This window comes from Pseudomonas sp. JQ170C (genome assembly GCF_035581345.1).
Taxonomy (GTDB): Bacteria; Pseudomonadota; Gammaproteobacteria; order Pseudomonadales; family Pseudomonadaceae; genus Aquipseudomonas.
The window spans coordinates 2,977,137-3,034,807 of record NZ_CP141608.1; the positions used below are offsets into that span (position 1 = coordinate 2,977,137).

Sequence of the window (57,671 nt, forward strand, 5' to 3'; positions counted from 1 at the left end):
CGTAGTGCTGGCGGCTGCCCCGCAGGTCGGCACGTTCCAGGTTGCTTGCACCCAGCTTGGCTTCCTGGAGGTTGGCATCGGCCAGGCTTGCGCCCTTGAGGTCGGCCTTGCTCAGCCAGGTCATTTCAAGGTCGGCCGCTTGCAGGTTGCTGTTGTGCAGCGTGGCCCCGGAGAGCCGGGCAAATTCCAGGTAGGCCGCACTCAGGTTGGCGTCGCTGAAGTTGGCGCCCTGGGCGAACATGCCCCAGCTTTGCACCGCAATCAGCGTGGCGCCTTGCAGGTTGGCCAGGCGCAGGTTGCTTTGCTGCAGGCTGGCGCGGGTGAGGTTGGCGCCTTGCAGGTTGGCTTTTTCCAGGTTGGCCAGGTCCAGGCGGGCATGGCGCAGGTTGGCCCCGCGCAGGTCGGCACCGGCCAGGTTGATCTTGCGCAGGTCCTGGTTGCTCAGGTCGGCGCCACGCAGGTCGGCGTTGGGGCACTGGCTTTCGGGGGCAATGAGGCAGCCGTTGATGCGCGGCTGGGCATCGTCATCGGCGAAGGCGGGGGCCAGGGCCAGGGTGAGCAGTAGGGGCACGTAGTTCATAACAATCTCCTTGAGGGGTAGGAGCGGGCCTGTTGTGGGAGCGGGCTTGCCCCGCGATAGCGGTGTGTCAGGTAGATCGCTATCGCGGGACAAGCCCGCTCCTACTGGCTTAACGCTGAGCTGTCTTGGTATCCCAGGCCGGGATCTTGAACACCCAGAACGAACCACCTTGGGCCACCGGCTTGGTCAGCTCGGCCATGTCGCCACCCCACAGGGGTACCGCACCGCCGTAGCCCACGGTCACGCCGATGTATTGCTCACCGTCCTGCTCCCAGGTGATCGGTGGCGAGACGATGCCGCTGCCGGTCTGGAATTTCCACAGCTCCTTGCCCGTCTTGGCGTCGAAGGCCTTGAAGTAGCCGTCACCGGTACCGGTGAACACCAGGTTGCCCTTGGTCGCCAGTACCCCGGCCCACAGTGGCAGACGCTCCTTGTGCTCCCAGACCATCTTGCCGGTGGTCGGGTCCATCGCGCGCAGCGAACCTACGTGGTCCTCATACATGCGCTTGATCCGGAAACCCATGCCCAGGTAGGCCGAGCCTTTCTTGTAGTTGACCTCCTCGGTCCAGTACTCCTCTTTCCACTGGTTGGACGGCACGTAGAACAGACCGGTGTCCTGGCTGTAGGCCATCGGGTTCCAGTTCTTGCCGCCCAGGAATGGCGGCGAGACTTCCACCGGCTTGCCTTTGGTCTGGCCAGGCTCGGGCTTGGCCGGACGCTGCCCCGGGTTCTCGACCGGGCGTCCGGTCTTCAGGTCGATATGGCTGGCCCAGGTGATGTTGTCGGCGAACGGGAAGGCGTTCTTGAGCTTGCCGTTGGTGCGGTCGACCACATAGAAGAAGCCGTTGCGGTCGGCGTGGGCGGTGGCCTTGTACTGCTTGCCGTCCTTGTCCTTGTAGTCGAACAGCACCAGCTCGTTGTTGCCGGAGAAGTCCCATGCATCGTTCGGCGTGTGCTGGTAGAACCACTTCACTTCGCCGGTGGTGGGGTCTACGCCGACCTGGCCAGAGGTGTAGAGGCTGTCATAGTCGTGGGGGTTGCCGTCCTTGGAGGTCCGCGCCCAGGTGTTCCACGGCCCCGGGTTGCCGGCGCCGACGATGATGGTGTTGGTCTCGGCATCGAAGCTTGCGCTCTGCCAGGGTGCGCCACCGCCGTGGCTCCAGGCTTCGACCTTGCCGGTCTCGGTGTTCGGGTCATCGGGCCAGGACGGCGCCTTGACGTCACCGGTCGGGGTGCTGTCCTTGCCGTTCAGGCGGCCCATGTGGCCTTCGACAAACGGCCGCATCCACACTTCTTCACCGGTCTCGGGGTCGCGGGCATACAACTGACCGACCACGCCGAATTCGTCACCGGAGCTGCCGTGAATCAGCAGCACCTTGCCGCTCTTCTGGTCTTTGACCAGGGTCGGGGCGCCGGTCATGGTGTAGCCGGCGCTGTGGTCGCCGAATTTCTTCTTCCACACGACCTTGCCGGTGTCCTTGTTCAGGGCCACGAGCTGGGCATCGAGGGTGCCGAAGAAAATCTTGTCGCCGAAGATCGCCGCGCCGCGGTTGACCACGTCGCAGCAAGGGCGAATGTTGTCGGGCAGGCGATGGTTGTAGGTCCACAGGCGCTTGCCGGTCTTGGCGTCGAGGGCGAAGACACGCGAGTAGGAGCCGGTGACGTAGATCACCCCGTCGTTGACGATGGCCTGGGACTCCTGGCCGCGCTGCTTTTCGTCGCCAAAGGAGTACGACCAGGCCGGGGTGAGCTTGAACACGTTCTTGTCGTTGACCTGGGCCAACGGGCTCCAGCGCTGGGCGTTGGTGCCCATGCCGTACTGCAGCACGTTGCCGGTGCTCTTGTGGTCATCGGCGATGTCATCCCAGCTCACCGGCTTGGCGAAGGCGGGTGCGGTCAGGGCCAGGCTGCCCATCAGCAACACGGCATGCACGGCGGCAGTCAGAGGCTTAAGCGAGGCGGGTAACGATCTTATTGTCATGGTTGGAGTTCCCAATGAAGGTTTTGGCCCTTCTAGCCTGGGATTTCCCTGCACGGCTTGATACGGAAAAACTCCCGCCCTTTGCGGGAAAACTTCCCAAACCACCTGTGATTTGGCACTGCTCCGCAAGCGCTACGACCAAGGGAGTAGAGCGCGGCCCCCAAAGCAGCATGGGGCGGTAGGCGGTGGCTGCCTAAGCTGGCGAGCAACCTTTCAGTCGAGAGGTGTACGCGTGCAAACAGCAGTCGAGGGCAGAACAATGACAACAGCAAAAAACGCCTGGTTGAGCCTGATGGTGGTGGGCAGCCTGATTAGCAGTGCGGCGGTGTTCGCCCATGGCAACGTCACGCCGACGGCAGTCAACATCGGCAACCTTGAAAAGCTTGGTGAAGAGTGGCGAGCGGAAAACCCCTACCGCAACAGCAAGGATCACGACGAGGCAGTCTCGATTGGCGCATCGGCCTACAACCAGAACTGCGCGGCCTGCCATGGCCTGGAAGCCAAGTCGGGGGGCATCGCACCGGACCTGCGTTTGCTCGATGAGGGTGCGGCGGGCGATGAGTGGTTTGTGGAGCGGGTGCGCAATGGCGCGGTGCGCGACGGTCGGGTGTACATGCCCAAGATGGCGGACTACCTGAGCCAGGAAGCGCTGTGGGCCGTGCGCAGTTACCTGGATACCATGCACATGGATGAGTGACCCCCGTAGGAGCGGGCTCGCCCCGCGAAAGGCCGCTGAAGCTGCCGCCTGAACCACAACCGTTGCATGCCTGCCGTCGTGGCGTGACGCTGCGGTCGTTATCTGTCAGTCAGATCGCTTCGCGGGGCAAGCCCGCTCCTACCCGCCGCTGGCCATAGCCTGCGCACGACCGCGAAGCGGTCGTGGTTCCGGGCCAGTAGGAGCGGGCTTGCCCCGCGAGAGGCCATTACAGGGTGTAGTGCTTGAGCTCCCGGGCAATCAGCATGCGCTGGATTTCGCTGGAGCCTTCGTAGATCTGGGTGATCCGCGCATCGCGGTAGTAGCGCTCGACCGGATAGTCCTCCAGATACCCATACCCGCCATGCACCTGGATCGCCTTGGAGCAGACCCGTTCGGCCATCTCCGAGGCGAACAGCTTGGCTTGCGAGGCTTCGCTCAGGCACGGTTTGCCGGCGCTGCGCAGGCGTGCGGCATGCAGGATCAGCAGGCGCGCAGCGTTGATCTGCACCTGCATGTCGGCGAGCAGGTTGGCGATGCTCTGGTGCTCATTGATCGGCTTGCCGAACTGTATGCGGTCACGGGAGTACACCAGGGCTGCTTCAAACGCGGCGCGGGCGATGCCCAGGGCCTGGGCGGCGATGCCGATGCGACCGCCTTCGAGGTTGGAGAGGGCAATCGCCAGGCCTTTGCCGCGCTCACCGAGCATGTTGGCGGCGGGAATGCGGCAGTTGTTCAACGTGACCGCGCAGGTGTCCGAGGCGCGGATGCCCATCTTGTGTTCGCTGCGATCGACCACGAAGCCTTCGTTGTCGGTGGGCACCAGGAACGCCGAGATGCCTTTCTTGCCCAGGTCCGGGTCGGTGACGGCAAAGACGATGGCAAGGCCTGCACGCCGGGCGTTGCTGACAAACTGCTTGGCACCATTGATGACCCAGTGATCACCCTGCAGCTCGGCACGGGTGCGCAGGTTGTGCGCCTCGGAGCCGGCCTGGGGTTCGGTCAGGCAGAAGCAGCCGATCACCTCACCACTGGCCAGGCGCTCGAGCCAGGTCTGCTGCTGTTCGGCGTTGCCGTAGGCGAGCAGGGGGCCGCAGCCGACCGAGTTGTGGATGCTCATCAAGGCACCGGTGGCGCCATCGCCGGCGGCGATCTCTTCAACGGCCAGGGCGTAGGCGACATAGTCGGTGTAGCTGCCACCCCATTGCTCGGGGACGACCATGCCGAGCAAGCCAAGCTCGCCCATTTTCTTGACCACGTTGTCATCGATCCAGCCGGCCTTTTCCCAGGCCTGGGCATGGGGCGCGATTTCGCCACGGGCAAAATCGCGGGCCATGTCGCGGATCATGATCTGTTCTTCGCTCAGTTCCAGGTCTTGCATCTGCGTACTCCAGGCCTTACAGGCCTTCGAAGAATTGGTTCACGCGCGAACGGTTGAGGTCGGCGAGGGCGGCGGGATTCCAGCGCGGTTGTTTGTCCTTGTCGATGATCAGCGCCCGCACGCCTTCGATCAGGTCGCCGTGATCGAACCATTGCTGGTCCAGGTGCAGCTCCATGGCAAAGCAGTCTTCCAGGCTCAGGTCACGGCCGCGGCGCAGCATTTCCAGGGTCACGGCCATGGCCAGCGGTGAGCGGGTGTCCAGCAGGTCGGCGGTCTTGATTGCCCATTCGTGGCTGTCGGCCACGGTCACGGCCCGCAGTTGCTCCACGATACTGCCGACATCGGCCAGGGCGAAGAAGTGATCGATGGCCGGGCGCAGCGTGGCCAGCGGTGCATCGTCCAGGGTCTGGGTGCCGAGCTTGGCCAGCACGCCTTGCAGGTCTTTGAGCGGGTGGTCGCCAAAGCTCAGGGCATCGAGGCGCTCATCCAGCAGGCTCAGCTTGCTGCTGTCCAGGTACCAGTCGGCCAGGCCACAGTACAGCGCATCGGCGGCGCCGATCTGCACCCCCGTGACGCCCAGGTAGGTGCCCAGTTCGCCGGGCACGCGGGACAGGAAGTAACTGCCGCCCACGTCGGGGAAGTAGCCGATGCCCACTTCCGGCATCGCCAGGCGGCTGCGCTCGGTGACCACGCGCAGTTCGGCGCCCTGGGCCAGGCCCATGCCACCGCCGAGGGTGAAGCCGTCCATCAGCGCCAGGATCGGCTTGCGATAGTGGTGGATGCACAGGTCGAGGGCATATTCCTCGACGAAGAAATCGCGGTGCAGGCTGTCGCCGGCCTTGTAGCTTTCATACAGCGAACGGATGTCGCCCCCTGCACAGAAGCCTTTGGGGCCTTCGCCACGCAGGACCACCGCATGCACTTGCGGGTCGGCTGCCCAGGCGTCGAGCTGCTGCTGCAGCTGGCGCACCATGTCCAGGGTCAGGGCGTTGAGGCCGGCGGGGCGGTTGAGGGTCAAGTGACCGATATGGTTGCGGACCTGGGCCAGAATCGGCGCGTCGGTTGGCGGTTGAACGTGCGCGGTCATCGCTGTCTCCCTGCTTTGTTATTGATTTTCCACGTGAAATATCACGATCTGGGTAAGCGCTCGAGGATCAGGGGATCCTAACAGTGCAAATTTGCCTATTACAATTCGTAAAACTGCAATTGGCCGCTGCATTTTTGCATGCCAGTGCGCCTTCCGGGTCGGGTGTTGCCACTTTAGCCTTGTGACACGCTGGAAGGGGGGAGTAGTTCCCCTTGCCACCCCTCTACCTGCCTGCGCCAAAGCAGCAGGCGCTTGCCGCCAAGGCAGCGTATGGGCCGCGTGCTGGCCTTTCGATAATCGCCTCCGAATCAGTCACCCCCGATTGCGGAGCGCGTCATGCACAACAATAACAATGCCCATCGCCGTATCCTGCCCTTGCTTGCCAGCCTGTCTGCCCTGACCTTGAGCCCCTTGGCCTGTGCCGACATCATGCTCTACGACAAGGACCAGACCACCTTTTCCACCGATGGCTACATCAACGCCTTCTACGTCAACAGCGACATCGACCGCGCCGGCGAGCAGTACGACCGGCGTCAGTCGCGGGTGAAGATGGGCTTCTTGCCCAACACCCTGGGCTTCAACATGACCCGTCAGGCCGATACTTTGAAACTGGGTGGCCGCGCCTCGTTCTGGGTGACCATCAACGACAGTGAAACCAACGGCACCGACACGGCCATCGATGTGCGTCAGTTCTATGGCACCGTGGCCAACCCCGAGTGGGGTGAAGTGCTGATCGGCAAGGACTTCGGCCTGTTCGCCCGCTCCAACATCCTGCTCGACGAACTGCTGGCGGGCTACGGCCAGGTCAGCGACACCCTGGGGCTGGTGGACGGCGGCGGGGTGTCGTTCGGCAACATCGGCAGCGGCTACCCCTACCCATTCCCCACCTCGCAGATCACCTACCGCACCCCCTTGATGGAAGGTTTGCGGGTCGCGGTGGGGATCATGGACCCGGTCGACACCAATGACGACAGCGCGGTGGGCAAGGCCTACCAGGAGAACCCGCGCACCGAGAGTGAGATCACCTACCAGTTCGACCTGGGTGGCGCGCAGATCTACAGCTGGCTCAACGGCAGCTACCAGACTTCGGACAACACCGACAACAACGTCGACTCGGTCACCTCCAAGGGCGTGGGCTATGGCGTGCAGGCCAAAATGGGAGCGTTCTCGCTGACCGGCTCAGGGTTTACCGCCAAGGGCATCAACCCGTTCTTTACCAACAACGCCGGGGAGGCGACCTTGCGCGAAGTCGACAGCACCGGTTACCTGGTGCAGGGCTCGTACCGGTTCGGCAAGAACCGCCTGGCGTTGTCCTATGGCCGGACCAAGGATGACGGCAATGGAGCGGTGAACACCGGGGCCGATTACGAGACGCGGGGGATTGCGCTGTTTCATGACATCAATGACAACCTCAAGCTGGTGGCCGAGTACAACCAGTTCGAGATCGATGGGCACGAGGGAGATGCGCAGAACGAAGACACCGATACCCTGGCGCTGGGGGCGGTGCTGACCTGGTAGCACGAACCACGACCGCTGCGCAGGCTGTCGCCAGCGGCGGTAGGAGCGGGCTTGCCCCACGATCAATTGTGCAGACAACACCGATATTGCTGGCTGTACCGGCCTCTCGCGGGGCAAGCCCGCTCCCACAGGCCCTGTAGCCGCTGGCGACAGCCTGCGATCGGCCGCGCAGCGGTCGTAATGCGTGGCAGGCGACTGCTGCGCGATTCGGTAGGAGCGGGCTTGCCCCGCGATCAATCGTTCAGGCAATACCCATGTTGCTGGCTGTACCGGCCTCTCGCGGGGCGAGCCCGCTCACACTGGCCGATCGCAGGCTATTGCCAGCGGCGGTAGGAGCGGGCTTACCCCGCGATCAATCGTGCAGACAACACCGACATTACTGGCTGTACCGGCCTGTCGCGGGGCAAGCCCGCTCCCACAGGACCATGACCGCTGCGCAGCAGTCGCCGCCCCGTCACATACAACCAACGACACCCCGACCCACTACCCAAGTAGCATTCGGCCCACCCCCACGCCGCCCTAGACTGCCTGCATCGTCCAGGGCGGAGCCCGTCGTCATGCAGTCATTTTCCAGCGAAGGCGTCATCAGCGCCGTCTCGCGCGCAAGCGATGCCGAGCAAGTGGCCCAGGAACTGGCCACTCAGTTGCTGCACCCGCACCTGGGGTTTGTCTTGTTCTTTTGCTCGGCCAGTTACGACCTGCCGGCCCTGGCCGTGGCATTGCAGCAAGGCTTCGGCGGTATTCGCCTGGCTGGCTGCACCAGCGCCGGTGAAATCACTCCCCAGGGCTACGGCCGGGGCTGCGTGACCGCCCTGGGGTTCGATCACCGGCAGTTTTCCATCGCCGCCGAACGCATCGATGCCATGGAGCAGTTCAGCCTGTTCCAGGCCCAGGCGATGGTCGAGCGTCTGGTGAGCGGGTGTCGCAGCAATAGCCTGGCACCGATCAAGGGCCACAGTTTTGCCCTGACGCTGCTCGACGGGCTTTCCAGTCGCGAGGAAACCGTGCTCGCGGCCCTGAGCGCAGCCCTGGGCGATATACCGCATTTCGGTGGCTCGGCCGGTGACGACAATCAGTTGAGCCATACCCACGTGTACTTCGAGGGCGCCTTCCACAGTGGCGCGGCGGTGGTGTTGCTGGTCAACACCGGGCTGGACTTTGAAGTTTTCACCACCCACCACCTCGAACCACGGGACGAGAAGCTGGTCGTCACCCGGGCCGATCGCCAGTTGCGCCGCGTGCACGAGCTCAACGCCGAGCCTGCGGCCGAGGAGTACGCCCGCTTGATCGGCATCCCGGTGAACGAGCTGGATCACCGCATCTTCGCCGCTCACCCCTTGGCGGTCCGGCTCAACCAGCGCTACTACGTGCGGGCGATCCAGCAGGTACATGACGACCTCAGCTTGAGCTTTTACTGCGCCGTGGAGAACGGCATCGTGCTGACCGCCATGCGCCCGGGGCCCATGTTGGCGAACTTGCACCACCTTTTCGACGGCTTGCAGCAACGCCTGGGGCCTTTGCTGGTGACCATCGGTTGCGACTGCTTTCTGCGCCGCCTGGAGCTTGAGGGCAGCGACAACCTGGCCGCCGTCGGTACCTATTTGCGCAGCCAGCAGGTGCTGGGTTTCAACTCCTATGGGGAACAGTTCAATGGCACGCACATCAACCAGACCTTCACCGGCGTCGCCATTGGACGGCCACGCCAGCGCCTCGAGCCTTGAGCTGGAGGCGCTGCGCGGCGCCAACCGGAAACTGCAGCGGATCAACGCCGCCCTGATCGAGCGCCTGGAATCCGGGGCTCGCCCCGATGACGCCTACGCCGCCTTCCAGCACTCGGTGGTACTGGCCGAACAGGTGCGCGAGCGCACCGATGCGCTGAACCAGACCCTGGTCGAGCTCAAGGCCAGCAACCACTTGCTCAGCGATGCCCGGTTGCGCGCCGAGACCGCCCACCAGCACCTGGTCGATGCCATCGAGAGCATTTCCGATGCCTTCGTGCTGTTTGATCCGGACCTGCGCATTGTGCTGTTCAACAGCCGCTTCAAGGCGTTCTGGGCCAACAGCCGCATCCGCATCATCAGTGGCATGCGCCTGGCCGAGGTCAAGCGCCTGATGCACAGTACCGGACTGTTCAACGAAGAGCAGCGTGGCGCCAGCGACGATCACTGGGTCTATCGCCTGCACAGCGGGCGCTGGTTGCAGGTCAGTGAACGGCCGACCCGCGACGGCGGGCGGGTCATGCTGTTCACCGATATCACCGAACTCAAGCACAGCGAGACCCGCCGCCGCGAGCAGGCGGTGGCGCAAAAGTCCCACTTGCTGCAGCGCGCCGTCGACAACCTGTCCCAGGGCGTGGCAATGGTGAATGCCGAGGGCGTACTGGAGCTGTGGAACCGGCGATTTCTCGAACTCAGCGGCCTGGCGCCGATCGCTGCCCATCGGCCCTTTGCCGAAGTGATTGCCGACAGCGAGCTGGCCTTGTTGACCCCCGACAGCCGCGACGACAACGGGCGCTGCATCCATGAGCGAGAGCAGCGCCTGTACGACGGGCGCATGCTGGAGATTCGCACGCATCCGCTGCCCACCGGCGGCTTCGTCAACACCTTCACCGATATCACCGAACGCTACCTGCACGCCGAGGCGCTGAGCGAGAGCGAACGCTGGATACGCCTGATCACCGACCATGTGCCGGCGCTGATTGCCTACCTCAATGCCGAGCTGGTCTACGAGTTCACCAACCAGGTGTACGAGCAGTGGTACTGCTGGCCGCGGGGGGTGATGCTGGGCCAGAACCTGCGCGAGGTGCACAGCCCCGAGCATTACCAGCGCCTGGAAGGCTACATTGCCCGGGCGCTGGGCGGGGAGAGCGTGACGTTCGAGTGCGCCGAGACCCACGTCAACGGCCAGGAGCGCTACATGCTGCGCTCCTATGTGCCCAACCGCGCCGCCAGCGGCGAGGTGGTGGGCATCTTCGTGCTGATCCGCGACATCACCGAGCGCCGGCGCACCGCCGAAGCCCTGCACCAGGCCTACCAGAACCTTGAAGTGCGGGTGCGCGAACGTACCGCCGAACTGACCCGGGCCAAGCAGGAGGCCGAGCAGGCCAACCTGTCCAAGACCAAGTTTCTTGCCGCTGTCAGCCACGACCTGCTGCAGCCGCTGAACGCCGCGCGGTTGTTCACCAGTGCCTTGCTCGAACAGCAAAGTGCGAACCCTGCGCTGGTGCGCAGCGTCAGCCATTCCCTGGACGATGTGGAAAGCCTGCTCGGTACCCTGGTCGACATCTCCAAACTGGATGCCGGGGTGATCAAGGCGGACCTGGCCACCTTCGCTGTGGGCGACTTGCTCGACAACCTGGCCACCGAATATGCCCACGCCGCCAGCAATGAGGGTTTGCGCCTGGCCTATCGCCCCTGCAGCCTGTTCGTGCGCAGCGATATCCAGCTACTGGCGCGGATCCTGCGTAACCTGCTGAGCAATGCCATCCGCTATACCCCCAGTGGCCGCGTGCTGCTGGGATGCCGGCGGCGCGGCGGGCGGGTATGGATCGAGGTCTGGGACACCGGCATCGGTATCGCCGAAGACAAGCGTGAAGAGATCTTCCAGGAGTTCAAGCGCGGCGATGTGCAACGGCCGGATCAGGACCGGGGCCTGGGGCTGGGCCTGGCCATTGTCGAGAAAATTGCCGGGATTCTCGGCCACCGCCTGCAATTGCGCTCGGTGCCGGGCAAGGGCTCGGTATTTTCCCTTGAGGTGCCGTGCAGCCGCCAGGTCAACCGCACATTGCCCGCGGCGCCACGGCTGGCGCCGCCGGGCGAGCGACTGGAGGGGGCGCGGATCTGGGTGCTGGACAACGACAAGGCGATTTGCACGGCCATGGCCACATTGCTTGAACAGTGGGGCTGCGAAGTGGTGGTCGCCCTGAGCGAGCAAGACCTGGCCCGGCAAGTGGCGATCAATACGGCGGCGGCAGACCTGTTGATTGCCGACTATCACCTGGACAGCGGGCGCAACGGCATCGACGCGGTGGCGGCGATCAACGCCCAGCGTCGAACACCGCTACCGGCCCTGATGATCACCGCCAACTACAGCAATGAACTCAAGCAGCAAGTGCGCGAGCGGGGGCACACCTTGCTGCACAAGCCCGTGCGGCCGATGAAACTCAAGGCCGCGATCAGCCACCTGATCGGCAATGAACTCAGCGCGGCAGGCGCCCGCTGACGAAGTGGGCGACATCGTTGTAGCCGTGGGTGGAGGCGTGGCCCGGTGTCACCAGTGCGTCGATGAAGGCTTCGTCTTCGGCGCTGATCTTCACCTGCAGCGCACCGCTGTAGGTGTCCCACTGGGCTTGGGTGCGCGGGCCGACGATGGCTGAGCTGACCAGTTGGTTATTGAGGACCCAGGCAATGGCGAACTCGACCATGCCCACCCCCTTTTCCTGGGTGTAGGCGTGGATCTTCTGGGCGATGGCCAGGGACTCGGCGCGCCATTCGGTTTCCAGGATGCGTTTGTCCTGGCGCCCGGCGCGGCTGTTGGCATCGGGTGCGGCGTTGGGTGCGTACTTGCCGCTGAGCACGCCACGGGCCAGGGGGCTGAAGGGCACCACACCGAGGCCGTGATAGGCCGCGGCCTGCAACTGCTCGGGTTCGGCCTGGCGATTGACGATGTTGTACAGCGGCTGGCTGACCACGGGTTTGGCGACGCCCAGGCGCTCGGCCACGTTGCAGATCTCGGCAATGCGCCAGCCACGGAAGTTCGACACACCCCAGTGACGAATCTTGCCCTGGCGCAGCAGATCGCCCATGGCGGTGACGGTAACCTCCAGCGGCGTGTTGTGGTCTTCGCGGTGCAGGTAATAGATATCCAGGTAGTCGGTGCCCAGGCGGGTCAGGCTGGCCTCGATGGCATTGAAGATATGCTTGCGGTTCAGGCCCGTGCGGTTCGGGATACCCTCGGCGGCACCGAAGCCGACCTTGCTGGCCAGCACCCAGTCATGGCGGTTGCGCGCGATCGCCTCACCGACGATTTCCTCGCTGTGCCCGGCGTTGTAGACATCGGCGGTGTCGATGAAGTTGATGCCTTGGTCCCAGGCCTTGTCGATGATCAGCAGGGAATCTTCGGTGCTGGTCTGTTCGCCGAACATCATGCTGCCCAGGGTCAGGGCGGATACCTGCAGGCCGCTGCGGCCCAGTGGACGGTAGATCATGAACGCGTATCCCTTGGCGGTTTGGATGCGCTCTGTTGTACACAGTTTCCTGCAGGATCAAAAGCGCAATCCGCCGAACCCGTAGGAGCGGGCTTGCCCCGCGATAAGGCCGGCACAGACAGCTGTCAACGTATTGGCTGCACCGGCCTCTCGCGGGGCAAGCCCACCACAATTCTGTAGGAGCGGGCTTGCCCCGCGATGAAGCCGGTACAAACAACCATCAATATGTTGGCTGCACTGGCCTCTCGCGGGGCAAGCCCGCTCCCACCGTTAGCGTGCTTGTTCGGCCACGGCGGTGACGGTACGCGTGCGCGATACCCGCAGTGCCACCAAGCTACCCGCCACGATCAACCCCGCCAGCGAATACAGCGCCGCATCGGTAGAGCCGGTCTGGTCCTTGATGAAGCCCACCAGGTAAGGGCTCAGGAAGCCGGCCATCTGCCCCACCGAGTTGATGAGCGCCAGGCCTGCCACCGCAGTCCCTGCGCTGAGCAGGGCGGTCGGCATCGGCCAGAACATCGGCAGGCCGGTGAGGGCGCCCATGGTGGCGATGCTCAGGCCAAGGATGGCGATGACCGGGCTATGGGCGAAGTTGACCGCAATCAGCAAGCCCACGGCACCCATCAGCATCGGTACCACCAGGTGCCAGCGGCGCTCGTTGCGCAGGTCCGCCGAACGCCCCACCAGCAACATGAACACACCGGCCAGCAGGTACGGAATGGCGCTCAGCCAGCCGATCAGCAGGGCATCGCTGAAGCCCAGGCTCTTGATGATCGAGGGCAGCCAGAAGTTGATCGCATACACGCCACTCTGGATGCAGAAGTACACAAAGCCGAACGTCCAGATCATCGGGTTGGTGAACACCGACAGCAGGCTGTCGCTGGTGGTCACCGGTTTGCTGGCGGCATCGACTGCCAGGTCATGCTTGATGATCTCGCGCTCGGCCGGGCTCAGCCACTTGGCGGTGGCGTAGCCGTCGCTGAGCAGAAACACTGCCATGAAGCCCAGCAGCACGGTCGGCAGGCCCTGGATCAGGAACATCCACTGCCAGCCCGCCAGGCCATGTTGACCGGCGGCGAAGTGGTTGAGGATCCAGCCGGAGAACGGCCCGCCCAACAGGCCCGAAACCGGGATCGCCGACATGAACAGCGCCATGATCCGCCCACGGCGGGTGGCCGGGAACCAGCGCGAGAGGTACAGCACGATACCGGGGAAGAAGCCCGCTTCGGCAGCGCCGGTAAACAGGCGCAGCACGTAGAACTCCATGGGCGTGGTGACGAACAGCAGGCAGGTCGACAACGTACCCCAGGCGATCATCATCAATGCAATCCAGCGCCGCGGACCGAAGCGGTTGAGCGCCAGGTTGCTGGGCAGGCCACACACTACGTAGCCGATGAAGAAGATCCCGGCACCGAGGCCGTAGATGGTTTCGCTGAACTTCAGTGCGTCGAGCATCTGCAACTTGGCAAAGCCAACGTTGACCCGGTCCAGGTAGTTGAACAGGTAGCAGATGAAAATGAAGGGAATCAACCGCAGGGTGATGCGCCGATACAGCGCATTGCGGGTGTCGTCTTGGCCTTGGTCAGGGGCAGGGCTGTATGACATGATTTGCTCTCTGTTGTTATGTTTATCGCACCCGCCTTCGTCGAGGCGGCGTGGGATGAGTCTCGGTGAGCGGACCGTGGCTGTCTTTGTGCTTTTGCACAGCATTTTCAGCGGCCTGCTGTGCCGCGGACCAATCATTGCGACAACAAGGATCCTCCCATGTTCGAACTGGACCATGACCTGGCGCAAGATATCGTCGATCGGGCGATGGCCATTTTGCCCTGCAACGTCAACGTCATGGACAGCCAGGGGTTGATCCTGGGCAGTGGCGAACCGGAGCGTATCAACACCCGGCACGAAGGCGCGCAGCTGGTATTGGCCAATGGCCGGATCGTCGAGCTCGATGTCGACGCCGCCAAGTGCCTCAAGGGCGTACAGCCGGGCGTCAACCTGCCGCTGCTGCTCGACGGCCGCTTGATCGGCGTGCTGGGCCTGACCGGCGAGCCGCAGCAGTTGCGCACCTATGCCGAACTGGTACGCATGACCGCCGAAATGCTCCTGGCCCAGCGTCATTTGCAGGTTGAGCAGCAGTGGCGACGGCAACGCTGCGATGACTTGCTGGCCTTGCTCCTGGGTGGTACCGGCGATTCGCCGAGGCTGGTGGACGAAGCCCGGCAACTGGGGCTCAAGCCGCAACTGCCGCGCATTCCCTGCCTTTTCGAGCTGGCGGGCGGTCCGGGCGCCGAGACCCTGGCCAGTTGGTTGATGAGCCGTTACCCGGACAGCTGGTGCGTCAGCCCCGCACGGCAATCGTTGCTCTGGTGCCGGCCCGCCAGCGTCGCCCTGGATGAGGTGCGCCTGCTGGAGAAGCTGCAGCGTCACGGCTGGGACGTGCAGCGCCTGGCCTGCGGCGGTGCGGCACAAAGCCCGGAACACCTGCGCCGGGGTTATCGGCGGGTGCGCGACCTGCAAGCCTACGGGCGCGAGGTATTGCCCGCCGAGCGCATTCTGACGCTTTCGCGCTACCGCCTGCCGGCGCTGTTGTGGCGCCATCGCAACGACGACACCCTGGATGAATTGCTCGAACCGCTGCAGCGCATTCGCGCCAAGGACAGCAGCGGCCAGTTGCTGGCGACCTTGCGCGCCTGGTGTACCCACGACGGCCAGAGCCAGGCCTGTGCCGATGCCCTGGGCATTCACCGCAACAGCTTGCGCTATCGGCTGGAGCGCATTGCCGAGTTGAGCGAGGTCGATCCGCTGCGCCTCGAAGGGCTGCTCAGCCTGTACCTGGGCCTGCAATTGCTGCCCGCCGACAGCTGATTGGGCAAAGTGACCAAAGCCCGGGCACTGCCTTTGTGCATCCGACCGAGGCCCTTGCGTCACCCAGCTGTCAGCATGCAGCGATCTGGAGCAGGAGAACCCCAATGAAAATCGTCATCGCCCCCGACTCGTTCAAGGACAGCCTCAGCGCCGAAGGGGTGGCCGATGCCATTGCCCTGGGCCTGGCGCAGGTATGGCCCGGTGCGCAACTGGTGAAATGCCCGATGGCCGACGGCGGTGAGGGCACGATGGACGCAATCGTCGCGGCCTGCGCCGGCGAGCTGCGCAGCCTGCAGGTACGCGGGCCGTTGGCCGAACCTGTGCAGGCGGGCTGGGGCTGGCTGGCGGACAGCCGCACCGCAATCATCGAGATGGCCCAGGCCAGCGGCCTGCAGTTGCTGGGCCTGGCACAGCGCGACGCCTGCCGCAGCAGCACCTTCGGCACCGGTCAGTTGATTGGCGCCGCACTCGACGCGGGTGCCCAGCGCATCATCCTGGCCATCGGCGGCAGTGCCACCAACGATGCCGGCAGCGGCATGCTGCGTGCACTCGGGGTGCGGATGTTCGATGCCCAGGGCCAGGAACTGGCCGAAGGCGGCCTGGCCCTGGCCCGGCTGGCACGCCTGGATGCCAGTGGGCTGGACCCACGCCTGGCCCAGGTGCAGCTGGAAGTGGCTGCCGATGTCGACAACCCCCTGTGCGGAGCCAACGGCGCTTCGGCTACTTTTGGTCCGCAAAAAGGCGCCAGCGCCGAACAGGTCCAGGCACTGGACATGGCCCTGGGGCACTTTGCCGATCATTGCGCGCAGTGGCTGAAGCAGGATGTGCGTGACTTCCCCGGGTGCGGCGCTGCCGGCGGCATGGGCTTTGCCGCCAAGGCCTTCATGCAGGCAGCGTTCCGCCCCGGCATCGAGGTGGTCGCCGAACTGGCCGGGCTGGAGCAGGCGGTGCAGGGCGCTGACCTGGTGATCACCGGCGAGGGCCGTTTCGATGCCCAGACCCTGCGGGGCAAAACGCCGTTCGGCGTTGCCCGTGTCGCACGGCGTCACGCGGTGCCGGTGGTGGTGATTGCCGGCACCCTCGGCGAAGGCTATGAGCAGCTCTACGCCCATGGTGTCGACGCGGCCTTTGCACTGACCAGCGGCCCGATGAGCCTTGAGCAGGCCTGCACCCAGGCGGCGCCGCTACTGCAAGCCCGGGCGCGGGATATCGCGCGCCTGTGGCGTTGCGCGGGCACGCCTCAGGGGTGAGCCATGCCGGCACTGTGAGCGCTATGGTCACCGTGGCTGGCCTGGGTGTCGGCGGGCTGAACCTTTACCAGCACCTCAACCTTGCCGGCGTGCTCGAACTCCAGCGTCAGCGGGAACTGCTCACCGGCCTTCAGTGGCTGTTCCATGCCCGTCAACATCACGTGGTTGGCGCCGGGCTGGAAGGTCACTTCGCCATGGGCAGGAATGGTCAGGGCCGGGGCATGGTGCATCGGCATCAGGCCGTCGCTGGAAGACTGCGCATGGATCATCGACTGTTGCGCACGCGGGCTACTGGCGCCGATCAGCTGATCGGCCTGGCTGCCGGTGTTGTGCACGGTGAAGTAGGCCGCGCCGCCGAGTAGCCCGGCGGGCAACTCCCGTGACCAGGGTTGCTCGATCAACAGCGCGCCGGCCTTGTATTCCTGGGCAAGGGCCGGTACAGCGCAAGCCATCAGGGCGGTGAGCGCCAACACTTTAATGTTCATTGCCAGCTCCTTGTCGTCAGCGGCGTTGATGAGGGGGCTATTGGACGCGTGCTTGCTGAATCGGCTGCAAGCGATCGGTTTCTTCTTCCAGGTACGCCAGCACCGCAGCAATCTCGACCTCGCCCAGGCGCAGGTTGGGCATGGCCAGGCGGTTGTACTGTTCATACAGGCTCATGGCTAACGGGTCTTTTTCGGCCAGCATCACATCCGGTTCCTTGAGCCAGCGCTTGAGCCAGGCCGCGTCGCGCTGCCGGTTCACCCCCAGCAGGTCCGGGCCGATGCTGCGCATGCCGGCATGCTGGGTGTCGCCCAGGGTGTGGCAGGAGGAGCAGCGGGTGCGGTAGATCTGCTCGCCCGCGCTGGGCGGGCGCACGGTGGGCGCCTGGGCGTGATCGTTGGTCTGGGTGCTGGCCAGCTTCCAGTTATGCAGGCTTTTGCCCAGGCGGTCGGCCAGCACATAGGGGTTCTCGAAGGGCGAGGCTTTCATCCAGCGGCCCGTGCCCTGGTTACCGATGATCAGGCTCAGGTTGTGGTCCTTGGTGTTGCCGTCGTCCACGCCCTTGATGAACAGGCCCAGGGATTGGCGCAACTGGGTGATCTCGTCCTTGCGCCCGGTCAGGAACTGCCAGCCAGGGCCCACCTGGAATTTTGCGGCGTACTGCTTGAGGGTTTCCGGTGTGTCGGTCTCCGGGTCAATGCTGATCGAGTAGAAAAACACATCGCGCCCCACACGCTCGCCCAGCAGTTTCTGTACCTGGCGCAGGCGCGCGGTTTCCAGGGGGCAGGAGTCGGTGCAGGAGGTAAAGATGAAGTTGATCGCCACCACCTTGTCCTTGATCAAGTCATCGAAGAAGCGCACGGATTCACCGTCCTGGTTGATCAGCGCCGTGTTTGGAAAGTAGTTCTCGCCCCAGTGTTGCGCGGAGTCGCTTTCAGGGGCTGCCGCCCATGCCCCCTGCGCTGCGCACAGGGTAAACAGCAACATCACGTGCCAGAGCGATTCAAGCGTTTGCCTGCCCATGGTTTCTATCTCCTGAAGCGCGCCCGTCCAGGCTGCTGGACGGGCGCGCGGGGCGGTTTCAACGCACCGTGACCGGCGCCGTGACAGCCTTGCCGTTGACCGGCTTGATAGTCACCGTCGCAGGCTGCGCCGGTGCGCTGCCGGTGGTATTGGCCGATAGCCGCCAGGTACCGCCGACCAGCACCGAGGCGGTGCCCAGGTTCAAGGGGCCATCGACCATCGCCGCCGTAACCGTCAGGGTGTCGCCGATTTTCAGCGCGCTGGTGCCCGTCAGGTCCCAGGTGTAGCGGTTGCCACTGCGCACGGTGGCCTTGGCACTGGTGACCTTGATGTTCTGGTCCACCTCCACAGGCGCCGGTGTCACTGCAACGCTGACCTGGCCCGCCAGCTTGGAGATTGCGCCCCGGGCGTCCTTGACCTTGTACTCGAAGGTCGCGGTGTAGGGGTCGGCAACCGTTGCAGGCGCAGTGAAGAGCACCCGGGTGCCGTCGGTGCTGACACTGCCGGTGCCCGAGTCCGGTTGCTCCAGGCTGACCACCGCCAGCGGCAGGTCGCCATCGGCGTCACTGTCGTTGGCCAGCACGTTAAGGGTGATCGACTTGCCGGCCTGGGTGGCGCCGCTGTCGTTGGCGGCCACGGGCAGTTGGTTGGGCTTGTCGTCATCGGGGCCACCGTCGCCGTCATCCTTGTCACGGAACGACGGCAGCGCGGCGGAGGCGATGAACTCGACCCCGTCCCAGGTGGGCATGGGCGACGGCATCAGTTGCAGTTGCCCCGGGTGCTCAAGGTCGAAGCGCAGCAGCATGGAGCTGTCTTCATGCTGAGTGTTGTGGCAATGCTCCATGAAGGTCCCGGCGAACTCGCGAAAGCGAATGGCCATTTGAACTTCCTCGGAGCTGTCGACCTCGGGGCCGACGCGATAGAGGTCCTTGCGCGCCCATTTTTCCCATTCAGGCGGCGCCTTGCCGTCGCGGTTGAGAATCACCCCTTCTTCGAAGTGCACGTGTACCGGGTGGCTCCAGCCATTGCCGCCATTCTTGATCGTCCACACCTCGAGGGTGCCGTCACCGCCATAGCCGGCGTCGGTGGGGCCGTTGGCCAACTGCGGCGCAGCGGTAATCCGCCGTGGGTCCATGGAGTAGCCAAAACCTCCGTCGGTCTTGATCGTCCAGGGGGCGGTGTCGGTGCCGTCGGAGCGGCCAAACTCGAAGCTGCGATGGCGTGCCTGCTTGAGCTTGGCCTGCATGGCCGCATCGTCACGGTTGATGGTCAGCGGGATCATGCTCTTGCCGGCCGGTTTGCCCGGTTTGGCCGGTTCGTAGGCCACCGGGTCCATGCTCGCGTCCTGGCCGCTGTAGGCCTTGACGTTCAGTTGCAGGAACTTGCCCACTACCGGGTCGCCGTCGCGCCAGCGTGGGCCTTTGCTGGTCTGGTCGATCACCGCCTTGTATTTCTCGGACAGCACATCGGCCAATGGCACCGCCTCCTTGCTTGGCCCCTTGCCGGTGTCGTGTTCCATGAGGTTGACGAAGAAGATCTTGTCACCGGCTTTGATACCGTTCTTGCTGAAGTTGATGATGATGTCGTAGCGCTCGGCGATGGCCATGGTCGGCAGGATGCCGTTGTCGTCCTTGAGGTCGCCATTGCGGTTGAGGTCCATGCTGCCGTCGAACGGAATGGCGTGCTCCATGAGGTTGCCGTCGTTGGCGATCATGTGGAACGGCACGCGCACATACGAGACGCCGGAGCCCTGCGGCCCGCGGAATTCGCCGCTGTTGCCCTGGACTTCGCGGACCACGGCGATCTTCATGTAGCGCGACACCGAACCATTGAGGATGCGCAAGCGATAGCTGCGTGCGCGTACATCGAAGTAGGGCTTGTACAGCCAGTTGACCATCATCTGGTCGCCGATGAAGCCGTCGATGTTGAAGGGGTTGAACCACAACTGGCCAGTCTGGTCCCAGGCCTTGTCGGCGAAGGTCAGGTTGACGTCATAGTCGCGGTTGCCCCAGGGCAGGGCCGAACCACTGGGCAGGCGCAGGTTGACGCCATCCTCGAAGGTTTCGTTGCCGCGGTCGATGGCACTGTAGTAGTTCATCATCGCCGCGTTGCCCTTGTAGACGTTGTGGGCGGTGAAATCGAGCATGTGGTCGTGAAACCAGTGGGTGCTCATGGTTTCGCGCCAGTCGCCGCGAATCTTGATGCTGCCGTTCTCGCAGGTTTTCAGCCCAGGGGTGGCGTCGTTGACCCACAGGGTTTCGCCAGCGGCGCAGGGGAAGGCTGCGCGGGGGTCCTTGGCGTCGGTGTTGATGGTGTCGTAGCCGGCCAGTTGCACGGGCCAGCGGTAGTCGTAGTACTGGCCGGGGAAAAAGAACGCGTTGGCATAGCCGTCACTTTCGGCCGGCGAGTGACCGTTGTGCTCGTGGGTACTGAGGGTGTGCAAGCCGAAGCCACCGTTGGCCGCAGGATCGATTGGCAGGCCGTTGTAATGACGCATCAGCACCGGTTGCCCGTAGCGCACCATCAATAGCTTGGGCGGCAGGGTGCCGTCGAAGGTCCACAGGTTCTTGTGGTCCTGCACCGGCATGTTCGGGTGAAAGCGGATCTCGATGCCTTTGGTCGAGCCCTTGGTGGCGTTGACGCCGGCAGTGTTGTTGTAAAGGCCATCGGGGCCGAACTCGCCCTTGTTGTAGCCGTGCATCTGCTTGCTGTCGCGCAGGCCGCGGTTCACCCGCGCGCCCACTTGCGCCGTCTTGACCGATGCTTGCGGGTAGAACTCGTTCCAGCGTTGGTGCGACCAGCCCTTTCCAGGCGGGCGTCCTTCGGCAGGCGATCCGACCGGCTGGCGGTTGAGGAAGGTTTCGATCTGCGCTTTCCAGGGGTTGCGGTCCAGCACGTTGGCGTACTGGGTGGGGAAGGGGTACAGCCCCGGCTGGCGCAGGAAAGCCTCCAGCGCGGGGCTCGCCGGGCCACTGCGGGCGACGCTGTTGGGGTCCTGCTCGGGGCTCGCGCCCACGGTGGGCGGTGGGAAGGGAAGTTTGCCGGCTTCGGCGGTGGGGTCGAGCTTCTCGGTACCGAACTCCTCGTACAGCAACATCTGCTGGGTGAAGGGTTGGGCGCCGAACAGCGGGCTGGCCTTGCCGTTGGTTGGGTAGTTGAACGAGGTTTGCTGGGACGGGGGCAGCGCGTTTTCTGCACGGGGCGTGTTTCTGTCGCCCCATGCGCCATTGGGCAATGCCAGTGAGCCGTGGTTGCCCTCGGGCAGCAGTTTCAGCTCATCCAGCGCGGCCTGCACGTCGGTACGCGGCTGGGTGTACGCCGATGGGTCGGTCGGCGGGGGCTGGCTGACATCATCCATGGGCGCCGCGTTGACCGTGACGGCGGTGAACGTACTCAGCAACGCCGGCAATACCCGCGGGTGCCTGAGCAAATAGAGAGATGAACGACGCTCGGTGACGTGATGCATAGCGTTTACCCCGATCCGTACCAGGTGGACTGCCAGGGACAGTCCAAAGAAATAGCCATTGGCCACTTGCCTTTGCCTAACGCAAAAGTTGAGCCAATCGACAGGTACGGCGTTGCCTGAAGCAAAAACGCCTGTTATTCAAGGGCTTGGCCGGTTCGGAAGGGCATTTGATAGCGCCGCAATTATTAGGGTGGGGGTATTTCCCCTAATTTGGGATCCATGTTTCCCCGTTTGCGCCCGGGGTGGGGAATCAGGCCTGATCGGCAGGCCCGGGAAGGGTGAGGGGCGCGGCTTCAAGCACCGCCAGTTCGCCGAAGGACGCCGAGGCATCGATATAGCGCAACGCCGATTTGGCGTCTTTCCAGCCCACATGGTTCATCAATGCCTTGAGCTCCCAGCCATTGCTGGTGGCCCAGGTGGCAAAGCCCCGGCGCAAGGAGTGGCTGGTATATAAAGAAGCCGGCACGCCACCGCGTTCAAGAATGCGCCGCAGCAGCGCGATAAGGCTGTTGCTGTTGAGCGCCTGCTCGCCCAGGTTGCCCCAGCGGTCGAGCTTGCGAAACACCGGGCCATGGGCAATGCCCGCCACTTCGATCCATTGCAGGTAGGCCTGTACCGGGCACAACACTTTCAAGGCCGGGGCCTGGTGACGCACGCCCAGCGCCTGACGGTCGCCTTTGCTGCGCGGTAGGTAAATGGACAGGCCACGGCCGGCCTGGGCCTGAATATGTTCCACCTGCAAGCGCGCCAGCTCATCGCCGCGAAAGCCGCGCCAGAAGCCGATCAGCAGCAGCGCCACATCGCGCCGGGCGCGCAGCAGGGCGGGCAAGTCGTGCTGCTCCCGGGCCTGGTGGGCCTCGGTTTCAAGCTGATCGACGGCCTGTTGCAAGTGCTGAATCTGCAACGCAGCGGCCTGACGGGGTTCGGCGGGGTGCAGGGTGCGGATACCCTTGAGCACCTGGCGCACCATCGGTGCCTTGGTGGGGTCAGGGAAACCCTGGCTCACATGCCACTGCCCCAGCGCTGCCAGGCGTTGCTTGAGGGTGTTGATCGAATGACTCGCGGCATGATCGGCCAGGTAGCGGGCAATGCTGTCGGCGGTGGCGGGCAGGAACCCGCCCCAACTCACCTCGAAGTGTTCCACTGCGGCCTGGTAGCTGCGCCGGGTATTGTCCCGGGTCGCGGCCTGCAGGTAACGCTCGATGGTATTCATTGCCGGCCTTTTATACGGGGTAAGGCGGGTAGTGTAACGCAGCTGTAATCGTGCATCGCGGGGCAAGCCCGCTCCTACCGGTTTGGAGGCGGGGGCGGGAGGAGGCAAACGCAGATGAACAAAGCGCCGGCAAGGGTGCCGGCGCTCTGAGGGAGAAAGCCTTGCGGCTTAGGCTTGAACTACTGCAATCCTGGTGCTCGCGGCCGCCTCGCGGAACTCGGCGATCTGGTCGAAGCTCAGGTAGCGGTACACGTCGGCCGCCATGCTGTCGATGTTCTTCGCGTACTCCATGTACGCATCGACGGTTGGCAGTTTGCCCAGGATCGAGGCAACCGCCGCCAGCTCGGCCGAGGCCAGGTAGACGTTGGTGGCGTCGCCCAGGCGGTTCGGGAAGTTGCGGGTCGAGGTGGAGACCACGGTCGAACCGGTCTGCACACGTGCCTGGTTACCCATGCACAGCGAGCAGCCTGGCATTTCCATGCGCGCACCGGCCCGACCGTAGATACCGTAGTAGCCTTCCTCGGTCAGTTGGTGCGCGTCCAGCTTGGTCGGCGGCGCCAGCCACAGCCGGGTAGGGATGCCACCCTTGACCTTTTCCAGCAGCTTGCCGGCAGCGCGGAAGTGACCGATGTTGGTCATGCACGAACCGATGAACACTTCGTCGATCTGCTGGCCTTGAACGGTCGATAGCAGGCGCGCATCGTCCGGGTCGTTCGGGGCGCAGAGCACCGGCTCTTTGACGTCGGCCAGGTCGATCTCGATGATTTCGGCGTACTCGGCATCGGCGTCGGCCTCCAGCAACACCGGGTTGGCCAGCCAGGCTTCCATCGCCTGGGCGCGACGCTCCAGGGTACGGGCGTCGCCGTAGCCTTCGCTGATCATCCAGCGCAGCAGGGTGATGTTCGACTGCAGGTACTCGGCGATCGCCTTTTCCGGCAGCTTGATCGAGCAGCCGGCAGCGGAACGCTCGGCCGAGGCGTCGGACAGCTCGAAGGCTTGCTCGACAGTCAGTTCGTCCAGGCCTTCGATTTCCAGGATGCGGCCGGAGAAGGCGTTGATCTTGCTTTTCTTCTCGACGGTCAGCAGGCCCTGCTGGATGGCGTAGTACGGGATCGCATGGACCAGGTCACGCAGGGTGATGCCCGGTTGCAGCTTGCCCTTGAAGCGCACCAGTACCGACTCCGGCATGTCCAGCGGCATGACGCCGGTGGCGGCGGCAAAGGCGATCAGACCGGAACCGGCCGGGAACGAGATGCCGATCGGGAAGCGGGTGTGCGAGTCACCGCCGGTACCGACGGTGTCCGGCAGCAGCATGCGGTTGAGCCAGCTATGGATGATGCCATCGCCCACCTTCAAGGAAACACCGCCACGGGTGCGCATGAAGTCCGGCAGGGTGTGGTGGGTTTTCAAATCCACAGGCTTGGGGTAGGCCGCGGTGTGGCAGAACGACTGCATGACCAGGTCAGCGGAGAAACCCAGGCAGGCCAGGTCTTTGAGCTCGTCACGGGTCATCGGGCCGGTGGTGTCCTGGGAGCCGACGGTGGTCATCTTCGGCTCGCAGTAGGTGCCTGGCCGAATACCGGTCACGCCGCAGGCCTTGCCGACCATTTTCTGCGCCAGGGTGAAGCCCTTGCCGGTGTCGGCAGGCTGCTCCGGCTTCTGGAACAGCTCGGAAACCGGCAGGCCCAGCTCGGCGCGGGCCTTGTCGGTCAGGCCACGGCCGACGATCAGCGGGATACGGCCGCCAGCGCGGACTTCGTCGAGCAGCACCGGGGTCTTCAGCTCGAAGGTGGCGATGACCTCGTCGGTGCCGTGCTTGCAGACTTTACCGGCGTGCGGGTAGACGTCGATGACGTCGCCCATGTTCAGGTTCGAGACGTCGAACTCGATCGGCAGGGCGCCGGCGTCTTCCATGGTGTTGTAGAAGATCGGGGCAATTTTGTTACCGAAGCAGAAACCGCCAGCGCGCTTGTTCGGCACGTACGGGATGTCGTCGCCGAAGAACCACAGCACCGAGTTGGTGGCGGATTTGCGCGAGGAGCCGGTACCCACCACGTCGCCGACGTAGGCAACCGGGAAGCCCTTGGCCTTGACTTCTTCGATCTGCTTGAGCGGGCCAACGGCGCCAGGCTGCTCGGGGTTGATGCCGTCACGGGCCATTTTCAGCATGGCCAGGGCGTGCAACGGGATGTCTGGGCGCGACCAGGCGTCCGGGGCAGGGGACAGGTCGTCGGTGTTGGTTTCGCCAGGGACCTTGAACACCGTCAGGCTGTATTTTTCAGCGATGGCAGGCTTGCTGGTGAACCACTCGCCGGCAGCCCAGGAGTCCAGCACGGCCTTGGCGTGGACGTTACCGGCCTTGGCTTTTTCGGCGACGTCGTGGAAGGCATCGAACATCAGCAGGGTGTGCTTGAGTTGTTCGGCGGCGACGGCGGCCAGCTCAGTGTTGTCCAGTAGCTCAATGAGGGTGGCGATGTTGTAGCCGCCCTGCATGGTGCCCAGCAGCTCGACCGCACGCGTTTTGTCGATCAGCGGCGACGCGGCTTCGCCCTTGGCGATAGCAGAGAGGAAGCCGGCCTTGACGTAGGCGGCTTCGTCTACGCCTGGCGGAACGCGGTGGGTGATCAGCTCGACGAGGACGGCTTCTTCGCCTGCAGGCGGGGTTTTCAGCAGCTCGATCAGGCCTGCGGTTTGCTCGGCATCAAGCGCGAGGGGTGGCAAGCCTTCTTCGGCGCGCACTTTCAGGTGGCGGTTATAAGCTTCGAGCACTGGCGATCTCCTGCATGTGGCGTACCGGGGGAGTAAAAAAGCAGGGGCAGATATTTGGCTAGTGAGAGTGACCACTGACACGACCGCCAAATAACAACCTGCTCCTGCGTAAAGCGATTCTGTTGACACATTTGCGAATATTGCGCGGAATCTAAAGGATCTTAAGCGGCATTACAACAGGATTGTCGACACATTGAGAGGGCCCGCCTCTTTGCGGTCGGTTCCAAAGGCTCTGCCTCGGGCCCTGTCAGACGTAACGCCGCTGCGTCGGCACGGCAGGCATGGCAGGTACTGATCACCCAGGCGGCCACACCTGTCCCACCCCAACACGGGTGGGACGTATGGCCTGCAGGATCGGATAGGGTTGAGCTTTGATCGATGTTCACGAGCCCACGTTGAAGATTCCGCGACTTACCGACATTCAGCAGCTGTCAATCGACAGCATGCGCACCTTCGTCCAGCAGGAGGTCACGCCTCATGCTGCCTTGCTGCGTTTTGGCCCGGCATCGCGTGAGCAACTGCTGGAATTTACCCAGGCGGTCGCCGAGTTCGGCCTGCCCGGGCTTGCGGTACCCAAGGCATTGGGTGGCTCGGGCATGGACTGGGCGACCCAGGCGCGGTTGTTCGAGGAGCTGGTAAAAGGCAGCCCTGAACTGGCCAGCGTGGTGTTGATCAACATGCTGGCCGTCGAACTGTTGCTGCTGCGCCCTGACCTGTGCAGTCGATACCTGCCGGACTTGCTGGCCGGGCGCAGCATTGCCGGGCTGGGAATGGCGATTGCCCCGCATTCACCCGGCGGGCCCTTGCACGCGCAACGCAGCGGCGAACACATCCTGCTCGATGGCAAAATCGACGAAGTGGCCGGCGGTCTGTGGGCGAACCTGCTGATCAGCGCTGTTGCCCTTGACGATCAATCTTCGTGCTTTGTGCTGCTGGATCGTCGGCGGGACCGCTACGACACCCGGGCCATCCGCCTCGATAGCAACGCTGCGCGGGTGCAGTTCACCGCTACCCGGGTCAGCAGCGAGTTCGTCCTCGGTGATGCCGGGGCGCAGTCGCTGTTGTCGCGCCGGTTGCTGGATGTGCTCAAGCTGTATGAGGGGGTAGCCCGGGTGGCGCAGGCGCAGGTGATGCTCGACGCGACCCTGGCCGCGGTGCCTGCCTCGGCAACCCTCGAAGCCCCCTGTGTCGGTGCGCCGCTGGTGACCATGCACCTTGCAGAAATGATCACCCAGGTCGAGGCCGCACGCTTGATGTGCCATCGTGGCCTGCTGTTGGCCCAGGAGCATCAGGATTGCGCAGCGGAATCAAGCATGGCGCTGTTTTTCGCCCAAGGCGCAGTGGACCGGATCGAGCGCCACGTCGACTGGATCAACGGCACGCGCAGCGAGCGCTCGCCGTTGCTGGCGCTGCAACTGGGCGCGCTTTCCTGCGAGGAGAGCAAGGTTCATGCACAGAGTATTGTCAGCCACCGGATCTGCTGACGCGCTGTTTACCCCGCTTTGCTCCTGTCTTGTTTGAGAGTCTCCCTTCAGCCCGGCTTGGGTGCGCGACTGGCCCTGCGTGGCCGCTCGTGTTGAGCCGCATGTCCTGGCCTTCCCCCATTTCTGGCACCCCGCGGCGTTCGATGTACGCCTTCAGCTACTTCCGAGCGCCAATTTGACCCTTCAGATGCGATAAGCCGTGATTATTCAATCTTATAAAGTGCTTTTTAAGGCATCCTTTTTCATGTTGAGATACCATGTAAATACATAGTACGTACCACATTACGAAATAGTAGGAGACACCATGGCCCGCGGCGGTATCAACAAGGCAGTAGTGCAGAAAGCCCGCCAGGCGCTGCTGGCCCGTGGTGTACACCCGAGTATCGATGCAGTACGTATCGAACTGGGCAATACCGGCTCGAAAACCACCATTCACCGCTACCTGAAAGAGCTCGACAGCCTGCACCCGGCCGCCGCGCCGATGAGCGCGCCAAGCCTGAGCGGCACATTGGCGGCGCTGGTCGAGCAGTTGTCCGAGCAATTGAGAGAAGAAGGGGAGGCGCGGATCGAGGAGGCGCGCACGGCGTTCGAGGCAGAGCGCGAGACGCTTCAGGCCCAGGTGAAGATCAGCCAGCAGGCCCTGGCGGCGTTGCAGCAACAACACGAGATTCAGGCCGCCGCGCTGGCCATGCAGTCAGAAGCGCTCGACACCAGCCGCAGCAGCCTGCAAACCGAACACACCCGCAACGCCACGCTCACTCAGGCGGTGGGTGAACTGAACCTGCGCCTGGCCGACAAGGACGAACAGATTGCGTCGCTTGAAGAGAAACACCAGCACGCCCGCGACGCCCTGGAGCATTACCGCAGCGCCAGTCGCGAACAGCGCGAGCAGGAGCAGCGGCGCCATGAGGGCCAGGTGCAGCAATTGCAGGTCGAGCTGCGGCAGTTGCAGCAGACACTGATCGTCAAGCAGGACGAGCTGACCCGCCTGAACCGCGACAACGAAGGCTTGCTGGTACAGATCCGTACGCTCAAGGACGCCCAGCGCACGCTCAAGACCCAGAACGACCGGCGCCAGGCGCAGATCCAGGGGCTGGAAGTGAACCTGGCGCAGCTCGATGGCTCGCGCAGCGAGCTGGAAAAACAGAATCAGAACCTGGCATTGAGCCTGGCGGAGCGGGTGACCGAGTTGCGCCAGCAACTGCAACTGATCGGCAAGCTTGAGGCGCAGCTACGCCAGGCCGAAAAGGCGGCGCAACCGGTTCAGGACACGCCCTGAAGGTCCAGGCGCATGGCGCAGCGATTGCGCAGGCCGTGCTGGTGTTCGGCCGCCAACTGGCGTTGCAGAAAGTCGCTGCAGCGTTCGCTGGCTAGCTGCTCGAACCCCAGGCGGGCATAGAACGGTGCATTCCACGGCACCTGGGTGAAGGTGGTCAGGGTCAGCCCCCCATAGCCGCGCGAACGTGCCCAGTCGGCGGCGGTGCCGATCAGCTGTCGCCCCAGCCCTCGGCCCTGTGCGATTTGATGCACCGACAACTCGATGATGTGCCAATCCTCGTCGCAGTCCTGGCCGCACAGAAAGCCCAGCGGGCGGTCCTGGGCATCGACAGCCACCCATTCGTGTTGCTTGAGCAGGAAGTCCATGTGCTGGTCGGCAGCGATCACCGGACTGCTGGCCAGGTACTCCAGCCCCGGGACCGCGGCAAAGGACTGCGCCGCCGCGCGTTCGACGGCAGGGAGCATGGGGGCATCGGCAGGGAGGGCAAGGCGGATGGCAATGGTCATGGCGTGCAAGTGTGAACAACGGGCAATTCGCGGGTCAAGCCTGCCCAGGCACCCTGAACCGCTACCCAAGCTTTTTACTGTGCAACAACCACAAAAATCATAATTTCGCTATTTCCCGCCGCTACCCAGAATGCGACCTACACCCACCCACGGCCATCCGCGTGGGGAACCTCAGTAGGGCGCAGAGATGACAAACAATAAAACCGTAATAGACACGCTCGTGGTTGGCGCCGGTCAAGCCGGTATCGCCATGAGCGAACACCTGAGCCGACTTGGCGTGCCGCACCTGGTGCTGGAGCGCAACCGCATTGCCGAAGCCTGGCGCACCGGGCGGTGGGACTCGCTGGTTGCCAATGGCCCGGCCTGGCACGACCGCTTTCCGGGCCTGGAATTCGAGGGCCTGGACCCGGACGCGTTCGCCGCCAAGGAGCAGGTGGCCGACTACTTCGAGGCCTACGCCAGGAAATTCAACGCCCCGGTCCGTACCGGCGTAGAGGTGACCCAGGTGCAACGCAATGTCGGGCGCCCGGGTTTCACCATCGAAACCTCCGACGGCGTGATCGAGGCCATCAATGTGGTGGTTGCCACTGGCCCGTTCCAACGCCCGGTGATTCCGGCCATCGCACCGGCCGGCGGCAGCGTCACCCAGATTCACTCTGCGCAGTACCGCAACCCCCAACAACTGGCCGAAGGTGCCGTGCTGGTGGTGGGCGCAGGCTCGTCGGGCGTACAGATCGCCGACGAGTTGCAACGCGCTGGCAAGCAGGTCTACCTCTCGGTCGGTGCCCACGACCGTCCACCGCGTGCCTATCGCAACCGCGACTTTTGCTGGTGGCTGGGTGTACTGGGCCTGTGGGACGCCGAGGGCGTGCAGCCGGGTAAAGAGCACGTGACCATCGCCGTGAGCGGCGCCCGTGGCGGCCACACCGTGGACTTTCGCCGGCTGGCCCAGCAGGGCATGACGCTGGTCGGGCTGACCAAGGCGTTCAACGACGGTGTGGTGAGCTTCGAGTCGAACCTGGCCGAGAACATTGCCCGCGGCGATGAAAACTACCTGGCCCTGCTCGATGCCGCCGATGCCTACATAGACGCCAATGGCCTGGACCTGCCGCTGGAACCCGAAGCGCGGATCATGCTGCCGGACCCGGAATGCATCACCCAGCCGATCCTGACGCTGGACCTGGCCAAGGCCGGCATCACCACCGTCATCTGGGCCACAGGCTACTCGGTCGACTACGACTGGCTGAAGGTCGATGCCTTCAAGGCCGACGGCAAGCCGCAGCACCAGCGCGGCGTTTCCAGCGAACCCGGAATCTACTTTGTCGGCCTGCCGTGGCTGGCCCGTCGCGGCTCGGCCTTTATCTGGGGGGTGTGGCACGACGCCCGGCACATCGGTGAACACATCATCAAGCAGCGCGCTTATTTCGATTACCGGGATGCCTCGCAACGCCAGGCCCCCACCTGCGACACCCACCTCAAAGCCGCCAGCCTCATGGGAGCCCGTTGATGCCTACTCATACCCGCATCCGCATGTTCAACACCAAAGACACCTACCCCAACCAGACCCTGGACAACGACCTGTGCCAGGCAGTGCGTGCCGGCAACACCGTGTATGTGCGCGGTCAGGTGGGCACCGACTTCAATGGCCAGCTGGTCGGGCTCGGTGACCCGCGCGCCCAGGCCGAGCAGGCCATGCGCAACGTCAAGCAACTGCTGGAGGAAGCCGGCAGCGACCTGAGCCACATCGTCAAGACCACCACCTACCTGATCGACCCGCGGTATCGGGAGCCGGTGTATCAGGAAGTCGGCAAGTGGCTCAAAGGCGTGTTCCCGATTTCCACGGGGCTGGTGGTCAGTGCCCTGGGCCAGCCGCAGTGGCTGATGGAAATCGACGTGATCGCGGTCATCCCCGAGTAAGGAGCCTGCCATGACCTTTTCCATCGTCGGCCGCTGCGCCGAAACCGGCCAGCTGGGTATCGCCATCAGCTCATCGAGCATCGCCGTCGGTGCCCGTTGCCCCTGGCTGCGTACCGGTGTGGGGGCTGTATCGAGCCAGAACATCACGTTGCCGGCCCTGGGCACCCAGGTGCTCGACGCACTTGATGAAGGCCTGGCACCGCATCAGGCCCTGGACCACGCACTGACCCGCAACGGCTACAGCCAGTACCGCCAGGTGGCGGTGGTCGATGCCCAGGGGCGCACGGCGCTGTTCAGTGGAACCCATACCTTGGGCACCCATAACGCCCTGGCCGGCGATCAGTGCGTGGCGGCCGGCAATCTGCTGGCCAACACCGCCGTGATCGAACGCATGGTCCAGGCCTTTGAAAACAGCGAAGGCTGCCTGGCGGCGCGCCTGCTCACGGCGCTGCAAGCCGGGCAGGACGCCGGTGGCGAGGCGGGCGCGGTGCATTCGGCGGCAGTGTCGGTGGTCGGCGAGCTGGTCTGGCCGATAGTCGACCTGCGCGTGGATTGGGCCGACGAGAACCCCATCGGTGAACTGCACAAACTCTGGAGCGCCTACGAGCCACAGCTACAGGACTACCTGACCCGCGCCCTCAACCCGACCCTGGCGCCCAGCTACGGAGTGCCGGGCGATGAGTGAGCTGCGCAGTCGCGCCGTGCTGGCCAGGCTGATCGGCTTTGCCACGGTCAGCCGCGACTCCAACCTCGCGCTGATCGAGTTCGTGCGCGACTACCTGCACGACCTGGGCGTTAGCTGCGAGCTGATCTACAACGCCGAGCGCAGCAAGGCCAACCTGCTCGCCAGTATCGGCCCGGATATAGAGGGCGGCGTGGTGCTGTCGGGGCACACCGACGTGGTTCCGGTGGACGGCCAGGCCTGGACGGTCGAGCCGTTCAGCCTGACCGAGCGTGACGGCAAGCTGTACGGACGCGGCGCCGCCGACATGAAGGGCTACCTGGCCTCGGTGCTGGCCGCCGTGCCGCTGTTCCTGGACAGCGACCTGCGCCGCCCGGTGCACCTGGCGTTCTCCTATGACGAGGAGGTCGGTTGCCTGGGCGTGCGCAGCCTGCTGGCGGTGCTGCCCCAGCGCATCGCCACGCCTGCGCTGTGCCTGATCGGCGAGCCCACCGAACTCAAGCCGGTGCTCGGCCACAAGGGCAAGCTGGCCATGCGTTGCCATGTGCACGGTGCGCCGTGCCATTCGGCCTACGCGCCCTATGGCGTCAATGCCATCGAACAGGCGGCACGGCTGATCGGCCGCCTGGGCGAGATCGGCCAGCGCCTGGCTGCCCCCGAGCATCACGACCCGCGCTTTGATCCGGCGTTCTCGACCGTGCAGGTCGGGGTGATCCAGGGCGGTACGGCGCTGAACATTGTGCCGGCCGATTGCCGTTTCGACTTCGAGGTCCGTGCGTTGCCGGCCTTCGAGCCGCAAGCGGTAATCGACGAACTGCACACCTACGCCCACCAGCAACTGCTGCCCGCCATGCAGGCGGTCAAGGCCGATACGGCCATTCGCTTTGAACCGATTTCGGCCTACCCGGGCCTGGCCACCGCGCCTGAAAGCGCTGCCGCCCGGCTGGTTGCGCAGCTATGCGGTAGCGACGACTTCACCACCGTGGCATTTGGCACCGAGGGCGGCCTGTTTGCTCAGGCCGGCATCCCGGCGGTGGTCTGCGGCCCCGGCAGCATGGAGCAGGGCCACAAGCCCGACGAATTTGTCAGCGTCGAACAGATGGCGGCCTGTGACCGCCTGATGGACCGGCTGGCCGCTTACCTATCTACCCCCTGATTCTCCAACAGCGGATAACAACAAGGAGTCTGCGGTGAACGATTTCAATGACTGGACCACCCTGGCAGCAGGACTACGGCTGATCGACAGCGCCTTTATCGAAGGCGAACCCTATGCGGCACAGAATGGTGCGCGCCTCGAGGTGATCAACCCGGCCAACAATCGCCTGCTGGCCAAGGTGGTTGCCAGTGGTGAAGCCGACATCGACCACGCCGTGCGCAGCGCCCGCCGTGCGTTCGAGCAAGGCCCCTGGGCGCGCATGGCACCGGGGGAGCGCAAGGCGATTCTGTTGCGCCTGTCGCAGCTGATGCTTGAACACCGCGATGAGTTGGCGTTGCTCGATTCCCTGAGCATGGGCAAACCGGTGATGGACGCCTGGAACATCGACGTACCGGGCGCCGCCCATGTGTTCGCCTGGTACGGCGAAAGCCTGGACAAGCTCTACGATCAGGTCGCGCCGACCGCCAGCAACGCGCTGGCCACCATCACCCGCGTGCCGCTGGGGGTGATCGGCGCGGTGGTGCCGTGGAACTTTCCGTTGGACATGGCGGCCTGGAAACTGGCCCCGGCCCTGGCCGCAGGCAACAGCGTAGTGCTCAAGCCCGCCGAGCAATCGCCGTTCTCGGCCCTGCGCCTGGCGGAGCTTGCGCTTGAGGCAGGCATTCCGGCGGGTGTGCTCAACGTGGTGCCGGGCCTGGGCGAAGTGGCCGGACGCGCACTGGGGCTGCACATGGACGTCGATGCCCTGGTGTTCACCGGCTCCACCGAAGTGGGCAAGTACTTCATGCAGTACGCCGCGCAGTCGAACCTCAAGCAGGTGTGGCTCGAATGCGGCGGCAAGAGCCCGAACCTGGTGTTCGCCGATTGCCAGGACCTGGACCTGGCCGCCGAGAAAGCCGCCTTCGGCATCTTCTTCAACCAGGGCGAGGTCTGCTCGGCCAACTCGCGCCTGCTGGTGCAGCGCTCGATCCATGACGCATTCGTCGAGCGTCTGATCGACAAGGCGCGCCAGTGGGCCCCCGGCAACCCGCTGAACCCGGCGAGCAGGGCAGGGGCGATTGTCGATACGCGTCAGGCGCAGCGGATCATGCAGTACATCGAACAGGCCCGGGCCGAAGGCGCGCAACTGGCCTGTGGCGGGCGCCAGCTGAGCTTCGATGGCTCGGGCAATTTCATCGAACCCACGATCTTCACCGGCGTCACCGCCGACATGACCCTGGCCCGCGAAGAAGTGTTCGGCCCCGTACTGGCTGTGACGGCGTTCGACGATGAGGACGAGGCCGTGGCCATCGCCAATGACCACATCTATGGCCTGGCTGCCTCGGTCTGGAGCGATGACCTCAACCGCGCCCACCGCGTCGCCCGCCGCCTCAACGCCGGCACGGTGTCGGTGAACACCGTCGATGCCCTGGATGTGACCGTGCCGTTCGGCGGTGGCAAGCAATCGGGCTTTGGTCGCGACCTGTCACTGCACTCGTTCGACAAATACACGCAGTTGAAGACCACCTGGATTCAATTACGCGGGTAGAAGCGGGCGTGCCCCGCGATGCCTCCAGTTCCAACAAATACAACAATGGAGCACCCCATGAACAGCAATGCAAGCGTGTCCACCGGCGCCCTGGCGCCACCTGCAACCCGCAAGAAACTCGGCCTGACCGCCTTGTTGGCCGTGGCCATCGGCCTGGTCGTGTCCCAAGGGGTCATGGTGCTGATGCTGCAAGGCGTCGGTATCGCCGGCCCCGGCTTTATCGTGCCGCTGGCCCTGGCCTGGCTGTTGGCCCTGAGCTATGCCTGCTCGTTCTCCGAACTTGCGCTGATGATTCCCCGGGCCGGCAGCCTGAGCAGCTACACGGAAGTGGCGATCGGTCAGTTTCCGGCGATCCTTGCGACCTTCTCCGGCTACGTGGTGGTGGCAATGTTCGCGCTGTCGGCCGAGCTGCTGCTGATGGAGTTCATCATCGACAAGGTCTACCCGCACTCCATGCCGCCACTGACCGTGGCCCTGGGCGTGCTGGTGCTGTTCACCGTGCTCAATCTGTTCAACATCGACATCTTCGCCAGGCTGCAGACCGTGCTGGCGGTGGTCATGGTAGTGGTGTTGCTGGTGATGGGCCTGAGCGCGATGAACAGCGATATCGTCTCGCCCAATGCCAGCCTGTTCGAGGGCAGCAGCTGGAACCCGCTGGGCCTGGGGGTGATTGCGCTGACGGCCATGGCGGTGTGGGGCTTTGTCGGTGCCGAGTTCGTCTGCCCGCTGGTTGAGGAAACCCGTCGTCCGCAGCGCAATATTCCGGCCTCGATGATGATCGGCCTGACCGTGATCTTCGTGATCATCGCCCTGTACTGCCTGGGTGCCTTGCTCACCGTGCCCCAGGCGGAGCTGGCCAGCAGTGTGCTGCCGCATTATCTGTTCGCCACCACGGTGTTCGGCGAGGCCGGCAAGGTGTTCCTGGTTACCGCGGCGGTCACCGCCACGTGCAGCACCCTGAACAGTTCCCTGGCGGCCATCCCGCGCATGCTCCTGGGCATGGCCCGCAACGGCCAGGCATTCGGGGTGCTCAAGCGCGAGAGCAAGCGTACCGGCGCGCCCTGGGTCGCAGTGCTGTTCGTCTCGGCGATCACTGGCCTGCCGCTGCTGCTGATGCACGACCATCCCGATGCCATCAACCAGCTGCTGCTGGCGGCGGCACTGGCCTGGCTGCTGGCCTACATCATCACCCACGTCAACGTGATCGCCCTGCGCCGACGCTACCCAAAGGTCGCCCGGCCGTTTCGCACCCCGTTCTACCCACTGCCTCAAGTGGTCGGGATCGCCGGCATGCTCTTTGCGATCTGGCATGTCTCGCCGAGCCCGGAAATGACCTTCTCGATTTTTGCCTACGCAGGCCTGGTGCTGCTGGTGGTGTCGATCATCGCCGTGCTGTGGATCAAGTGTGTGATGGGCAAGCCGCTGTTCAAGCCTGAACCCCTGGAATGTGCATTGAGCACCGCCAACGATAAAAACCCGCAAGGAGACTCGCAATGACCGCTCAAGTGAAACCCGACCGCAGCACCGGCGATTACCAGGCCGCAGATGCCGCGCACCACATTCACGCGTTTCTCGACCAGAAGGCCCTGAACGAGGAAGGCCCGCGGGTGATCGTGCGCGGTGAGGGCCTGGCCCTGTGGGACAACGACGGCAAGCGCTACCTGGACGGCATGTCGGGCCTGTGGTGTACCAACCTCGGCTACGGTCGCAAGGACCTGGCTGCCGCGGCCAGCAAGCAGCTGGAGCAGTTGCCGTACTACAACATGTTCTTCCACACCACCCACCCGGCGGTGGTGGAGCTGTCGGAGCTGCTGTTCAGCCTGCTGCCAAGCCACTACAGCCACGCCATCTACACCAACTCCGGCTCCGAGGCCAACGAGGTGCTGATCCGTACCGTGCGTCGTTACTGGCAGATCGTCGGCAAGCCGCAGAAGAAGATCATGATCGGGCGCTGGAACGGCTACCACGGCTCGACGTTGGGCGCCACGGCCCTGGGCGGGATGAAGTTCATGCACGACATGGGCGGGGTAATCCCGGACGTTGCGCACATCGACGAACCCTACTGGTTCGCTCACGACGGTGATCTGACCCCGGCCGAGTTCGGCCTGCGTGCGGCGCGCCAGCTGGAGGAGAAAATCCTCGAGCTGGGCGCCGAAAACGTCGCCGCCTTTGTGGCCGAGCCGTTCCAGGGCGCGGGCGGCATGATCTTCCCGCCGGAAAGCTACTGGCCACAAATCCAGCGCATCTGCCGCCAGTACGATGTCCTGCTGTGCGCCGATGAGGTCATTGGTGGCTTTGGCCGCACCGGCGAGTGGTTCGCCCACCAGCACTTTGGTTTCGAGCCCGACACCCTGTCGATCGCCAAGGGCCTGACCAGCGGCTACATCCCCATGGGCGGGTTGATCCTGTCCAAGCGCATGGCCCAGGCGCTGGTGGAGCAGGGCGGGGTGTTTGCCCATGGCCTGACCTACTCCGGGCACCCGGTGGCCGCTGCGGTGGCCATCGCCAACCTCAAGGCGCTGCGCGACGAAGGCATCGTCACCCAGGTGAAGCAGGAGACCGGCCCTTATCTGCAGCGCTGCCTGCGCGAAGTGTTCGGCAATCACCCGCTGATTGGCGAAGTGCAGGGCACGGGCCTGGTGGCAGCGCTGCAATTTGCCGAAGACAAGGCCAGCCGCAAGCGCTTTGCCAACGAGAACGACATGGCCTGGCGTTGCCGCACCATTGGCTTTGAAGAGGGCCTGATCATCCGCTCGACCCTGGGCCGGATGATCATGGCGCCGGCCCTGGTGGCCAGCCATGCCGACATCGACGAACTGGTCGACAAGACCCGCCTTGCAGTAGATCGCACCGCCCGCGAATACGGTCGCCTTTAACCCCCTGTGGCCGGTGCGCGCGGGCGTGCCGGTCGTTTCGAGGAACCGCTCCATGTCCAGATCCTTGCGTTGCTGTGTTCCGTTCGCCCTGGCCCTGATCAGCACCGCCGCCTTGGCGACGCCCCAGAGCCTCACCGTCATCTCCTTTGGCGGTGCCACCAAGCAGGCCCAGGACAAGGCCTACTTTCAACCCTTCAACGCCAGCGGCGCAGGACGCATCGTCGCCGGCGAGTACAACGGTGAGCTGTCGAAGATCAAAGCCATGGTCGATGTCGGCCATACCAGCTGGGACGTGGTCGAAGTCGAAAGCCCGGAGCTGCTGCGTGGCTGTGACGAAGGCCTGTTCGAGCGCCTGGACCCGGCACGCTTCGGCGACCCGGCGCGGTTCGTGCCGGGCACCTTGAGTGAGTGCGGGGTCGCCACTTACGTCTGGTCGATGGTCATGGCCTATGACCACGACAAGCTCGCCAAGGCCCCGAACTCCTGGGCCGACTTCTGGAACGTGGCCGAGTTTCCCGGCAAGCGCGGCTTGCGCAAGGGCGCCAAGTACACCCTGGAGATCGCCTTGCTGGCTGACGGGGTCAAGCCCGCCGAGCTGTACCAGGTACTCGCCACCCCCGAAGGTGTGAGCCGTGCGTTCGCCAAGCTTGACCAGATCAAGGGCAACATCCAGTGGTGGGAAGCCGGCGCGCAACCGGCGCAATGGCTGATTGCCGGCGATGTGGTGATGAGCGCCGCCTACAACGGGCGTATTGCCTCGGCGCAAAAAGAGGGCATGAAACTGAGCATCGTCTGGCCGCAAAGCCTCTACGACCCCGAGTACTGGGCCGTGGTCAAGGGCACGCCGAACAAGGCGCTGGCAGAAGACTTCATTGCCTTCGCCAGCCAGCCGCAGACCCAGAAAGTGTTCTCTGAAGAAATCCCCTACGGGCCGGTGCACCGCGAGGCCCTGGCCCTGCTGCCGACCGCCGTGCAGCAACAACTGCCCACGGCCGAGGCCAACCTTGCCGGGGCGAGGGCAGTGGATGCCGCGTTCTGGGTAGACCATGGCGAGGAGCTGGAGCAACGCTTCAACGCCTGGGCGGCCCGCTGAACCCCCTGTAACGGGGGCGTCCGTTGCACGCCGCAGGCGTGGCGGTGGTTTTGCGCTCGCCTTTCGGCGGGCGCAACAGCCACCGAAGGTGGAAATCTGACAAGCACAACCCCGTGAACTAGGCTGCTGACAGCTCCTGACAGGAAGCCTGCGCCATGTTCGATTTTCTCTTGCACGCCTTGCGGTCGACACCGGAGATCGCGGTGTTCCTGGCCATTGCCCTGGGCGTCTTCATCGGTCGGATTCACCTGGGGAGCTTTCACTTGGGTTCGGTGGCGGGGGCGCTGTTGATGGGGCTGCTGATCGGCCAGATTGGCCTGGAGGTGCCCAGCGGGCTCAAGACGGTGTTTTTTGTACTGTTCATCTACGCCGTGGGCTTCAAGAGCGGCCCGGAGTTTTTCGGCAGCCTCAATCGCGGGACCCTCAAGCTGGTGCTGGTATCGGTCATGCTCTGTGCGACAGCCCTGGGCTGCATTCTGCTGATGGCCACCCTGTATGGCTTTGATGCAGGCTTTACCGCAGGGCTCGGCGCTGGCGCACTGACCGACACGGCGATCATGGGCACGGCCACCAGCGCCATCAATCAACTGGCCATCGACAGCGCGGCCAAGGCTCAGCTCAATAGCCACATGGCCATTGCCTATGCCATCACCTACCTGTTCGGCACCATCGGCCTGATCGTGTTCGTCGGCACGGTGGCGCCGAAACTGCTCGGGGTCGACCTCAAGGCTTCGGCGCGGGAACTGGAACTGGCGCTGGGCATCGCCAATGACGAAGACGCAATCACGGTGCCCTATACCCGCATCGTGGTACGTGCCCACCGGGTGGTCGCAGGGGGTGAAGCCGATGGCGTGCGCATCGCCGATATCGAGGCCCGGCACCCGTCGTTGACGGTGGAGCGGATCGTACGTGCCGGCCAGGTCATCGACCGCGATCCACAACTGACCTTGCTCGCCGGGGACATCGTTGGTGTGTATGCCCTGCGCGAAGCGGTCGGTACGCTGGCGTTGTGGATGGGGCCTGAGATCGACCATCCCGAGTCGTTGTCGTTTCCCACCCGCCAGGTCGACATCGTGCTGACCGCGGCGCAATTCCACGGCAAGACCATTCACCAGGCCAAGGCACAACTGGGCAACGTCCAGGGTTTGGGCTGCTTTGTTAACACAGTCACCCGCCAAGGCTATGAACTGCCGCTGTTGCCCAACACCGTACTGCGCCGTGGCGATGTGATTACCCTGACAGGGCGCACCGCCAGTGTCGAAGCCCTGGCCGAGCGACTGGGACGAATCAGGGAGAGCAGCTACAAGAGCGACATCGCCATGCACGGCCTGGGCATGGTTATGGGTTCGTTGCTGGGGCTGTTGTCGACCCATATCGGCATGATTCCGGTGGAGCTGGGGATCGGCGGCGGGGTGTTGGTCGCAGCGCTGGTCATTGGCTGGTACAACTCGCGCCATCCGGAAATCGGCGCCTTGCCGCCGGCGGCACAGTGGGCGTTCTCCGAGTTCGGCCTGACCGCCTTCGGTGCAGTGGTGGGGCTGTTGGCCGGCCCGGCCGCCATAGCGGCCATGAAGGAGCAGGGCATGGCGCTGCTGTTGTCAGGTGCCGTGGTGACCATCGTGCCGCCGTTGGTGGCGCTGTACTTTGGCCGCTACGTGCTGCGCCTGCACCCGATGATCCTGTTTGGCGCCTTGGCCGGTGCACAGACCGAAGCGGCGTCGATGAACAAGATCATCGAGCAGTCCGGCAGCAATACGCCGGTTATCGGTTTCACTGTCTGCTATGCGATTTCCAACGTTCTGCTGGCGGTGTGCGGACCGATCATTGTCTATGTAGTGGCCGGGTAGCGGCTGTAGTTCTGGCTACACATAATGTTGAAACCAACTTGGCCTTGGATGCATTTATTCCTGGTTTATTGAACTGCCTTAGTGACTCGCCAAAGTAGCATTCAGAAATAATTGCTTACCTGCGTTGAGAAATATTTTTACTAGCCTCAGTGTCTTTCGCACAAGGAGGCGCATGCAATATGCCGATTTATAAACAGAGCATTAAGGGCGCCGGTCAATGGAATGACTGGCGCTGGCAACAGAAGAACGCTGTACGCGACGAACCTGCACTTAACGCGGCCTGCGGTGGTTGGAGCAAAGAAATCTCGGTGCATATTGAGCGCAACTTGCAAACGCGCAAGATGCAAATCACGCCGTACTACATTGATCTCATCATGCGTTCGCTCGATAACGGCCCGGTGACGGAGCATCCACTGTGGCAGCAGGTGGTGCCCTACTGGAGTGAAGCCGTAGCGGGTGACTACGACGGCACTTCCGAGAATTGGGAATTGCACCATGAGATGAAGACGCCTATTTGCCAGCACAAGTACGACAACCGCGTCATCCTGCGCATGACCAATACCTGCAATGCCTATTGCCAGTTCTGTTTCGAGGCCCTGCGTACCTTGCAGGTCGATACCGGAAAAGCCAATGCCAACACCCGCTCATTCCTGGCATCGGTGGAGTACGTGCGCAATAACCCGGCCATTGAAGAGGTGATTCTCAGCGGCGGCGACCCCCTGATGCTGGCTGACCGCAGGCTGGAAGAGAACCTGGCGGCCTTGCGCGGCGTCAGCGACGACCTGCTGATTCGCATTCATTCGCGCGCCTTGAGCTTCAACCCGTTTCGCATCACCGATGAATTGGTGGCCATGTTGGAGAAGTACAAGGTCAACGCCTTTGGTGTTCATGTCTGCCATCCACTTGAACTGAGCGCTGAGTTTACCGCGGCGGTCAAACGTATTCAGCGTGTGGTACCGATTGTGTTTTCCAACATGCCGTTGTTGCGCGGCGTGAATGACGATGAGGAGACTTTGCACACACTGTTTATTGACCTTTATCGCCTGGGTGTAAAACCCTATTACCTGTACCACTTCATGCCGTTCTCGCCGGGTGCGTCGCAATACAAGGCATCGATCAGTCAGGCCATCGCCATCATGGATCGGCTTAAACGACGTGTGTCCAACATCGCCATGCCCGAATATGTTCTACCCCACGCCCAGGGCAAGTTCACCGTGCCCTTGCTGGATTTTGACAAGCCTCAGGACTTGCCGCACTTTGAAGTTCGCGATGGACAGCGCCATTACCGTTTCCGGAACTGGCAAGGCCACTGGTGCAGTTGGCAGGACGCCTAAACTTACTTAATTACCGAAACAGGACGTTTTGATCATGAAGCAGGATGCCATTCTTTTTATTGATGTCGATGACAGTCCCCATGTTCGCTATCGCTACCGTGAACCGCACTTTGCAGCGGCCCGCGAACAGGACTTGGTGTGTTTGACGGCAGCGGTGGCGGGGCGTCATCACCTGCAACGACTCTGGGATGATAGTGACGAGGTGTTCCTGCTCGAGTCGTTGAGCGAACTCGCCCTCCTGGGCCTGGTTGGCCGACTTGAGGGGGAGTACACCCTGCGGGCGATTTTCTGCCAGGCCGGACATTCGTCGACTCACGGGGACGTGGGGGGGATTGTGGCGCGGGCCTGTCAGCGGCTCGGCCTGGTTCACACCTGCCCCGAGGCCATTGCCGCCTGCAACAACAAGTTCCTGATGCGCCGTGTGCTGGACAAACAAGGGCTTCGCTCCGTGCCCTTCGCGCTGTGCAATGACGAACAGGCCCTCAAGGCGGGGGCTGAGCGGGTGGGATATCCGCTGATTGCCAAGCCGCCCTTTGGCGGTGCTTCCGCGTTTATCAAGAAGTGTTGCAACTGGGAAGAATTGCGCGGCCATTATGCGCATTTTCGCCGCGATCACGGCGCGGCCGTCCACGCGGACTTCTATGGCGTTGCACACACCCTGGCGGACGGGCACGCGAACGTTCCAGGCTGCAGCATGCTGCTGGAGGGATATATCCCGGGCATTGAAGGGAGTGTCGAGTGTGTGGTTGTCGGCCGGCAGGTCCATGCGCTGCTGATCAACGAAAAACTGATCCTCACAGAGCGCCGTGGCACGGTCCTTGAAAACCTGCTGATTTCGCCGCCGGCGTCCTTTACCGAGCAGCAGTGCAAGCAGATCCGCCAGTACGCCGTGGATTGCCTGCGCGCGGTTGGCCTGACCAACGCGGTGGTGCATTTCGAGTTCCGCATGAGCGCCGAAGGCCCTGTGGCCATCGAGATCAACCCGCGCATGGGCGGGCTCTACGTCAATGCGGCGTTTCGTGACCTGGCCGCCATCGATCCCTACCAGCTGTACATCTCGGTATTGCTGGGCGAAGCGGGGATAGACGTGCAGCTCGTTGGCGCAGCGCAGAAGGTCGCCGCAGCGCAACAACGCTACTCGATGCTGGCGCTCTTTCCGCAACACAGCGGCCATTTCAAGGGTATTGAAGGCCTGGACTTCCTGGATCAGCACGCCTGTGTGCTGGAGTATGCCCAGCAGAACGCCGGCAGCTACATCGACGCGGATATCGAAGAGCACTACTTGCTCAAGTGCTGGGCCAAGGTCGACGATGCCGCACACGCCCATTCCCTGCATGATGCAATCAGGCAAAACCTGCGCGTCATCCTCGATAACCCGGCGGCAGGATAGCGCGATGGACGTCCAACAGATTTCGGCGCATTTGCGCGAGCATCACTATTGCCACATCCGGGATTTTCGGGCGCTGGTGCCGATCGAGCCCGGTGAAGAGGACAGCTTTCGCGCGTATTGGTCAAACCTGGTGCGGGACGAGGCGTTCAAGGCGTACACCCACCGCGAACGCCGTATCCTGCGCTATCGACTGTTGCCTTCACGGCAGCTGCAACTCGACAGGAATGCCGCGTTCGAGTCAGCCGTCACCTATGCCATCACCTATCGCCAGGGTGTGAATCACTTGAGCTATTGCGAGGAGGGCTTTCTCTCGCATCCGCTGCTGCACCGGCTGCTGGCCACGGACCTTGCGGTGATTGGCCCGCATCTGGGCAGGCAGGCTTATACGATTGATATCCACCTGTTCCGGGTCAGGGCAGATGCCCAGTCCAGCAGCCCGACCACCTCGGGGATTCATCAGGATGGCCTGGACTGGGTATTTGCGCATTTCATTGGCGAGCACAATACGGTGCCGGTGGTTTCGGAGGTGTTTGCCAGTGAAACCGAACACAGTCGGGTATGGAACCTGGCGATGGGGCAGTTCCTCGAAACCCTGGTGATGAACGACCGCGAGATCTACCACCGCGGCAGTAATGTTCGCCCGCTGGACGATACGGCACCCGCCTGGCGCGATGTGTTGCTGGTGGGCCTGCGCAGCGTGGCACCTGACGCAGAGGCACAGCGTTCATGAGCCGCGATTCGCCGTTGGCCCGCTCGACCCGCAACGCGCGCCTGATCATCATCGCCAGGGGGATTTCGGATTTTGGCGCGTTCCTCAACATGGTGGCGCTGTCCACCTATGTCTACTGGCTCAGCGAAAGCGTAGTGTTCGTCAGTCTCTTCCTGGCGTGTCGAGTCACTGGCGGGATTGTCGCCAGCCTGTTCGGCATTGCGTTTTTCCGGCGCTTTGCCGGGCGTGGCGCCCTGGCCGGCCTGGACCTGGCCAGGGCGCTGTTGTTGACGCCGCTGCTGGTGCTGATACCGGCGCATCAGCTCAGCATCCTGCCCTTCATCGCCTTTGGGATTGGCCTGTGCAATTCGCTGTTTGCCATTGGTATCAACAGCCAGTTACCCACCTGGGTCGCGCTTGAGCAGCGGGTGAGCACCAATGCGTGGATTACCTCTGCCGCCGCCACCGGCGCGGTGTTCGGCAGCTTGCTGTCGGGGGTGCTGATCGCAACGGCGGGGTTTGAAGGGGTGTTCACCGCCAACATTGCCACCTACGTGCTGGCCGCCGGCTTGATCTTGCCGTTGCGCGGGTTGTACTCGGTCGCCGTTGCTGCGCATCGGGGCCTGGCTGCCGAGTGGCACGAACTGAGAACAGGACTGCGCGGCGCGCCGGTGCTGGCGGCCATGTTGCTGGTCAGCATGCTCGACACCCTGGGTAGCGCCGCCCATAACGTCGGGTGGCCCGTGCTGTCCCAGTACATTTCTCCGGACACGGCGAAAACGGTGATGGGTTACTTACTGGCGGTGTGGGCCTGTGGCAAGTTCGTCGGTGCACGCCTGGCCAGTGCGGTATTGAACCGGGGTGGCACGCACCGCATGGAACGCGTGTTCATGCTTGGTGTGGCGCTGATGTCCAGCGGCTTCATTCTGACCTTTCAACAAACCGAGTTGTGGCTGGCACTGGTGTTGGTCGTGTGGGCGGGCCTGGGGGATGGTCTGTCCGAGGTGGCCCTGGTCTCCCGGGCGCAGAGTGAGCCCGATAGCCTGCGCCTGCCACTGTTCAGTCTGCTGACCCTGATCCAGATGGCCGGCTTCGGCGTGGGGATGCTCCTTGTAGGACCGTTCTATGTGGCGTGGCCCCCGGCCCAGGTGATTGTCGTGTTCCATGGCTTGCCGTTGGCCGCACTGGTCATCATGGCGCTGTGGATCAAAAGGCTGCCGACTGGCGTGGGGGCGTGGAAGAAATATTGAGCTCGACAAAGGAGATGTGTTCAGAGGGGTGTTGCACGGGCAGCCCCCCCCGGAACGCTTTGCTTTGCAGGGTTGAATCACCAGTCCACGGCGTAGCTCAGTGCCAGGCGACGTCCTTCGGCATGGGGGTAGGGCGCTGCGGCGTTGGCCTGCATGTAGAGCGTCTGGTAGTTGCGATCACTGAGGTTGTAGACCCCCATTTCCAGCTTGCCGACCGGCAGCGCCACTCCCGCCAGCAGGTCGACGGTGGTGTAGCCTTCGATCTTGCGGCCATTGCCATCGTTGAAGCCGTCGTCATAGCTTTCAAGGCGCATGGCTTGCAGGCGCAAGTTGTAGTCATCGTTATCAAAGGCGACGAAGGCGGTGGTCTTGGCCGGCGAGATACGCGTGGCTGGCAGATCCAGCCATTCGCCGTTCTGATGGGTCTGGCCCTTGGTCCAGGCGTAGGTGCCGCCCAGCGACCAGGCGCTGTCCAGGTGGTAGGTCAGGCTGGTCTCGACCCCGCGCACGCGCTCCTTCTGGTCGATCAGGCGCTGGGCACGGGTGACCGAATCGTAGTACTGGGTGATGTCCGAGCGGTTCTCGAACACGGTGACGTTGGCCTGCAACGCCTCCCAGTCACCGCGCCAGCCCACCTCATAGCTGTCGACTTTGATGGCCTGGGCATTGAGGTCCTGAATGTCGTAGCTGCCGCGTACATCGCGCAGGAATCGCTGGATGTCGGGCAGCGAGAAGCCCTGGCTGAAATTGACGAACACATCCTGGGTCGTGCTCAGGTGGTACACCGCACCCAGGTTGTAGAGGGTGTCTTCGTACTTCAGGGTGCCACCGGGCAACACCTCGGAAACACCCGCCTGCCAGATGCCGCCGAACGCTACGCTATCGTCCACATCGCTATGAATCCACTCGTGCCGGGCACCGCCGCGCAAGGTCCAGTCGCCGACTTCCCAGGTTGATTGAGCGAACAGCGCGGTGGTGTTGGTTTCGATGTCCGGACCGAACGCATAGGTCTGGCCGGTGGGGGTGTAGACCAGGCCATCGACGCTGTAGCGATCACCGTCCTGGCTGACCTGTTCGTTCTCGAAGTCCGCCCCCCAGACCAGGCTGCCGCTGGCGCTGCCGATGCTTGGCAGGCTGCTTTGCACGGCAGCGCGCAGGCCATACACCCGCGCTTCGCTCTCGGAGGCGACCACCCCGGCATTGCTACCCCAGTTGTACGGGAAAAACCGCGCCTGCTGCTTGCGCCAGTAGCTCTCCAGCAGCAGTTCCTGGCCGAACAAGTCGTTGTCGCTGTAGTTGAAGTTCACCGCCTGGTTGTGGGTGAAGGGCTGGTCGCTCAGTTGCAGGCCTTTGATCGCCACCGACTCACCATTGCGGGTGCCGGCCACATAGCCGGTGTCCTGCTTGTCTTCGTACTCCTGCAGGGCGAGGGTCATGCGGCGCTGGTCGTTGAGGTCGTAGCCGAACTTGGCATGCAGGTCATGGCTCTCGGTGTCCATGTTGCTGCCCTGGAAGGCCTCCTGGGGGATGCGCTTGCCATTGCCGTCGAACTGGTCGTTACGCTGTACGAGGTCTGCCGAGAGGTACCAGTCCAGTGCATCCTGGCGGCCGGTCACACTCTGGAAGCCTTCGTAGGCGAAGCCCTTGTGGTTGAAATTGTCGGCGCTGCTGATGCCCGCGCGGCTGCTGAACGCCAGCGCCTGGCCATCGTTGCGCTTGGTGATGATGTTGATGATGCCCCCCGAGGCTCCGGCGCCATACAGGCTGCTAGCCCCCGATACCACCTCGATGCGCTCGATGCTCGAAGGCGCGACGCTGTTGAGTTGGCGCGACACATCGCGGCTGGCGTTTTGCGAGACGCCGTCGATCAACACCAGCACGGAGCGCCCGCGCAGGGTCTGGCCGTAGTTGCTCATGGTCCCGGAGGAGGGGGCCAGGCCCGGTACCAGGGTGCCCAGAATATCGGCGACCTTGCGCCCGGCGGCAGACTGCTGGGCAATCTGCGGCGCCTGTATCACCTGCACCGTGCCCGGGATCGAGGCGATGCTGGCTTCGCTGCGCGAGGCAGTGACCAGGGTTTCAGACAGCGCCATCGGGGCGCTGCCCAGATCGACTACGGGTGCCGGTTGCACAACGATGCTGTTTGGCCCGCTCAGGCGCCACTGCAGACCGCTGCCCTGGAGCAAGGCATCGAGCGCACGCCCGGCGCTGTAGTCACCCTGCAATGCAGGCGCCGATTTGCCGCGCAGCAACGTGGCATCAACACCGATGGCAAGCCCGGTGCGGGTGGCCAGTGCGGTCAGGGCGCTGGCCAGCGATTGGCTGGCCAGCTCGAAGTGGTAGGTGGTCTGGACGCTATCGGCAAAGGCCGGTGCGGCGCAGGCCAGGGCCAGTGCCAGGGCGCTGTGGCGAAACAATTGAGCAGTGGTGGTCATCGGTAGAGCCTGTGCAATCGACTGTATTTACTTCAATGACCGGGCTGCAAAAGAATCGGGCAGTCGATTCGGATGTTTTTTTTCAACGTGGCCGCACGTTCACCAGGTAGCGGCTGTAGACGTCGACGCGGATCGGCAGCGTTGCCTGCAACAACGCCAAGGCGGCGTCGGTATCCTGCAGCGGCAGCACGCCGGTGAAGCGCAAGCCTTGCAACGAGGCCGCGTCGCTCCAGATCAAGCCGGGGCGGTGGCGGTCCAGTTCGCCCAGCACTTCGGGCAGTGGACGGTCATGAAACACCGCCTGCGCGGCGGGCGCCGCAATGGGCGCGGGTTGGCTGTTTCCGAACTCCAGCGGCAGGAACTGTACCGCCGCAATGGCGACCGGCAACGCCAGGGCAAGGCCGATGGCCACGATGGGCCGTGAGCGTCTTTGCGTGGGTGGCGAGACGGCCTGCCAGAGTTGCTGCAACTGCTGGTAAACCTGCCCGTGACGACTGTCGGCCTCGCACCAGGTGCGAAACTGCGCCAGGTCTTCCGGCGTCGGGCGCTCGTCCAGGCACACCAGCCATTGGGCTGCCTGGTCGCGAATGGTGTCCAGGGGCCGGGCCTCAGTCATGCGTAAACCCTTCAGGCATGGCATCGAACAGGCGCGCATGAAAGTGCGCCAGCGCCTTGGCCAGGTACTGCTTCACGCTGCTTTCCGAGACCTGCAAGTGGCGGGCGATTTCGCTGTAGGCGCAGCCATCGACCCGCGCCATGAGGAAGGCCGTGCGGGGCTTTTCATCGAGCTCTTCAAGCAGCAACAGCAGGACTTTACCCAGCAATTGGCGCACCGCAACGATCTGCTCCGGGCCTTGCTGGGTGGTTTGTTCCATCAGCACCGCCATGCTGCGCAAGGTTTCATCCTCGACCCGGCGCCGGTGGTACTGATTGATCAACAAGCGGTTGGCCGCCACCAGGAGAAACGCCCGGGGCTCCTTGAGTGCAGGCAGATGCTCAAGGCCCAGCAGTTTGACAAAGGTGTCCTGGGTCAGGTCGGCGGCATTGTCGGGACAACCCAGCTTCTTGCGCAGCCAGCCGACCAGCCAGCCGTGATGGCGCTGATAAAGCTCGGAAAGAGGGGATACGGGCTGGCCCGGCACGACAAGACCTCGAGCGAAGACAAATCTAAATGGGAAGCTGATGCGGTTGCGAATGCTGTCATGTCGGGGCGGGGCAGGCAAGGGGGGTGATGATCTGGTGTGTTCGCGGGGGACCCATGAAAGCGGTGGGCGCTGGCATGCCGGCCATGAGGCCGGTACACCCAGCGTGCCCCGCGACTGCTCAGTAGCTGATCGTGTACCGCAGGATCAAACGGTTTTCGTTGGCGCTGTCGGCATAGGTGGAGCGGTTGGTGGAGTTGCGCCATTGCAGCGAAAGCCCTTTGACCGGGCCGCTCTGGACCACGTAGGTGATGTCGGTCATGCGCTCCCACTCCTTGCCGTCTTCCCCTGTGGCGCGAAGACCGGCGGCCTGTGAGGTGTTGACCATGGTCGGATCGACGTCCTCGCCCTTGGCGTATTTCACCCCCAGGGTCAGGCCGGGAACACCCAGCGTGACGAAGTCGAAGTCGTAGCGGGCGAACCAGACGCGCTCATTGGCAGCGGTGAAGGTACTGACCAGGGACTCGGCAAACAGGTAAGTGTCGGTGCCGTTGACGAATGCAAACGGGGTATCGCCCCAGGCCTTCTGGTAACCGCCGCCCAAGGTGTGGCCCTTTAGGCTATAGGCCAGGTAACTGCTCAAGGTCCGGTTGTCGACTTCGCCCAGGCGTTTGTCACCGGTCTCGTTGGCATCGAACAGGCGTATATCGGTAATGAGGGTACCGACCGACAGGGGTTGGTTGAGTTTCAGGCCGGCGTAGTTGTTGCGGTACAGGTCTTCAAGCTCGGCGACGTGATAGCTCAGGGTCAGGGTCGGCAGCGCTTTGTAGTCGAAGGCCAGGTAGTTGTAGTAGTCCGCTTCCACCGGCGCGTAGGCCGTGGCGGTGAGGGACTCGAAGTCGGTGGAGTTGCGCTGCTTGACCTTGCTGATGCGCAGCGCCGAGAAGGTCAGCCCGGACAGGTCGTTGGACACCAGGCTACCGCCGCGAAACACCTGGGGCAGCAGGCGGCTGTTGTTGCTTGCGAGCAATGGCATGACCGGGTTGATGCCGCCGATACGCAGCTCGCTTTTGCCCATGCGCGCCTTGGCGGTCACGGTCATCTTGCTGTATTCGTCCTCGACGTTGCGCTCGGAGTCATAGGCCAGCAGGCCTGAGCCGGTGCGGTCGGGACTGGAGTCGAGCTTCACCCCCAGCAGGCCCAGGGCATCGACACCAAAACCGACCGTCCCTTCGGTAAAGCCCGATTGCAGGTTGAGGATGAAGCCCTGGCCCCATTCATCGCGCTTGTTCTGGCGTGCATCGTCGTTGCGAAAGTCGCGGTTGTAGTAGAAGTTGCGCAATTCAAGGCTTGCCTTTGCGTCATGGACAAAGTCCGCCAGTGCCACAGGGGTTTGCGTGGCAACAGCCGTGGCGAGCAGCAGCTTCACAGGGTGTTTCGACATTACAGGCACCTTTTATTTTTGTTGTTGTGATCACAGTGGAACGTTGTAAACGCACTGACCGGCTCCCGATCGGTCACCAAGGTGTTTTCGACAAATGCAGGGTCGGCGTAGCCGAGGCTCATGCCACACACCAGCATCTGCTCGGGCGCAATGCCCAAGTGCTGCGCGATGAGGGCGTGGTACTTGAGGAAGGAGGCCTGCGGGCAGGTGTGCAGGCCTCGGCCGCGCGCGGCGACCATCACACTTTGCAAGAACATGCCGTAGTCGAGCAGGCTGCCTTCGCCGAGGCTGCGGTCGATAGTGAACAGCAGGCCCACCGGGGCGTCGAAGAACCGGTAGTTGCGACCGTGCTGTTGATGCATGCGTTGCTTGTCACCCTTGTCGATGCCCAGCAATCCGTAGAGCGCCCAGCCCACGGCCCGCCGGCGGTCGAGGTAGGGCGCTTGCCATTGGCGCGGGTAGTACGCGTACGGGTCCTGCAGGTGGGCGCTGTGCTCCGGGTGATCGTCGAGTTCGGCAATGGCGCGGGACAACCGCGCCTTCACCTCGCCGGTCACCACGTGAACCTGCCAGGGTTGCATGTTCACGCCGGTCGCGCTGAAGCGGGCGACATCGAGGATGGCCTCGATGTCGGCCTGCGCCACCTGGGTGGGAAGAAATGCCCGGATGCTGCGTCGCGTGGTGATTGCCCAGTCAACGGCCTGGTGCACAAGCGCTGCGTCGGCTGGCGGTGGCGATAGTCGGTTCATGTCTGATCCTGCAGGCAGCTTGCGATGGACTCAGCGCGACAACGCCAGGGCTTTTTTCTCTTGGGTCGATTGCGCCCGGGACTGGTTGATCAGGGTGACCGCCAGGGCACCGATCAGGCCGGCCAGGCTGATGGCCATGAAGTTCTGCTGCAGCGGCAGGGCCAACGACACCAGCCAGCCAATCAGCACCGGGGCGACAATGGCGCCGATGCGACCCACACCGGAAGCGAAGCCGACGCCGGTGGAGCGGATTTCCGAGGGGTAGAAGTCACCGGCGTAGGCATAGGCCAGCAACTGCGTACCGAGGGTGGAGGCGCCGACCAGGAACACCACGGCGAACAGCAGTGTGGTATCGCGGGTGAAGCCCAGGAGGGTGAGGGCGATGGCACCGATGATGTAGAAGCACACCAGTACATACTTGATGTTGAACTTGTCGCTCAACCAGCCCCCGACCATGGCGCCGGCGATTGAGCCGAGGTTGAAGACGATGACGAAGTTCAATGCCGAGCCCAGACTGAAGCCCGCCATTGCCATCAGCTTGGTGAGCCAGGAGTTGAGGGCATAGACCATGAACAGGCCAGTCATGAAGGCGGTCCAGATCATCACGGTGCTGAAGCCGCGGCCTTGCTTGAACAGGTCGCGTACCGGGGTTTCCTGGGTGTTCTGCACAGGTACGTTGCCCGTCACCACGGTAGTGCTTGCCAGGTTCAGGCCCGGCTCGAGCTTCTGCACGACCTCGCGCAGCTCATCCTGGCGACCGGTCCGGAGCAGGTAGCCGATCGACTGCGGCATGCTTTTGAGAATGAAAGGAATCAGCAGCACGGGCAGCCCGGCGACGTAGAACACCCACTGCCAGCCATAGCTCTCGATCAGTTGCTTGGCGGTAAGTGCCACCAGGATGCCGCCTACCGAATAGCCCGCGAACACCAGGGTGATCAGGCGGGTGCGCAACTTGAGGGGCGAGTACTCACCCATCTGCGCCGTACACACTGGCAGTACACCACCGATGCCCAGGCCTGCAATGAAGCGCGCGATGCTGAAGCTGACCGGGTCGTCGGTCAGGCCTGCCACTGCGGTGAAGATGCTGAACAGCGCCACGCAGATGGCGATCATGCGTGGACGGCCGATGCGGTCGGCCAGCGTACCGAGGAAAATCGCACCCAGCATGGTGCCCAACAGCGCCGAGCCCGCCATGATGCCGGCGCTGGTGGGGTCGACATTCATGTCCTGCATGATCGCCGGCAGCGCCGCACCGACCACGGCGAGGTCGTAGCCGTCGATGATCAGAATGAGCACACACCAGAACAGGATGCGCTCATGAAAACGATTGAACTTTGAATCTCCCGCCAACGCGTAGACGTTCACTGATTGCATATCTGTCTTCCTTCGCTCTTATTCTTGTTTGTGAAGTGCACAGTCGTGATGCCAGGGCCCAGTGGGCAACCTGCTGCGAATCCTAGGGGGGTTTACCAATACGTCACATGCCCGGGGGCGTCGTTGTGATTGACCGAAATGGGCACTGGCAGGAACGAAGTCAGGAAACCCTGCGTTCCGAGGTGCTGGTGCGGCGATAGGCGCCGGGGCTTACCCCGGTCCACTTCTTGAAGGCGCGGTGAAAGGCACTGGTTTCCTGAAAGCCTGCCTGCGCGGCGACTTCGCAGACCGTCAGGTCCGATTGCCCGAGAAAGTTGATGGCCATGTCGCGCCGGAGGTTGTCCTTGAGCCCCTGGTAACTCTCGCCTTCGGCCTGCAAGCGCCGCTGCAGGGTGGAGCTGGACATGCTCAGTTGATTGGCGATTTCATCCAGCGCCGGCCAGTCTTCCGGGCGGTGGTTGCGTAGCCGCTGCCTGACTTGGGCACTCAAGCTGGCATCGTTGCGGTACTTGACCAGCAGGCTGGCCGGCGACTCCCTGAGGAAGGTCGCCAGGCTCTCGTGGGTCTGGACGACCTTGAGCTTCAAGAAACAAGGATCAAAACGTGCGACAGTTACCGGCGCACCGAACTCGATGTGCTCGCAGAATCGCATCCGGTAGTCACTGTCATCAATGGGACGCGGCGTGCGAAAACTCAACGCCTGCAATGGAATACGACGGTTACCCAGCCAGCACAACAGGCCATGCACGAGGATCAGCCAGGTGCCGTAGCTGAACAGCCGGCGCTCGATGCCATGGTCATGGATGATGATCTGCGCCGAATTCCCCTCTATCTGCAATTCGCCATACAGATCGTCCAGCCCCAGGCGCAGGAACGCGAGTATCCGCCGCAGCGCCTGTTCCAGCGTCTCACACCCCATGGTTGCATGGCACATCAAGCGAAAGCTGCCGCGTCGCAAGGGATGGCTGTCGATAGCAAAGAACTCATCGTCGAGCATGTCGGACAACGCCACCCATAGCCTTGAGAAAGCGGCAGCTGACACCCGCGCATTGGGGGACGTCAGCAATTGCGGGTCGATACACGCCTGCTGCAGGGGGAGGGCAGTACAGAGCCCCCGCTGGGCCGCTCCATAAAGGGCTTCACGCACAAGGCTGATGGAGGTGGTTCCCTTATAGGCAGCGAGCATTGCGACGTCTCCATCCGTTGATTCAAGCCGGAAGGAAACTTACCAGATGGCCGTGAACGGCGGGGCGCACATTTTTGCATATGCGCCAAGCGTTTAAGGGGTAGGGCAGTAGGCAACCTGATTAACGATAATACTGAGTAACGTTGTGCATCTCGGCATCTTGAGGCGTGTATTGGTCGGGTCTTTTTTTAATACGCTGCCACGCACGTTGATGGACGTCCGGATGAATACCCAGGAAAGGGGCACTGTCCGCAGACAATACCGGCACCACCACACTCACCCCACTGCGGTATTCATAATTGAATGTTCGCGGAATCAGCCCGGAATAGTGCTGCGTGTATTCGATACTCTTAAACCCTGCTGCCTTCAAGACAGCAATGATCTGCATACCAATGTAGGTGGACGGGGTGGAGCACCGCAAGCGTGACAAATGACCATCGCCGCCGAATATCTTGATGCGAGTGCGGCTGGAACTCATGTCGGCGCGATAGATTGCCGTGAGCATCCGATTGATATTGTGCTTTAACTGCTTGTCAGTATCGAAGTGAGCGCACACCAGCTTTCCAGCGGTTGCGTCTTCTCCATACAGGCCGATACAGGTTTGTATGGCGGGCATGGAGAGCGACAGATTTTCGGTAGGGAAGACACCATAACTTCCTTGCATGATGACAGCGCGCATGACATTCGTATCCTTTTTGAATGGTTTGATTTACTGCATTTATCCCGCGGCAGGGACTGTACCTGAGAGGCTTTCAGGCATGGCTAGGAAATGTCCTATTTTCAAGGGGTTGAGGCAGGTGCGAGGGGTGGCGTGATGATGAGAGGAGCGGGATATATTGGACTTTATTGAGGTAGGCTGGATATAACTCAACTAAATAGTCATTTAGTTGAGCTAAAAAATCTGACTGCAAATAACCCCCGTAAAGAGTAGGGCGACCTGCTGAATTCTAACCACGCCATGCAAAGAAACGTCGGTAGGCACTTTCCGCGTTTGATTTTCGCACAAGCCTGATTACGTCATCCATCCCCATCGTCCTTGCGCTGTGGTGCATACCTGTTTCTCGCAACCAGAACAGACTCGCTTTACGGAACCCTGAGTCAGGCGAGACTTCATGTCCACTTTCGGTAAGCCGATCAATGACAACCTGACATACAGTCCGGAATAACTCTCTCGCATGAGCTGAGCTTATCGAACCTTTCCCACGAATTTTCCCGAACAACAATGTGTGATCACGCTCCAATGGAAGGGATTTTTGGCCGAGTTTTTCACGATAACGATTCACATACTTAGCTACGAACTCTGGATGGATTTTCCATGCTCGATTGCCCGGGAAATTGTCCTCCACTAAATCGTAAGTTCCATCGCGCATGAGCCCCAGCGCACTGAACGTTAGTTTATTCCCTAAGCTGTCGATCTCAGATGGCTGCATCCTAAGATAATAAACTGACGCCATCATGAGTAGCGTACGTTCATTTTGGATGTCCTCATCCGCCATGTCGCCGAGCGTCAACATCAAGACCGCGAACTCTTCATCAGTGAAAATATTCGCACCTGTGTGAATAGGAAGACTTAAAGCGTAGAAGCCGGCAGCGTGTAGCCTTCGCGCAGGGTTGACTGCTATAAGTTCACTGTAGTGCAGATGCAGAAAAAAAGTCGCAACCACTGACCACTGTTTAGCGAGCGCGCCTCTACCAGCTATGTACGTTAAGCGGATACCGTCTTCCCCAATAGGCGGCTGATCAAAGCTAAACGGACGCCAGGCGGGGTTAAATCCTATTGCCTGTCTCAGGTTGCCAAGTGTAAATCGCCGACAAGACTTATCTGCCACCCAAGAGTCCGGGGGAGATGTGCAGAAACTCATAAATGCTTGAAGGTCGCCTTCATTCAAATCGGTTATAGGTTTTTTTGCCTCCAAAATGCTCCAGAGCAAAAGTCGCTCGATATACCTTCGGTAGTTCGAATAGCGCGTAGATTCGGCATGTTCAATCAAAAACTGCTTCACCAGCAGGTAGCTTTTTGTCGGCAGACTGCTAGCCGGGCATCGGTTAAGATACTCCTTAACTACAGGGAGCTCGCCATCAAATGTGTCTGGGTCTAGCCGTTCAAATTCTTGTAGCGTCTCGAAGCAAGGGCGGGATATTGATTCCATGTTTTCTTCTACCAGTTATTTCTGAACTTCAGTCGCGATTTTTCAATCCCAATTTTCTAAGCGAGTACGAGCGTTTGTCCTCGTAGCTGCTGTAGTAGATATCCTGCGTAGTGGCCAAGTTGTTGTGACGTAGATCCATCTGTAAGTCCTTGGCGTCTCGCCAGGGGGCATCAAGTGTCGCCGCCGTATGCCTTAGCCAGTGAGTGGAGGCCAGTTGCAGAGCCACGATCTCGCCCGGCTGACGACCTTCGCGTATCATCTCATCAACGGCTCGGTCGAACAGTTCCTGGATAATCGAATGAACCATTCGAGTGGATAACCCTGGACGACCATTCAAGGTCGCAATCAGAGGGGCCTGTTCATTAGGTAGTGGCAGTTCAGACAGCCCCATGAACCGCCGATAGCGCTTTAGGTACCGATCAATGTATTCCGGCCTAACCGCTACCTTGGCGGCTTTGTCACCCTTACCAATGAGGTGGAACCACCAGTTGCCTTCATGATCTGCCTTGAATGAGCCCATCGTGGGCTGCCAATTCACCCGACCACAGACATCTGAAACGCGTAGGTACATCGAGAACAACGTTGCGGCGATGAACAGGGTGCGCTCATAGCGCTCAGGAGCCGTTGCTGCCATTTTTTCAGCGGTGGTCAGCACGAAGTCCCATTGAAGAGGCGTGAGGGCGCGTCCGGTTTGCTCCATTGAGCGCGACGCTTTGAAGCGCGACTTCTGTTTGATCGCTCTGAAGGGATTCGCCGACGTCAGGCCCTCATCGAGACCGTATTCGTACAAGCTGCTGCAAACCGAGAAAACCTGGGAAATACTCCCTCGGGATGCCTGGTACGGAACGCCGGCACCCGGGCCGTCAAGATCAGCGGTATCAGGCGTGCGATTCGCTGTCTTCACCGAGAATGGACGCCAGCGTGGATTTGGGCACAGCCCTGAATCTTTGTCTGACGCCTGGATCAGAAACCTGCTGCGTGTCACGGGGCCAAGCCAGCCCGTGGGTGGATTCGTGCAGAATTCCAAAAAAGTTTCGGCGTCTGTGCGACGAAGCTCCATGAGGGGCTTCTTTCTGATCAACAATGCCCAAAGCAGCAGGCGCTCGGCATGGGTGCGATACGAAACGAATGTCGCCTCGACGCTGGAGTATGAACGCAGAAAACCACTGACGGCTTCGAAACCGTCTATGGGTTTTAGCAGCGCATCAAAGTTAGCCAGATAGTTCATCACCAGCGGAAGGCTTGGGTCGGGCTCATCGCGAGCGTGGTTGATGAATTCTTTATAGGTGTTAAACAGCGGATGTGGGCTCAACATCTCGCCATCCTTCTTTGAATGCTGGATTGCAGACTTCCGATTCTGGGAGTTATCGGAAGTAGGGGACTTACCCTTCCGTTTTTTCGAGGCGAGCGCGTCCGTCTGCCTGGATGAATCACTCATCACCTAGCCCTAACCATTTGATCGATGGCATGTAGGTTATACACAGCAAGCCTGGCTTTGCAAGTGCCACTTTTCAAGGGCTCAATAATGGCCAGGCAACTAACGACGCTTTAGTTATATATTGAGAGTTTTTATCTAATCGGGACTAATAAATTCCGACCGCACGGCTGCGCGCACCAAGCCGTGCGGCCCCAAGCTTGAAGCGCCCATCTCTTGAGATGGCGCCACTAGCGCTTTAGATGGATAGTTGGTCTTCACGCAAGCCATAACCTAGGGGTCACTTTTAAAATATTCACCCATTTTTAAAAGTGTTTAGCTGCGCCGCCCCGAAAATACGGATGCACGGAAGTGAATCGCCATAGTTAGCGGGCCTGATCAGTTTTAAAAGTTTCGGTCAGTTTTAAAAGTTTATTTTTTTGTGTAGAGAGCACCTTCAGAACAACCAGTTGTCAGCCCACGGAAAAGACTCTTGAAACCCAAGCCTATTAGTGATTTATAATGAAGCTTCTTCGAAGCTTCAGTCTTGAAGCCGTCTTTAAATAGTCTCCTTCCGCGTATATAGCGCTGTTCTAGGCGCTTGAATCTTCCCTGAGTTGACATATTGGTCGCTCGCTCCAATGCCTATCCACGCTGCGCACGCCGGTGTTGTTAGCCCTCAACCAGGCTTAGCCTTCACGGCGCAGTAGCTTCCAGGTTACCGCCTTGATATTCGACCTTTCTGGATCATCGTGCACCGGCGTTTGAGACTGGAACGATCTGACGGCGAGCGATTGAGCCTATGCGGCCAGGCACGTGTTTCGAGCGCTATTTCAGGTCTCAGCAAATCGCAAACCATCGTATTCATTGAGCTACTGGCGTGGTCACCTTTAAAAGTTTCAAGCATTTTTAAAAGAGGTCTCGCATCCTGGCGCTTTGTTGCACTGAACGAACCTGCTCGAAATGGGCGCTTACCAGGACGCATGGAAGCCTTTCTGCGCTGCATACCGCGTCTCGATCCCACAGAAAATGGCCAAACCATGGGTTATGGCCGATGCCGCCAGATTTAAAAAGCGCTGAAATGGTGATCTCCGAAGGTTTGATTGCTCGCGAAGGCCCGGCCTACAAGGCTTTCGAGGTGGAAACTCTAGGCGCCACCTTAGGCGCCATCTTTAAGGGAGGGCCACAACGCCACTGGAGTTGCTGCCGA

General features: G+C 62.5%; 43 protein-coding genes (1 of these 43 only partly in view). 21 read left to right on the forward strand and 22 right to left on the reverse strand.

The window, feature by feature from the left end; translation table 11 throughout:
- A protein-coding gene (locus U9R80_RS13760; protein WP_301837731.1) for a pentapeptide repeat-containing protein crosses the window boundary here: on the reverse strand, window positions 1-580 show its 5' portion. It extends 59 nt beyond the left edge of the window; the window shows 580 of its 639 coding nt (coding positions 1-580); its start codon is at window positions 578-580; its stop codon lies beyond the left edge, outside the window.
- A gap of 109 nt (window positions 581-689) precedes the next feature.
- Window positions 690-2,495 (reverse strand): quinoprotein ethanol dehydrogenase, encoded by a 1,806-nt coding sequence (gene exaA / locus U9R80_RS13765; RefSeq protein WP_301837999.1) that lies wholly within the window; start codon window positions 2,493-2,495, stop codon window positions 690-692.
- Between the two features lie 325 nt (window positions 2,496-2,820).
- Between exaA and pedF the strand changes: the two genes are divergently transcribed.
- Window positions 2,821-3,258 carry a cytochrome c-550 PedF gene (gene pedF / locus U9R80_RS13770; RefSeq protein ID WP_301837729.1) on the forward strand — a complete coding sequence of 146 codons (438 nt, stop codon included), beginning with the start codon at window positions 2,821-2,823 and terminating at the stop codon, window positions 3,256-3,258.
- Window positions 3,259-3,484: 226 nt separating this feature from the next.
- On the opposite strand, the gene U9R80_RS13775 is transcribed toward pedF, so the two are convergent.
- Both U9R80_RS13775 and U9R80_RS13780 read right to left on the reverse strand, forming a co-directional pair.
- Window positions 3,485-4,636 carry an acyl-CoA dehydrogenase family protein gene (locus U9R80_RS13775; protein WP_301837728.1) on the reverse strand — a complete coding sequence of 384 codons (1,152 nt, stop codon included), beginning with the start codon at window positions 4,634-4,636 and terminating at the stop codon, window positions 3,485-3,487.
- Between the two features lie 16 nt (window positions 4,637-4,652).
- Window positions 4,653-5,723, reverse strand: coding sequence for an enoyl-CoA hydratase/isomerase family protein (locus tag U9R80_RS13780; RefSeq protein WP_301837726.1), 1,071 nt, complete (start codon window positions 5,721-5,723; stop codon window positions 4,653-4,655).
- A 336-nt stretch (window positions 5,724-6,059) separates the two neighbouring features.
- On the opposite strand from U9R80_RS13780, the gene U9R80_RS13785 reads away from it, so the two are divergent.
- The 3 genes from U9R80_RS13785 to nahK all read left to right on the forward strand — a co-directional run bounded on the left by U9R80_RS13785 (window position 6,060) and on the right by nahK (window position 11,462).
- Window positions 6,060-7,241, forward strand: a complete 1,182-nt coding sequence (locus U9R80_RS13785; protein WP_301837725.1) for a porin — start codon at window positions 6,060-6,062, stop codon at window positions 7,239-7,241.
- Between the two features lie 557 nt (window positions 7,242-7,798).
- Complete coding sequence (gene nosP / locus U9R80_RS13790) at window positions 7,799-8,962, forward strand: nitric oxide-sensing protein NosP (RefSeq protein ID WP_301837724.1); 1,164 nt, start codon at window positions 7,799-7,801, stop codon at window positions 8,960-8,962.
- On the forward strand, window positions 8,892-11,462 hold the full coding sequence (gene nahK / locus U9R80_RS13795; RefSeq protein WP_301837723.1) for a hybrid sensor histidine kinase/response regulator NahK/ErcS': 2,571 nt from the start codon (window positions 8,892-8,894) through the stop codon (window positions 11,460-11,462). The genes nosP and nahK overlap by 71 nt, the downstream gene beginning before the upstream one ends.
- Here nahK and U9R80_RS13800 read toward each other — a convergent pair.
- Together U9R80_RS13800 and U9R80_RS13805 are read right to left on the reverse strand one after the other, a co-directional pair.
- Complete coding sequence (locus U9R80_RS13800; protein WP_301837722.1) at window positions 11,440-12,447, reverse strand: aldo/keto reductase; 1,008 nt, start codon at window positions 12,445-12,447, stop codon at window positions 11,440-11,442. The two genes, nahK and U9R80_RS13800, sit on opposite strands and share 23 nt — an antisense overlap.
- Window positions 12,448-12,717: 270 nt before the next feature.
- Complete coding sequence (locus U9R80_RS13805; protein ID WP_301837720.1) at window positions 12,718-14,052, reverse strand: MFS transporter; 1,335 nt, start codon at window positions 14,050-14,052, stop codon at window positions 12,718-12,720.
- Between the two features lie 159 nt (window positions 14,053-14,211).
- Here U9R80_RS13805 and U9R80_RS13810 point away from each other — a divergent pair, with 159 nt between their 5' ends.
- Together U9R80_RS13810 and U9R80_RS13815 are read left to right on the forward strand one after the other, a co-directional pair.
- Window positions 14,212-15,312, forward strand: coding sequence for a sugar diacid recognition domain-containing protein (locus U9R80_RS13810; RefSeq protein WP_301837718.1), 1,101 nt, complete (start codon window positions 14,212-14,214; stop codon window positions 15,310-15,312).
- A 104-nt stretch (window positions 15,313-15,416) separates the two neighbouring features.
- Window positions 15,417-16,562, forward strand: coding sequence for a glycerate kinase (locus U9R80_RS13815; RefSeq protein ID WP_301837717.1), 1,146 nt, complete (start codon window positions 15,417-15,419; stop codon window positions 16,560-16,562).
- Here the strand turns inward: U9R80_RS13815 and U9R80_RS13820 are convergent.
- From U9R80_RS13820 to acnB, 5 genes are all read right to left on the reverse strand, one after another.
- Entirely contained in the window at window positions 16,553-17,047 is a 495-nt protein-coding gene (locus tag U9R80_RS13820) for a copper chaperone PCu(A)C (RefSeq protein WP_301837715.1), read from the reverse strand. The genes U9R80_RS13815 and U9R80_RS13820 overlap by 10 nt on opposite strands.
- 37 nt (window positions 17,048-17,084) lie before the next feature.
- Window positions 17,085-18,068, reverse strand: a complete 984-nt coding sequence (locus tag U9R80_RS13825) for an SCO family protein (protein WP_442964907.1) — start codon at window positions 18,066-18,068, stop codon at window positions 17,085-17,087.
- Window positions 18,069-18,126: 58 nt separating this feature from the next.
- Entirely contained in the window at window positions 18,127-21,534 is a 3,408-nt protein-coding gene (locus U9R80_RS13830) for an Ig-like domain-containing protein (protein WP_442964908.1), read from the reverse strand.
- Between the two features lie 250 nt (window positions 21,535-21,784).
- Window positions 21,785-22,747: a site-specific integrase gene (locus U9R80_RS13835; RefSeq protein WP_301837714.1), complete on the reverse strand. Its 963-nt coding sequence runs from the start codon at window positions 22,745-22,747 to the stop codon at window positions 21,785-21,787.
- Window positions 22,748-22,915: 168 nt separating this feature from the next.
- Entirely contained in the window at window positions 22,916-25,516 is a 2,601-nt protein-coding gene (gene acnB, locus U9R80_RS13840; RefSeq protein WP_301837713.1) for a bifunctional aconitate hydratase 2/2-methylisocitrate dehydratase, read from the reverse strand.
- Window positions 25,517-25,959: 443 nt separating this feature from the next.
- Between acnB and U9R80_RS13845 the strand changes: the two genes are divergently transcribed.
- Window positions 25,960-27,000, forward strand: a complete 1,041-nt coding sequence (locus tag U9R80_RS13845; RefSeq protein WP_324802923.1) for an acyl-CoA dehydrogenase family protein — start codon at window positions 25,960-25,962, stop codon at window positions 26,998-27,000.
- A gap of 304 nt (window positions 27,001-27,304) precedes the next feature.
- Window positions 27,305-28,279 (forward strand): DNA-binding protein, encoded by a 975-nt coding sequence (locus U9R80_RS13850; protein WP_301837711.1) that lies wholly within the window; start codon window positions 27,305-27,307, stop codon window positions 28,277-28,279.
- Here the strand turns inward: U9R80_RS13850 and U9R80_RS13855 are convergent.
- Window positions 28,264-28,785 (reverse strand): GNAT family N-acetyltransferase, encoded by a 522-nt coding sequence (locus U9R80_RS13855; RefSeq protein ID WP_301837709.1) that lies wholly within the window; start codon window positions 28,783-28,785, stop codon window positions 28,264-28,266. The two genes, U9R80_RS13850 and U9R80_RS13855, sit on opposite strands and share 16 nt — an antisense overlap.
- A gap of 187 nt (window positions 28,786-28,972) precedes the next feature.
- Here U9R80_RS13855 and U9R80_RS13860 point away from each other — a divergent pair, with 187 nt between their 5' ends.
- From U9R80_RS13860 to U9R80_RS13920, 13 genes are all read left to right on the forward strand, one after another.
- Window positions 28,973-30,292, forward strand: coding sequence for a flavin-containing monooxygenase (locus U9R80_RS13860; RefSeq protein WP_301837708.1), 1,320 nt, complete (start codon window positions 28,973-28,975; stop codon window positions 30,290-30,292).
- Window positions 30,292-30,702: a RidA family protein gene (locus tag U9R80_RS13865; protein WP_003201555.1), complete on the forward strand. Its 411-nt coding sequence runs from the start codon at window positions 30,292-30,294 to the stop codon at window positions 30,700-30,702. Before U9R80_RS13860 ends, U9R80_RS13865 begins: the two co-directional genes overlap by 1 nt.
- Window positions 30,703-30,712: 10 nt before the next feature.
- On the forward strand, window positions 30,713-31,387 hold the full coding sequence (locus tag U9R80_RS13870) for a DUF1028 domain-containing protein (RefSeq protein ID WP_301837704.1): 675 nt from the start codon (window positions 30,713-30,715) through the stop codon (window positions 31,385-31,387).
- Window positions 31,380-32,540, forward strand: a complete 1,161-nt coding sequence (argE, locus tag U9R80_RS13875) for an acetylornithine deacetylase (protein WP_301837703.1) — start codon at window positions 31,380-31,382, stop codon at window positions 32,538-32,540. Before U9R80_RS13870 ends, argE begins: the two co-directional genes overlap by 8 nt.
- A gap of 34 nt (window positions 32,541-32,574) precedes the next feature.
- Window positions 32,575-34,068 carry an aldehyde dehydrogenase gene (locus U9R80_RS13880; RefSeq protein WP_301837702.1) on the forward strand — a complete coding sequence of 498 codons (1,494 nt, stop codon included), beginning with the start codon at window positions 32,575-32,577 and terminating at the stop codon, window positions 34,066-34,068.
- A 57-nt stretch (window positions 34,069-34,125) separates the two neighbouring features.
- Window positions 34,126-35,565, forward strand: a complete 1,440-nt coding sequence (locus tag U9R80_RS13885; protein WP_301837701.1) for an APC family permease — start codon at window positions 34,126-34,128, stop codon at window positions 35,563-35,565.
- Window positions 35,562-36,944 (forward strand): aspartate aminotransferase family protein, encoded by a 1,383-nt coding sequence (locus tag U9R80_RS13890; RefSeq protein ID WP_301837700.1) that lies wholly within the window; start codon window positions 35,562-35,564, stop codon window positions 36,942-36,944. Before U9R80_RS13885 ends, U9R80_RS13890 begins: the two co-directional genes overlap by 4 nt.
- 52 nt (window positions 36,945-36,996) lie before the next feature.
- Window positions 36,997-38,037 carry an ABC transporter substrate-binding protein gene (locus U9R80_RS13895; protein WP_301837699.1) on the forward strand — a complete coding sequence of 347 codons (1,041 nt, stop codon included), beginning with the start codon at window positions 36,997-36,999 and terminating at the stop codon, window positions 38,035-38,037.
- A gap of 155 nt (window positions 38,038-38,192) precedes the next feature.
- Complete coding sequence (aspT, locus tag U9R80_RS13900; protein ID WP_301837698.1) at window positions 38,193-39,884, forward strand: aspartate-alanine antiporter; 1,692 nt, start codon at window positions 38,193-38,195, stop codon at window positions 39,882-39,884.
- Window positions 39,885-40,033: 149 nt separating this feature from the next.
- Entirely contained in the window at window positions 40,034-41,218 is a 1,185-nt protein-coding gene (locus U9R80_RS13905; RefSeq protein WP_324802952.1) for a KamA family radical SAM protein, read from the forward strand.
- 34 nt (window positions 41,219-41,252) lie between these two features.
- Entirely contained in the window at window positions 41,253-42,608 is a 1,356-nt protein-coding gene (locus U9R80_RS13910) for an ATP-grasp domain-containing protein (RefSeq protein WP_301837696.1), read from the forward strand.
- A 4-nt stretch (window positions 42,609-42,612) separates the two neighbouring features.
- A complete protein-coding gene (locus U9R80_RS13915) occupies window positions 42,613-43,338 on the forward strand; it encodes a 2OG-Fe dioxygenase family protein (protein WP_301837695.1) in 726 nt (241 codons plus the stop codon).
- Complete coding sequence (locus U9R80_RS13920; RefSeq protein ID WP_301837694.1) at window positions 43,335-44,567, forward strand: MFS transporter; 1,233 nt, start codon at window positions 43,335-43,337, stop codon at window positions 44,565-44,567. Before U9R80_RS13915 ends, U9R80_RS13920 begins: the two co-directional genes overlap by 4 nt.
- Window positions 44,568-44,644: 77 nt before the next feature.
- Here U9R80_RS13920 and U9R80_RS13925 read toward each other — a convergent pair whose 3' ends face one another.
- The 10 genes from U9R80_RS13925 to U9R80_RS13970 all read right to left on the reverse strand — a co-directional run bounded on the left by U9R80_RS13925 (window position 44,645) and on the right by U9R80_RS13970 (window position 56,362).
- Entirely contained in the window at window positions 44,645-47,002 is a 2,358-nt protein-coding gene (locus tag U9R80_RS13925) for a TonB-dependent receptor domain-containing protein (RefSeq protein ID WP_301837693.1), read from the reverse strand.
- 82 nt (window positions 47,003-47,084) lie between these two features.
- Window positions 47,085-47,618 carry a DUF4880 domain-containing protein gene (locus U9R80_RS13930; protein WP_301837692.1) on the reverse strand — a complete coding sequence of 178 codons (534 nt, stop codon included), beginning with the start codon at window positions 47,616-47,618 and terminating at the stop codon, window positions 47,085-47,087.
- The gene (locus U9R80_RS13935) at window positions 47,611-48,144 is read right to left on the reverse strand and encodes a sigma-70 family RNA polymerase sigma factor (protein WP_301837691.1); all 534 of its coding nucleotides are present in this window, start codon (window positions 48,142-48,144) and stop codon (window positions 47,611-47,613) included. Before U9R80_RS13935 ends, U9R80_RS13930 begins: the two co-directional genes overlap by 8 nt.
- Window positions 48,145-48,325: 181 nt before the next feature.
- On the reverse strand, window positions 48,326-49,588 hold the full coding sequence (locus U9R80_RS13940) for an OprD family porin (RefSeq protein WP_301837690.1): 1,263 nt from the start codon (window positions 49,586-49,588) through the stop codon (window positions 48,326-48,328).
- Window positions 49,588-50,337, reverse strand: coding sequence for a nitroreductase (locus tag U9R80_RS13945; protein WP_301837689.1), 750 nt, complete (start codon window positions 50,335-50,337; stop codon window positions 49,588-49,590). The genes U9R80_RS13940 and U9R80_RS13945 overlap by 1 nt, the downstream gene beginning before the upstream one ends.
- A 30-nt stretch (window positions 50,338-50,367) precedes the next feature.
- Window positions 50,368-51,711: an MFS transporter gene (locus tag U9R80_RS13950; RefSeq protein WP_301837688.1), complete on the reverse strand. Its 1,344-nt coding sequence runs from the start codon at window positions 51,709-51,711 to the stop codon at window positions 50,368-50,370.
- Window positions 51,712-51,871: 160 nt separating this feature from the next.
- A complete protein-coding gene (locus tag U9R80_RS13955) occupies window positions 51,872-52,897 on the reverse strand; it encodes an AraC family transcriptional regulator (protein ID WP_301837687.1) in 1,026 nt (341 codons plus the stop codon).
- A gap of 121 nt (window positions 52,898-53,018) precedes the next feature.
- Entirely contained in the window at window positions 53,019-53,576 is a 558-nt protein-coding gene (locus U9R80_RS13960; protein ID WP_301837686.1) for a hypothetical protein, read from the reverse strand.
- A gap of 268 nt (window positions 53,577-53,844) precedes the next feature.
- Entirely contained in the window at window positions 53,845-55,047 is a 1,203-nt protein-coding gene (locus U9R80_RS13965) for a hypothetical protein (protein ID WP_301837685.1), read from the reverse strand.
- A gap of 28 nt (window positions 55,048-55,075) precedes the next feature.
- On the reverse strand, window positions 55,076-56,362 hold the full coding sequence (locus U9R80_RS13970) for a tyrosine-type recombinase/integrase (protein WP_301837683.1): 1,287 nt from the start codon (window positions 56,360-56,362) through the stop codon (window positions 55,076-55,078).
- Window positions 56,363-57,671 lie beyond the last annotated feature (1,309 nt).

Excerpts from the sequence above, each read along its gene's own strand:
- exaA (WP_301837999.1), bottom strand. The coding sequence starts at position 2,495 with ATGGGCAGCCTGGCCCTGACCGCACCCGCCTTCGCCAAGCCGGTGAGC.
- pedF (WP_301837729.1), top strand. The coding sequence starts at position 2,821 with ATGACAACAGCAAAAAACGCCTGGTTGAGCCTGATGGTGGTGGGCAGC.
- U9R80_RS13775 (WP_301837728.1), bottom strand. The coding sequence starts at position 4,636 with ATGCAAGACCTGGAACTGAGCGAAGAACAGATCATGATCCGCGACATG.
- U9R80_RS13780 (WP_301837726.1), bottom strand. The coding sequence starts at position 5,723 with ATGACCGCGCACGTTCAACCGCCAACCGACGCGCCGATTCTGGCCCAG.
- U9R80_RS13785 (WP_301837725.1), top strand. The coding sequence starts at position 6,060 with ATGCACAACAATAACAATGCCCATCGCCGTATCCTGCCCTTGCTTGCC.
- nosP (WP_301837724.1), top strand. The coding sequence starts at position 7,799 with ATGCAGTCATTTTCCAGCGAAGGCGTCATCAGCGCCGTCTCGCGCGCA.
- nahK (WP_301837723.1), top strand. The coding sequence starts at position 8,892 with ATGGCACGCACATCAACCAGACCTTCACCGGCGTCGCCATTGGACGGC.
- U9R80_RS13800 (WP_301837722.1), bottom strand. The coding sequence starts at position 12,447 with ATGATCTACCGTCCACTGGGCCGCAGCGGCCTGCAGGTATCCGCCCTG.
- U9R80_RS13805 (WP_301837720.1), bottom strand. The coding sequence starts at position 14,052 with ATGTCATACAGCCCTGCCCCTGACCAAGGCCAAGACGACACCCGCAAT.
- U9R80_RS13810 (WP_301837718.1), top strand. The coding sequence starts at position 14,212 with ATGTTCGAACTGGACCATGACCTGGCGCAAGATATCGTCGATCGGGCG.
- U9R80_RS13815 (WP_301837717.1), top strand. The coding sequence starts at position 15,417 with ATGAAAATCGTCATCGCCCCCGACTCGTTCAAGGACAGCCTCAGCGCC.
- U9R80_RS13820 (WP_301837715.1), bottom strand. The coding sequence starts at position 17,047 with ATGAACATTAAAGTGTTGGCGCTCACCGCCCTGATGGCTTGCGCTGTA.
- U9R80_RS13825 (WP_442964907.1), bottom strand. The coding sequence starts at position 18,068 with ATGGGCAGGCAAACGCTTGAATCGCTCTGGCACGTGATGTTGCTGTTT.
- U9R80_RS13830 (WP_442964908.1), bottom strand. The coding sequence starts at position 21,534 with ATGCATCACGTCACCGAGCGTCGTTCATCTCTCTATTTGCTCAGGCAC.
- U9R80_RS13835 (WP_301837714.1), bottom strand. The coding sequence starts at position 22,747 with ATGAATACCATCGAGCGTTACCTGCAGGCCGCGACCCGGGACAATACC.
- U9R80_RS13845 (WP_324802923.1), top strand. The coding sequence starts at position 25,960 with ATGCGCACCTTCGTCCAGCAGGAGGTCACGCCTCATGCTGCCTTGCTG.
- U9R80_RS13850 (WP_301837711.1), top strand. The coding sequence starts at position 27,305 with ATGGCCCGCGGCGGTATCAACAAGGCAGTAGTGCAGAAAGCCCGCCAG.
- U9R80_RS13855 (WP_301837709.1), bottom strand. The coding sequence starts at position 28,785 with ATGACCATTGCCATCCGCCTTGCCCTCCCTGCCGATGCCCCCATGCTC.
- U9R80_RS13860 (WP_301837708.1), top strand. The coding sequence starts at position 28,973 with ATGACAAACAATAAAACCGTAATAGACACGCTCGTGGTTGGCGCCGGT.
- U9R80_RS13865 (WP_003201555.1), top strand. The coding sequence starts at position 30,292 with ATGCCTACTCATACCCGCATCCGCATGTTCAACACCAAAGACACCTAC.
- U9R80_RS13870 (WP_301837704.1), top strand. The coding sequence starts at position 30,713 with ATGACCTTTTCCATCGTCGGCCGCTGCGCCGAAACCGGCCAGCTGGGT.
- argE (WP_301837703.1), top strand. The coding sequence starts at position 31,380 with ATGAGTGAGCTGCGCAGTCGCGCCGTGCTGGCCAGGCTGATCGGCTTT.
- U9R80_RS13885 (WP_301837701.1), top strand. The coding sequence starts at position 34,126 with ATGAACAGCAATGCAAGCGTGTCCACCGGCGCCCTGGCGCCACCTGCA.
- U9R80_RS13890 (WP_301837700.1), top strand. The coding sequence starts at position 35,562 with ATGACCGCTCAAGTGAAACCCGACCGCAGCACCGGCGATTACCAGGCC.
- U9R80_RS13895 (WP_301837699.1), top strand. The coding sequence starts at position 36,997 with ATGTCCAGATCCTTGCGTTGCTGTGTTCCGTTCGCCCTGGCCCTGATC.
- aspT (WP_301837698.1), top strand. The coding sequence starts at position 38,193 with ATGTTCGATTTTCTCTTGCACGCCTTGCGGTCGACACCGGAGATCGCG.
- U9R80_RS13910 (WP_301837696.1), top strand. The coding sequence starts at position 41,253 with ATGAAGCAGGATGCCATTCTTTTTATTGATGTCGATGACAGTCCCCAT.
- U9R80_RS13915 (WP_301837695.1), top strand. The coding sequence starts at position 42,613 with ATGGACGTCCAACAGATTTCGGCGCATTTGCGCGAGCATCACTATTGC.
- U9R80_RS13920 (WP_301837694.1), top strand. The coding sequence starts at position 43,335 with ATGAGCCGCGATTCGCCGTTGGCCCGCTCGACCCGCAACGCGCGCCTG.
- U9R80_RS13925 (WP_301837693.1), bottom strand. The coding sequence starts at position 47,002 with ATGACCACCACTGCTCAATTGTTTCGCCACAGCGCCCTGGCACTGGCC.
- U9R80_RS13930 (WP_301837692.1), bottom strand. The coding sequence starts at position 47,618 with ATGACTGAGGCCCGGCCCCTGGACACCATTCGCGACCAGGCAGCCCAA.
- U9R80_RS13940 (WP_301837690.1), bottom strand. The coding sequence starts at position 49,588 with ATGTCGAAACACCCTGTGAAGCTGCTGCTCGCCACGGCTGTTGCCACG.
- U9R80_RS13945 (WP_301837689.1), bottom strand. The coding sequence starts at position 50,337 with ATGAACCGACTATCGCCACCGCCAGCCGACGCAGCGCTTGTGCACCAG.
- U9R80_RS13950 (WP_301837688.1), bottom strand. The coding sequence starts at position 51,711 with ATGCAATCAGTGAACGTCTACGCGTTGGCGGGAGATTCAAAGTTCAAT.
- U9R80_RS13955 (WP_301837687.1), bottom strand. The coding sequence starts at position 52,897 with ATGCTCGCTGCCTATAAGGGAACCACCTCCATCAGCCTTGTGCGTGAA.
- U9R80_RS13960 (WP_301837686.1), bottom strand. The coding sequence starts at position 53,576 with ATGCGCGCTGTCATCATGCAAGGAAGTTATGGTGTCTTCCCTACCGAA.
- U9R80_RS13965 (WP_301837685.1), bottom strand. The coding sequence starts at position 55,047 with ATGGAATCAATATCCCGCCCTTGCTTCGAGACGCTACAAGAATTTGAA.
- U9R80_RS13970 (WP_301837683.1), bottom strand. The coding sequence starts at position 56,362 with ATGTTGAGCCCACATCCGCTGTTTAACACCTATAAAGAATTCATCAAC.